Raw genomic sequence first — 55778 nt, forward strand, 5'->3', positions numbered from 1 at the left:
CAGCGGCATGGCCGACGGCGAAAGCCGCATGATGACCGGCACCACGCCGCTGGCGCGGGCCAAGGCCCGGGCGACCGGCGTGCTCGGCCAGCTGCGCCGGCTCCTGAGCGAGCGGGTCGCGGGCTTCGAGGCGCAGCAGGGCGGCGGCCAGCCTTCGCCGGGCCTGATGGAAGCGGTCACCGCGCACGCCACCCAGGTGCAGACGCAGGTGCAGACCCGCGTTGCGGACGGCCAGCAGTCGGGCGACATCGTCATCTTCGACGACGCGGCCGTCGCGCAGGTGGCGCTCGACCTGCGCAGCCGCACCCAGGACCTGAAGCACAAGGCCGCCACCTCCAACGAGAAGGCGACCATCGAGATCGTGGCCCTGATGTTCCAGAGCATCCTGGCCGAGGAGCGCATTCCGGCCGCGGTCCGCGTCTGGTTCGCCCGCCTGCAGATGCCGGTGCTGCGCGTGGCGCTGGCCGAACCCGAATTCTTCGGTTCGCTGGAGCATCCGGCGCGCCAGCTGATCGACCGCATGGGCTCCTGCGTGCTCGGCTTCGATTCCGCCGCCATTTCCGGCAGCGAGATGGAAGTCGAGATCAAGCGCATCGTGCAGGTGATCGAGCAGTACCCCGAGACCGGCCGGCGCGTGTTCCAGCTGGTCTACGACGAATTCCAGAAGTTTCTCTCGCGCTTCCTCACCCAGAAGGGCCCGACCCAGAAGCTGGTGAGCGTGGCGCAGCAGGTGGAGCAGAAGGAGACGATGGCGATCCAGTACACCATCGAGCTGCGCAAGATGCTCAGCGACGTGCCGGTGCGCGAGGAGATCCGCGAGTTCCTGTTCAAGGTCTGGGCCGAGGTGCTGGCCGTGGCCGCCGTCAAGAACGGCCCGCAGAACGAGGAGACGCTGGCGCTCAAGAAGTCGGCGTCCGACCTTGTGTGGGCCGCGTCGGCCAAGCCCAATCGCAACGACCGCGCCAAGGTGATCCAGGAACTGCCCGACCTGCTGGCGCGCCTGCGCCGCGGCATGACGCTGCTGGGCGTGCAGGCGGGCGACCAGGAGACGCACATCAAGGTGATCGGCGACACGCTGGCCGACGCCTTCATGTCCAAGACCGAGGCCATCCCGCATGCGCGCATCGAGGAGATGACGCGGCGGCTGGCCAACCTGGAAGATTTCGTCTCGGAAGACGACGCCGGCGAACTCCCGCTGGACCAGGAAAGCATCGAGATGATGCTGGGCATCGACGCCTCGATGATCGAGGTGATCAGCACCGGCGGCTCGCAGCCCACCGGCGCGATGATGGGCTGGGCCAACGAACTGCAGCTGGGCACCTGGTTCACGCTGGACCACAACGGCGCGATGCGCCAGGTGCAGTACGCGTGGGCGAGCGATCGCCGCCAGCTGCATCTGTTCGCGGCCAGCGACGGCCACTGCTACCTGATGCCGGTGCGGCGCCTGGCGGCCTACCTGCAGGCGAGCCTGCTGGTGCCGACGGAAGAAGAAGCGCTCACGGTGCGCGCCACGCGCGACGCGCTGGCGAAGCTGGATGCGAATCCGGAGAGGTTGCTGCAGTAATTGCCGCGACCGTCATCCCCGCGGAGGCGGGGATCCAGGGCGTCCAGAAGCAAAGCGGCCCGCGGGCCGCTTTTTCAATGCTCTGGGTTCCCGCCTCCGCGGGAATGACCGGACCTAGTGCGCGACGCGGTCGTCCGTGTCGTCGCAGAGCTCGTCGAGGATCAGCGCATCCGGCTCGTGGCCGAAGCGCCAGTACACCATCAGCACGATGATCTTCAGCGCGTCGAGCGGCACCGGGTCGCCGGGCGCGGCCATGGCGCGATCGAGCACGATCTCGCGCAGGGCCGGCGGCAGCACGCCGGAGCTTTCCAGGAAGTAGATGAAGCCGAGGCACTCGGCGCCCAGGTGGTCCTGTTCGGCCACCGAGTAGACGCGCAGGCTGGCGTCGCTGGCGGGCGTGGCCTCCCACTCCTCGGCGTCGACTTCGGCCTCGCCGGGCAGGCAGATGGTGGTCTGCGCCGCGACGTTGAGGCCGTCCAGCCAGACCAGGGCCTGGTGGATCTCGTCGGGTTCGAAGCCATGGGCGCTGAGCTTGCGTTCGAGCTGGTGAAGCTCGGGGCATGCATCGCCGCGCCAGTAGTTTTCGTAAACAAACACCAGCACTTCAAACATGAAGCCCAATATAGCCGCAAACGGCGGGCCGAATGCAATCGGTTTCGTGAAGCGTGTTGCGCGCCAGCGTCGCTAGGCCGTGCCCACGCGCTGGAACAAGCCGCCGGGGAGGCGCGCGACGTGGCCCGCGAGCTCCAGTTCGAGCAGCGTCGCCTGCAGCTGCGGCGCCGGGATGCCGGTGCGCGCGATCAGCGCATCGAGGCCGACCGGGTCGTAGCCCATCGCGGACAGCAGCGGATCGTCCTCGCCTTCCTCCGCTTCGTCCGCATCGACGCGTGGCGCCCGCGGCGCCAGCTGCAATTCCTCCAGCACATCCTGCGCGCTTTCGGCGAGCTTGGCGCCCTCGCGCAGCAGCACGTGGCAGCCGCGCGCCTGCGGCGAATGGATGGAGCCGGGAATCGCGAACACTTCCTTGCCCTGCTCCGCGGCCAGGCGCGCCGTGATCAGCGAACCCGATTGCACGGCGGCTTCCACCACCAGCGTGCCTTGCGACAGGCCCGAGATCAGCCGGTTGCGGCGCGGGAAGTTGTGCGGAAGGGGCGGCGTGCCGATCGGGTATTCACTGACGAGGGCGCCGCGTTCGGCGATGCGGTGCGCGAGCGCGCGATGCCTGGCGGGATAGACGCGATCGAGGCCGGTGCCGACCACGGCGATCGTGGCCAGCACATCGGCCTGTGCTCCTTCCAGCGCGCCGTCGTGCGCAGCGCCGTCGATGCCCAGCGCCAGGCCCGAGACGATCGTGAGGCCCTGCCCCGCCAGGGCGCGGGCGAACTCGCGCGCGTTCTGCAGGCCTTGCGCGGTCGGATTGCGGCTGCCGACCATGGCGAGCGCGACGCGCACCTCGGTGAGCGGACGGCCCAGCCGGTACAGCAGCAAGGGCGGATCCGCGATCTGCAGCAGGCTTTCGGGGTATTCCGGGTCGCCGAGCGTGACCAGCGCGCGCTGCGCCTGGTCCTGCTGCAGCCACGCCCAGGTGGCGGCGATGTGCTGGTCGAAATCCGGCGGTTCGCGCCGCAGCTTGCCGGCCTCGCCCTGTTCCACCACCTGGGTGAGGGCGGCGACGTCCTGCTGGAAGATGGCCGAGGGCGAGCCGAAAGCGCGCAGCAGCTGGCGCGCGGCGTGGCTGCCCAGGCCGGGAGCGAGCGTCAGCCGCAGCCAGGCCGCGAGCTCCGCTTGCTCCATGGCGGCTCAGGTCAGCGGGGGTTGGCTACCCGGTCGCCCACCTGGACGACGTCGTTGATTTCCAGCACCAGCGCGTACGACAGGTGCTCGAAGGTGCGGAACACCATCAGCAGGCCGTTGCGCTCGTCCGGCAACTTCAGCTGCGCGCGCTCGTTGCGCTGCGAGCGGTCGTCGACGCGGGCGCCGGCCTTCATGATGGCCAGCACGTGGCCGTTCTCGATGCCTTCGGCGGCGCCCTGGCTGATCACCACCACCTGGCTCTGGCCGGCCAGCTTCACCGCGTTGCCGTAGACCGAGACGATCGATGCGTCCACGGGCTGGCCCGGGGCGCGCGGCACGTAGCTGGTCAACTGGCGCGGCGGCTCCGGCACCAGCCGGTCGCCCACGCGGATTTCTTCCTTGTTGCGGATCACGTCCACGGTCGCCGGGATGATCGTCGGGACCGGGTTGCCCTTCTCGTCCAGCACGTCCTGCACGGACTCGCTGCGCACCAGTTCGGCGGTGCCCAGGTATTGCGCTTCGTAGCCCAGCACGTTCTTGGTGACCGGGTCGCGCAGGGGCGTCGCGTTGCGGAACACGCGGTAGGTGTCGATCATGCGCGGATCGCGCTCCACCAGCGGCGTGCCGACCCGGCCCCGGGCATAGGCGCGGTCGCCGCTGCTGATCAGCACGCGGTCTTCGGTGCCGGCGACGATGCGCGGGCTGCGGTCCAGCGCGCCTTCGCCGACGATGATGGCCTCGTTCAGGAAGGGCTCGATCACGTGCGGCGGCAACGTCGGGATGCCGGCGTCGGGCAGGGTGTTGATGCGGGCGCGCGGCGAGACGCGCACGGTCTCGATCGGCGGGCCATCCGGCACCGGGCCCATGCGCAGGCGCGCCATGCCATTGAGTTTTTCCAGGGTCAGCACCTGGCCGGGATAGATGCGGTGCGGGTTGCGGACCTGGTCCTTGTTCATGCCCCACAGCTCGGGCCAGCGCCACGGGCTGGTGAGGTACAGGCGCGAGATGCCCCAGAGCGTGTCGCCGCGCTTGACCGTGTAGGTGTCGGGCGCGTTGGGGGCCAGCTCGGCCAGCGGAATACCGCTGACTTCGACCATCTCGGCGATGGCGCGCTGGTTGGGCGTGATGGGATAGTTCTGGGCCTGGACCGGCCCCGACAGGGCCAGGGCACAAGCCGCCGCGACCGCGGCCCACGCCGCTCCTGCTCCCGTTGTCACGCCAAAAGCTGCCTTGGTTGGAACCATCTCGTTTTCGTCCGCTCTTGACAAGTTACTGGCGATTCTGGGCTCAAGCCCTTGATTAGGCAATGTTTATTGGATTTGTGGAGTTCCGGCAACGGCAAAAGTGGCGAAAATAGCGACACCATGGCCCTTCTTCCGATCCTCGTCTATCCCGATCCCCGCCTGCACACGGTGGCCAAGCCCGTGCAAGCCGTCGACGCGCGCATCCGCGCCCTGGTCGCCGACATGCTCGAAACCATGTACGACGCCAGCGGCATCGGCCTGGCCGCCACGCAGGTGGACGTGCACGAGCGCGTGATCGTGATCGACACCTCCGAGGAGCGCAACCAGCCCATGGTGCTGATCAATCCCGAGATCACCTGGGCCAGCGCGGAAAAGCAGGTCGGCGACGAAGGCTGCCTGTCGGTGCCGGGCATCTACGACGGCGTGGAGCGATCCAGCTCGATCAAGGTGCAGGCGCTGGACGAGCAGGGCCAGTCACGCGAGGTCGCGGCCGAGGGCCTGCTGGCCGTGTGCATCCAGCACGAGATGGACCACCTGCGCGGCAAGGTCTTCGTCGAATACCTGTCACCGTTGAAGCGGAATCGCATCAAGAGCAAGATGCTCAAGGCCCGCCGCGAGACCGAGCGGGCCTGAAGGAGGCCCCCATGCGACTCTCGCGATTCTCGGCGCTGGCGGCGCCGCTGCTGCTGGCAGCCTGCGCCGGTCCCTGGAGCACGATGAACATTCCGCCCGGCACGCCCGGCGGCGACGTGCTGGCCCACGCCGGCCGCCCGACGCGCGTGGTGCCGCTGCCCAACGGCGGCCAGCGCATGCAGTATTCGATGCAGCCCCTGGGGCACGAGGCCTTCATGGTGGACGTGGATGGCAATGGCCGCGTGGTCGCGTCCTACCAGGCGCTGAACGAAGCGAACTTCCATCGCATCGAGCCGGGCAAGTGGACGCGCGCGGACGTCGAGCGCGAGTTCGGGCCGCCGGCCTGGGTCGACGGCGTCGCCAGTTGGAACGGCCCCATCTACACCTACCGCTGGCGCGACCTCGCCCGCAGCGACATGTTCTACTGGGTGTACTTCGATCCGCAGGGCGTGGCGCAGCGCGCCCACCCCGGCATGGAGTTCTTCAACGCGCCGAACGACAGAAGCCGATAGATGCGGGTGGTTTTCGCCGGAACGCCGGAATTCGCCCGCGTCGCGCTCGAACGGCTGCAGGCCGCGGGCTTCACCATTCCCCTGGTCCTGACCCAGCCGGACCGCCCGGCGGGGCGCGGCATGAAGCTGCAGCCTTCGCCGGTCAAGCAGTTCGCGCAGGCCCACGGCATCGCGGTGGCGCAGCCGCGCAGCCTGCGCCTGGACGGCAAGTACCCGGACGACGCCGCGACCGCGCGCGAGGCGTTGCAGCAAGCGCAGGCCGACGTCATGGTGGTGGCGGCCTATGGCCTGATCCTGCCGCAATGGGTGCTCGACACGCCGCGCCTGGGTTGCCTGAACATCCACGCCTCGCTCCTGCCTCGCTGGCGCGGTGCCGCGCCCATCCACCGCGCCATCGAAGCCGGTGACGCCGAGACCGGCGTGACCATCATGCAGATGGACGCGGGGCTCGACACCGGCGACATGCTGCTGGAAGAACGCATCCCCATCGCGCCGGCCGACACCACCGCGAGCCTGCACGACAAGCTGGCGATCCTCGGGGGCCGGATGATCGTCGAGGCACTGGAGCTGGCGGCCTGCGGGGGCTTCCGCCCGCGCAAGCAGCCGGAGCAGGGCATCACTTACGCGCACAAGATCGAGAAGTCCGAGGCCGCGATCGCCTGGAGCCAGCCGGCCGACGCGATCGCGCGACGCATCCGCGCCTTCGACCCCTTCCCCGGTGCGAGCGCGCAGGTGGGGGGCGAGACGGTCAAGATCTGGGCGGCGCGCGCGCGGCCGCAAGGTGGCGGCCAGCCGGGAACCATCGTCGCCGTGCAGCCGGATGCCATCGTCGTCGGCTGCGGCGAGGGCAGCCTCGAAGTCACCGAGCTGCAGCGTCCCGGCGGCAAGCGCCTGGCCGCGGCCGATTTCCTGCGCGGTTTCCCGCTGCAACCCGGCCAGCAATTCGCCTGATGTTTTTCCTGCGTTCCGTCCACCGGCATCCCGAATTCCGCGAGGGCATGCGCTCGATGGCCGGCGTGGTGCCCGGCATCGCGGCCTGGGGCCTGATGACGGGCGTGGCGATGGTCAAGTCCGGCATGAGCGTGCCGGAGTCGCTGGCCATGACGCTGCTGGTCTACGCCGGCAGCTCGCAGCTGGCCGCCATTCCACTGATCATCGCCGGCGCGCCCGCCTGGGTGATCTGGGCCACCGGCTTCTGCGTCAACCTGCGCTTCGTCGTCTTCAGCCTGCACCTGCGCGACTACCTGATGCACATGCCGCGCTGGCGTCGCATGGTCAACGGCTTCCTCACCGCGGACATGAGCTACGCGATGTTCACGCGCCGCTTCCCCGCGCCGGCCACGGACGCCGAAGGACGAGCGGCGCAGGAGTCCTACCTCGCGGGGAACTACTTCTCCACCTGGACCGGCTGGACCGGCGCCAGCCTGCTGGGCGTGGCGCTGGGCAACCTGATCCCGAGCACCTGGGGCCTGGGCTTCGCCGGCGTGCTGTGCCTGGTGGGCATCCTCTGTTCGCTGGCCAACACGCCGCTGCGCGTACTGGCCGCGGTGGTGTCGGGTGCCGCCGCGGTCATCGCCTATGCCCTGCCGCTCAAGCTCAACATCGTGGCGGCGATCGCGGTGGCGGTGCTGGCCTGCTTCTGGCTGGAAGGCCGCCTGCCGGCCAAGGCAGAACGGGAGCAGGCGGCATGAGGGGCGAGACCGACCTGTGGACCATGCTGGTGATCGTCGGCCTGGCCGGTGTGACGGTGCTGACGCGCTGCTTCTTCTTCATCCTGGACCGGCCGTGGACGCTTCCGGACTGGACGCGGCGCGCGCTGCATTACGCGCCGGTGGCCGCGCTGGCCGGCGTGGTGGCGCCCGAGATCGTGATGACCGGCGGCCACTTCGTCACGACCTGGCACGATGCACGCCTGTTCGCCGGCCTGGCCGGGGCCGCCGTCTTCTTCTGGCGGCGCAGCGTGCTGCTGACGATGGCGGCCGGAATGGCCGTCTACCTCCCCTTGCACCTGGGCCTGGGCTGGTAGCTTCCTAAAATGGCCGGGTTTTCTCCACCGAACCGATTGCTCCCATGAAAGTCCTGCGCTTCTCCGATCTGTGCGAACAAGGCCTGGCCCGCGGCCACCGCGTCTTCATCCGGGCCGACCTCAACGTGCCGCAGGACGATGCGGGCAACATCACCGAGGACACCCGCATCCGTGCCTCGGTGCCCTGCATCCAGATGGCGCTGGCCGGCGGCGCGGCCGTGATGGTCACCTCGCACCTGGGCCGCCCGACCGAAGGCGCGTTCAAGCCCGAGGACTCGCTCGCCCCGGTGGCCAAGCGCCTGTCCGAACTGCTGGGCCGCCCGGTGCCGCTGAAGGCGGATTGGGTCGACGGCGTCGACGTCCAGCCCGGCGAAGTGGTGCTGCTGGAGAACTGCCGCCTGAACAAGGGCGAGAAGAAGAACGATCCGGCGCTGGCGCAGAAGATGGCCGCGCTGTGCGACATCTTCGTGCACGACGCCTTCGGCACCGCGCATCGCGCCGAAGCCTCCACTTACGGCATCGCGCAGTACGCCAAGACCGCCTGCGCCGGCCCGCTGCTGGCCGCCGAGATCGATGCGATCAGCAAGGCGCTGGCCAATCCCAAGCGGCCGCTGGTGGCCATCGTCGCCGGCTCCAAGGTGTCGACCAAGCTCACCATCCTGCAGTCGCTGGCGAAGAACGTGGACAACCTGATCGTCGGCGGCGGTATCGCCAACACCTTCCTGCTGGCGGCCGGCCTGCCGATCGGCAAGTCGCTCGCCGAGCACGACCTGGTCGACCAGGCCAAGGCGGTGATCGAGGCCATGAAGGCGCGCGGCGCGGACGTGCCGATCCCCACCGACGTGGTCGTGGCCAAGACTTTTGCCGCCGACGCGCACGCCACCGTGAAGGCCGCGCAGGACGTCGCGGCCGACGACCTGATCCTCGACATCGGCCCGCAGACCGCGCAGAAGCTCGCGCAGCAGCTGAAGGCCGCCGGCACCATCGTCTGGAACGGCCCGGTGGGCGTGTTCGAATTCGACGCCTTCGCCCATGGCACCGAGACGATTGCCCGCGCCATTGCCGACTCCGACGCCTTCAGCATCGCCGGCGGCGGCGACACCCTGGCGGCGATCGCCAAGTACGGCATCGAGGACCAGGTGGGCTACATCTCCACCGGCGGCGGCGCCTTCCTCGAAGTGCTGGAAGGCAAGACTCTCCCCGCGTTCGAGATCCTCGCCAAGCGCGCCAACGGCTGAAGCCGGCTCCCCTTGACGCAAGATCCCGACGCTCGCGACCTTCCCACCGCCCCGGCGCTGGCGCTGCTGGCCCAACTGCCAGGCCAGGTGGCCGTGGTCGGCGCCGACGGCACGGTGCTGGCGGTCAACACCGGTTGGCGCGCGTTCGCGGCGGGCAACGGCCTGTCGCCCGGACTGGCCGAGGGCGGCAACTACCTGAAGGTATGCGACGCGGCCGGCGGCGAGGAAGCAGCCTATGCGCAGCTGGCCGCCGCGGGCATCCGCGGCGTGCTGGCGGGCCGGCAGCACGAGTTCAACCTGGACTATCCCTGCCACGCGCCGCAGCAGCGGCGCTGGTTCCGCATGCAGGTCGTGCCGGTCGGCTGGGCCGGGGCACAGGCGGCGCTCGTCATGCACACCGACATCACCGGTTTGCGCCAGGCGCGCGACGAAGTGCTGCGGCTCAACGCCAGCCTGGAGCGCCGGGTGCAGCGGCGCACGCGCCAGCTGGAGCTGGCCAACAAGGAGCTGGAAGCCTTTTCCTATTCGGTGTCGCACGACCTGAAGGCGCCGCTGGCGGCCATCGACGGTTTCACGCACGTGCTCGCCGAGCGCCTGCGCGACCGCATGGACGAGCGCGAGTCCGGCTACCTGCAGCGCGTGCGCGCCGGCGTGGCCGCGATGTTCGGGCTGATCGACGCGATGCTGTCGCTGCACCAGCTGGCGCGCTCGGCGCCGCTGCGCCGCACGAACGTGGACATCAGCGCCATGGCGCATGCGCTGGTGGAGGAGCTGCGCGCGGCGGAGCCCGACCGCATCTGCCGCATCATCATCGAGCCGGGCATGGTCATGACCTGCGACGCATCGCTGATGGCGGTGGTGCTGCGCAACCTGATCGGCAACGCCTGGAAGTTCTCGTCGCGCAAGGAAGTGATGCAGCTGGAGGTCGGCCTCGAATGGGGCGCGCCGGCGGGCTTCACCACCTTGCGGGTCTCCGACCGCGGCGCCGGCTTCGACCCGAAGCTCGCCTCCAAGCTGTTCGCGCCCTTCCAGCGCCTGCACCATGCGTCCGACTTCCCCGGCACGGGCATCGGGCTGGCAACGGTGCAGCGGATCGTGCAGCGGCACGGAGGTTCCGTGCGGGCCGAAGCCGAGCTTGGCGAAGGCGCGAGCTTCTTCGTCAGCTTGCCCGAGGTCTACCAGGACACCGTGGATTCCAACCGTGAAGATTGAACGCGTCTTTGCCGTCGACGACGACGACAGCTACCGCGAGTTGCTGGAACTCGTGCTGCGTACACAATGCGGCGTGCCCGAAGTCACCACTTTCGACCGCGGCGACGCGGTGGTCGCGGCGCTGTGCGCGCTGGCGCCGCAGGAGCGGCCCGGCCTGCTGCTGCTCGACTACCACATGCCGGCCGTCGACGGCCTCGGCGTGCTGCACGCGCTGAACGCCGCCGGCGTGCGCGTGCCGGTGGTGGTGTTGTCGAACGCCGCGGGTGCGCAGGAGCGTGCCGGCTGCCTGGCCGCGGGCGCGCGGGCCTGCCTGGCCAAGCCGTCACGGATGGAAGACCTCGTCGCATTGCTGCGCGCACAACTGGAGCACCATGGCTGAAGCCGTCCTGGCCCCCGCGGTCCGCATCGTCCTCGCCGACGACCACGAGCTCGTGCGCTCCGGCATCTCGGCGCTGCTGTCGCTCGTGCCCGGCGTGGAGGTCGTGGGCGAAGCACGCGACGGCGCGGGCCTCGTCGACCTGCTGGAGCGGGTGGGCGTGGACATCGTGATGAGCGACATCGGCATGCCGGGCATGGACGGCCTGGAGGCGATCGCGCGCATCCACCAGGCGCATCCGGAGGTCCGCGCCATCGTGCTCTCGATGGACGATTCGCCCGGTGCCGCGCGCTCCGCCTTCGCCGCCGGCGCCAGCGGCTACATCGTCAAGCAGGCGGCCACGGTAGAACTGGAAGCGGCGATCCACGCGGTGCTGGAAGGGCGGCGCTACGTCAGCCCCTCGCTCGCGCCGCAACTGCTGCTGCCGCCCACCGACACGCCGCAGGCGCAGCTGACTTTGCGGCAGGTGGAGATCCTCACCTGCATCGCGCGCGGCATGTCTTCGCGCTCGATCGGCGCGCAGCTGGGGCTCAGCTCCAAGACGGTGGACGCACACCGCGCGCGCATCATGGACCGGCTCGGCATCTTCGACATCGCGGGCCTCACGCGCTACGCGGTGCGGCATCGGCTGGTGACTTGACGGTGCACACGCGGGGCATCTGGTAACCGGTTGGTAACCGCTTCCGTGTGAGAATCCGAAACTAAATTACACGGAGACTGTTGAATGGCTCGTCGCGCCACCAAGATCGTTGCCACCCTCGGCCCGGCGTCGAGCGACCCGGCCGTCCTCGAACGCATGATCCGCGCGGGGGTGAACGTGGTGCGCCTGAACTTCAGCCACGGCACCGCGCAGGACCACATCGATCGCGCGCGCCAGGTGCGCGAGGTGAGCCAGGCCGCCGGCCGCGAGGTCGCCATCATGGCCGACCTGCAGGGCCCGAAGATCCGCGTCGGCAAGTTCGCCGAGGGCAAGGCGATGCTGGAGCCCGGCACGAAGTTCGTGCTGGATGCCTCGCGCACCGAGCCGGGCGACATCAACGGCGTCGGCCTCGACTACAAGGAGCTGCCGCGCGACGTGAAGCCCGGCGACACGCTGCTGCTGAACGACGGCCTGATCGTGCTGACGGTGGACGCCGTCAAGGGCGAGCAGATCCGCACCACCGTCAAGATGGGCGGCTACCTGTCCAACAACAAGGGCATCAACAAGCAGGGCGGCGGCCTCACCGCGCCGGCGCTGACCGCCAAGGACATGGAAGACATCCGCACGGCGATGGCCTTCCAGGCCGACTACGTCGCGGTGAGCTTCCCGAAGAACGCGACCGACATGGAAATGGCGCGCCAGCTGTGCAACGTCGCGGCCGCGGAGTTCCGCCACAAGCCGGCGCTGATCGCCAAGATCGAGCGCGCCGAAGCGATCCCGAACCTGGAAGCGATCCTCAAGGCCAGCGACGGCATCATGGTCGCGCGCGGCGATCTCGCGGTGGAAGTCGGCAATGCGGCCGTGCCGGCGCTGCAGAAACGCATGATCCGCATGGCGCGCGAGCACGACAAGGTGGTGATCACCGCGACCCAGATGATGGAGTCGATGATCACCGCGCCGGTGCCTACGCGCGCCGAGGTGAGCGACGTCGCCAACGCGGTCCTCGATGGCACCGACGCCGTGATGACCAGCGCCGAGACCGCCACCGGCGCCTATCCGGTGGAAGTGGTGCAGCAGATGGCCAACATCTGCGCCGAGGCCGAGATGGCCGAGGACGTGAAGCTCGACGCCGACTTCACCGGCCAGAATTTCTCGCGCATCGACCAGTCCATCGCCATGGGCGCGCTGTTCACGGCCTACCACCTGGGGTGCAAGGCGATCGTGGCGCTGACCGACTCCGGGTCGACCGCCCTGTGGATGAGCCGCCACCGCATCCACATCCCGATCTATGCGCTCACGCCCAAGCTGGTGACGCAACGCAAGATGGCGCTGTACCGCAACGTGCGGCCGCTGCTGATGGACCAGAGCGCCGACCGCGACAACGCGCTGGCCGAAGCGGAGGCGCACCTGAAGAAGCGTGGCATCATGTCCTCGGGCGACATCTACGCCATCACCTGCGGCGAACCGATGGGCGCGCCGGGCGGCACCAACATGCTGAAGATCGTCCGGGCGAGCTGAGGCTTCGGCAAGGCTAAAATTGGAGTTACCAGGCGGTTACCAACCGCCATTCCTCGTCGTACCTCCAGGAACTGCCATGCCTCTCGTCTCCATGCGCGAACTGCTGGACCATGCCGCCACCAACGGTTATGGCATCCCGGCCTTCAACGTCAACAACCTGGAACAGGTCCAGGCCGTCATGGAGGCGGCCAAGGAAACGGGCGCGCCCGTCATCCTGCAAGCCAGCGCCGGCGCCCGCAAGTACGCGGGGGAAGCCTTCATCAAGCACCTGATCCAGGCCGCCATCGAGCAGTACCCGATGATCCCGCTGGTGATGCACCAGGACCACGGCCAGAGCCCGGACGTCTGCAAGGGCGCCATCGACCTGGGCTTCTCCTCGGTGATGATGGACGGCTCGCTGGAAGCCGACGGCAAGACCATCGCCAGCTACGACTACAACGTGGACGTCACCCGCAAGGTGGTCGACATGGCGCACAAGCTGGGCGTCACCGTCGAAGGCGAACTCGGCTGCCTGGGCTCGCTCGAGACCATGAAGGGCGACAAGGAAGACGGCCACGGCACCGATTCCACGATGACGCGCGAGCAGCTGCTGACCGACCCGGAGCAGGCCGCCGACTTCGTCAAGAAGACCCAGCTGGACGCGCTGGCCATTGCCATCGGCACCAGCCACGGCGCCTACAAGTTCACCCGCAAGCCCACCGGCGACATCCTGGCGATCGACCGCATCAAGGAAATCCACCGCCGCATTCCCAACACCCACCTGGTGATGCACGGCTCGTCGTCGGTGCCGCAGGACCTGCTGGCGCAGATCCGCCAGTACGGCGGCAACATGAAGGAAACCTACGGCGTGCCGGTGGAGGAGATCCAGCACGCCATCAAGTTCGGCGTGCGCAAGATCAACATCGACACCGACATCCGCCTGGCGATGACCGGTGCGGTGCGCAAGTTCCTGGCCGAGAACCCCGAGAAGTTCGACGCCCGCGAGTGGCTCAAGCCCGCGCGCGAGGCCGCCAAGCAGATCTGCAAGCAGCGCTACATCGAGTTCGGCTGCGAAGGCCAGGCCGGCAAGATCAAGGGCGAGAACCTGAAGACGGTCGCCACCAAGTACGAAAAGGGCGAGCTGGCGCAAGTGGTGAATTGAGCCGGCGCCTCGCAGCAAAAGGCCGCCTGCGGGCGGCTTTTTCTTTTCTGGCCGGCGCATAATCTGCATACACATTCGAGGTGTATCCATGGGAACGCGGACCAACATCGTCCTCGACGATGACCTGATTGCCGAGGCCATGGCCCGGGCGGGAGTGACGACCAAGAAAGCGGCCGTCGAGGCCGCCCTGCGCGCTTACGTTCGCAAGCCGGACTATTCCGGCCTTTTGGAACTGGCGGGCAGCGGCGTCATAGCCGACGATTACGACCCCAAGAGCCTGTTCCGGGATGTGCCGCACGTCGCGGAAGAGTCCCCGGTTCAACCCAAACGGCCGGTTGCCAAGAAGCGCTTGCCCAAACGGTGGTGATCGCGGACTCGTCGGCCTGGATCGAATTTCTGCGTGGCAAGCGCTCCCGCGCCGGAGCGCGCCTGGAAGCCAGCCTGCGCGCCGGCGAAATCATCCTGCTGCCTGACGTCGTCCTGCAGGAGGTGCTGCAAGGCGCGCAGGATCCCTCGCATTTCGTGCGACTGCGCGAACAGCTCGAAGAAGTGAGACCTTTCGTTCCGCAAGATGCGCGCGCCCTGGCACAACTTGCGGCTTGGCTGTATGCACGATGCCGATGGCAGGGGATCACCTTGCGCAGCCCCAACGACGCGCTGATCGCGGCTTGTGCCATCGACGCCGGCGAGCCCCTGCTGCATGCGGATGCGGACTTCGAGAGAATCGCGACGATCGAACCGCGGCTTCGCTTCGCCTGATCGCCGGCGGCCGGCAGCCGCTGTCATGGCCGGCGCGGTGTAGTTCACAATCTGGGCTGGCTCCCCGCAGTGTCCATTTCCCATGTCCTCCGCCCTCCACACCTCCAACATCACTTCGCTGCCGCTGCTGGCGCGCGGCAAGGTCCGCGACAACTATGCCGTCGGCACCGACCGCATCCTGATGGTCGCCAGCGATCGCCTGTCGGCCTTCGACGTGATCATGGGCGAGCCGATCCCGGGCAAGGGCGAGCTGCTGACGAAGATGGCGCTGTTCTGGTTCGGCCGCCTGGGCAACATCTGCCGCAACCACCTGACCGGCGAGCTGCCGGAAACCGTGGTGACGCCGGCCGAAGTGCCGCAGGTGCAGGGGCGCTCGATGCTGGTGCAGCGCCTGCGGCCCATTCCGGTGGAAGCCGTGGTGCGCGGCTACCTCGCCGGCAGCGGCTGGAGCGAATACAAGGCCTCGCAATCGGTCTGCGGCGTGCCGCTGCCGCCGGGGCTGAAGAACGCGAGCAAGTTGCCCGCGCCCATCTTCACGCCGGCCGCCAAGGCCGCCACCGGCCACGACGAGAACATCACCTACGCCAGGATGGTGGAGATGATCGGCCCCGACCTGGCCGCGCAGATCCAGGACCTGAGCCTGCGGATCTACCAGGAGGCGGCGGACTTCGCGCTCACCAAGGGCCTGATCATTGCGGACACCAAGTTCGAGTTCGGCCTGGACGCCAACGACGAACTGGTGCTGATGGACGAGGTGCTGACGCCCGACTCCTCGCGCTACTGGCCCGTCGAGGGCTACCAGGCGGCCTTCGACGCCGGCCAGAACCCGCCGAGCTACGACAAGCAGTTCGTGCGCGACTGGCTGGAGCAGGTCAAGGTGGACGGCAAGCCCTGGGACAAGACGCCCCCGGCACCGCACCTGCCGCAGGAAGTGATCGCCAAGACCGCGGCCAAGTACCGCGAAGCGCTGGATCGCCTGACCGGCTGAGCTTCGCGCGGGCGTAGCATGGGGGCGAACGCCAAGGAGTCGCCGCCATGAAGATCCTTCCCTGCCTGCTGGCCCTCGCGGCCGCGCTGCCGCTTTCCGCCTTTTCCGAATGCATCGTCGCCGGCCGCCTGGCCGACGCGCAATGGGCGCCGCGTTTCAGCGGCGTGCAGTTGCTGGGCGCGCACGGCCAGGTCGTCGCCAGCGCCGACAAGAAGCTCGTTTCCGCGGTCAGCCAGGTGCGGCTGGCGCGGCCGGCTTTGCTGTCCAAGTGCGACGGCAACAACGCGCTGGCCAATGGCGACAACGAGCCCGCAGGGAAGAAGGAGCCGGTGCCTTCGCTGGCGGCGGGCGTGTTCGACGTCGAGGCGGTGACCTATCCGAAACTGCGCACCGGGGGTGAACTGGTGGAGCTGCGGGTGCGCGTGCCGGCGGGCAAGGTTGTCGTCTCTGCGATCAACTGAGGACGACGCTCGACAGGCGGCGCCGGTACGTCGCCACCGTCGGGTCGTCCGGCGGAATCTGCCCGTCCGCCACTTTCACCTTCGGCGGCTCGATCAGCTCCAGGATCGCGATGTAGGTCTTGCGCGCGAGGTCTTCGCTCCAGGCCTTGTCGCGCATCAGGATCTCCAGCAGTTCGTCCATCGCGGCCGTCCACTGCTGCTTCGCGAACAACCCGCGCGCCTTGTCGAAGCGCGCCTGGAAGTCGCGCTTGTTGGCGGCGATCCGGGCGTCGAGGTCGGCCGCCGGCTTGGCCGCCAGCGCATCCAACCAGCGCGCCAGGGCATCGATCTTGCGCGACACGCCGGCCTTGGCCGCCACCGGCTCGAAGGCGCGGCGCGCGTCGTCCTCGCGGCCGGCCAGCAGCAGCGCCTTGACGTAGTCGAAGCGGGCGTCGTCGTCGGCGGGGTCGGTGGCGACGGCGTGCTGCAGCATCTCCAGCCTGGCGGCCGGATCGAGCGGGCCGGCCTCCTCGGCGGCCTCTTCCTCCGGCTCGGCTTCCAGCGCCTGCACGTGCTTGTCGAGGAATTCGCGCACCTTGCCTTCGGGCAGCGCGCCCATGAAGCCGTCCACCGGCTGGCCGTTCTTCAGCAGGATCACGGTGGGGATGCTCTTGATGCCGAAGGCGCCCGCCAGCTGCTGCTCCTCGTCGGAGTTGATCTTCACCAGCTTGAAGCCGCCGCCATAGGCGGTTTCCAGCTTTTCCAGGATCGGGCCGATCGCCTTGCAGGGGCCGCACCAGGGGGCCCAGAAGTCCACCAGCACCGGCTGGCTCATGGAGGCGGCAATCACCTCCTGCTCGAAGTTCTCCAGCGTGACGTCGATCATTCCGGTTGCTCTTTGTTCAATTCGTAAAATAGGGCGATGAGTACAGTGTCCATCGGCGTCGTCATGGGTTCCAGCAGTGACTGGGACACCCTGCAGCATGCGGTGCAGATTCTCCAGGAATTCGGCATCGCGCATGAGGCCAGGGTGGTTTCCGCCCACCGCATGCCCGACGACATGTTCGCCTATGCCGAGGCGGCCGCCGCTCGCGGGCTGAAGGCGATCATCGCCGGCGCGGGCGGCGCCGCCCACCTGCCGGGCATGCTGGCCGCCAAGACCACGGTGCCCGTGCTGGGCGTGCCGGTGGCCAGCCGCCACCTGCAGGGCGTGGATTCGCTGCACAGCATCGTCCAGATGCCCAAGGGCATCCCGGTGGCCACCTTCGCCATCGGCGCAGCGGGCGCCGCCAACGCGGCGCTGTTCGCGGTGGCCATGCTGGCCAACGAGGACCCGGCCCTGCGCCAGAAACTGGACGACTTCCGCGCCCGCCAGACCGAGGCGGCGCGGGCGATGGAATTGCCTCCCAAGGCGGGCGCATGACGGTTTTACTGCCGGGCGCGACCCTGGGCGTGATGGGGGGCGGCCAGCTGGGCCGCATGTTCGTGCACGCCGCCCAGGCCATGGGCTACTTCACGGCCGTGCTCGATCCGGATGCCAGCAGCCCCGCCGGCCTCGTGAGCCATCACCACGTCCAGGCCGACTACCTCGACGAAATCGCGCTGGCCACGCTGTGCGGCCACAGCGACGCCATCACCACCGAATTCGAGAACGTGCCGGCCGCGGCGCTGGCCCAGCTCGCGCAGCACCGCTTCGTCGCGCCCGGCCCGGCCGCCGTTGCCATCGCGCAGGATCGCGCGCAGGAGAAGGCGCACTTCACCCGCTGCGGCGTGCCCTGCGCGCCGAATGCTTCCATCACCACCGAGGCCGAACTGGACGCGGTGCCCGATGCGCTGCTGCCCGGCATCCTGAAGACCGCGCGCCTGGGCTACGACGGCAAGGGCCAGGTGCGCGTGAAGACGCGCGCGGAGTTGCGCGCCGCCTGGGACGGCCTCAAGCGCGCGCCCTGCGTGCTCGAGAAGATGCTGCCGCTGGCCTTCGAGTGCTCGGTGGTGGTGGCGCGCGGCGCCGATGGTTCCATGGTCAACCTGCCGGTGCAGCGCAACCTGCATCGCGACGGCATCCTTGCCGTGACCGAGGTGTTCGAGGGCAATGTCGCACCCGCGCAGGCGCAGCAGGCCATCGCGGCCACGCGCGCCATCGCCGAAGGCCTGGGCTACGTGGGCGTGCTGTGCGTCGAGTTCTTCGGCCTGGCCGACGGCTCGCTGGTGGTCAACGAGATGGCCCCGCGTCCGCACAACAGCGGCCACTGGAGCCTGGACGGTTCGGACGTCTCGCAGTTCGAACTGCAGGTGCGCACCCTGGCCGGCCTGCCGCTGGTGCAGCCGCGCCAGCACAGCGCGTCCTTCATGCTCAACCTGCTCGGTGACCTGTGGTTCACCCGCGGCGCCACGGAAACCGCGCCCAACTGGGCCGCGGTCCTGGCGCTGCCCGGCGCCCACCTGCACCTGTACGGCAAGACGAGCGCGCGCCCTGGCCGCAAGATGGGCCACCTGACTGTCACCGGCGCCAGCGTCGAAGCTGCCCGCGCCACCGCCTCGCAGGCGGCCGCCTTGCTGGGCCTGCCCGCCTTCTGACCATGATCCGCGACGGCCGCGACCCCGCAGCGATCACGGAAGCCGCCCAGGTGCTGGCCGGCGGCGGCCTGGTCGCCTTCCCGACCGAGACCGTCTACGGCCTGGGCGCCAATGCGTCCGACGAACGCGCCGTGGCCGGCATCTTCGCGGCCAAGGGCCGGCCGAGCGATCATCCGCTGATCGTGCACGTGCCGGATGCGGCGGCGGCGGATCATTTCGCCCTGCGCGTGCCGCCGGTGGCGCGCAAGTTGATGAATGCCTTCTGGCCCGGCCCGCTGACGCTGATCCTGCCGCGCCGGCCCGAGGTCGGCGCCGCGGCCGCGGGAGGCCAGGACACCATCGGCCTGCGCTGCCCGGCGCATCCGGTGGCCCATGCGCTGCTGCTGGCCTGTGAGCAAGCGTCGCCGCCCGTGCATGGCGTCGCCGGCCCGAGCGCCAATCGCTTCGGCCGGGTCAGCCCCACGACCGCGCAGCACGTCGCTTCGGAATTCCCGTCCGACCTGTTCGTGCTCGATGGCGGCGCCACGCCGGTCGGCATCGAATCGGCCATCGTCGACTGCACCCGCGGCCTGCCGGTGCTGCTGCGCCCCGGCACCCTCACGCGCGAACAAATCGAGGCGGCCTGCGGCGAGCGCGTGCGGCTGCCCGACGAAGTGGCCGGCGCCGCGCCCCGCGCTTCCGGCACGCTGGAGTCGCACTACGCGCCCGATGCCAAGGTGCGCCTGATGGATGCGCGCAGCCTGCAGACGGCGCTGGACCTGCTGGGCCCGGATGCCAAGGCGATCGCCGTCTACGCCCGCAGCATCCTGCGCGGCAGCGCCGGCCAGATGCGCCGCATGCCCGACGATCCGGCCGAAGCGGCGCGCCAGCTGTTCGCGGTCCTGCGCGACTTCGACGCCACCGGCGTCAAGCTCATCTGGGTGGAAACGCCGCCCGACGCGCCCGAATGGGAAGGCGTGCGGGATCGCCTGCGGCGCGCATCCGCGGGTTAACCGGACGGTTACCCGGGCTCGTTAAACTCCCTGTTTCCCCTCAAGAGAGAAGATTCCATGGCTTCCAAGTTGTTGCGCCGCGCCTTGCTGCTGGCAGTCGGCGCCTCGGCCCTCGTGCTGGCTGCCTGCGGTGGCGGCACCGTCGAGTCCCAGTTCGAGCCCGCCCGCGTCGTCGCGTTCGGCGACGGCATGGCCGACCTCGGCCAGAACGGCAAGCGCTACACCATCAACGATGGCTCCACCGGCAACTGGACCGAAGTGGTTTCGCTCAGCTTCCTGCAGAACCTGACGGCGTCCAGCCTCGGCGGCCTGTCCTATGCCACCGGCAACGCCCGCGTCGTCGCCAAGCCCGATGCGGCCGGCAACGGCGCCACGCCGACGGTCAAGGAGCAGATCGACACCTTCCTCACCGGCCATGCGTTCACCACGAGCGACCTGGTCCTGGTGAGCGCCGGCGTGTCCGACGTCATCGTGCAGGGCAAGGCCGTGATCGATGGCACCCAGACCGAGGCCGCCGCGGTTGCCGCGGTGGAGCAGGCCGGCATCGACCTGGCCGGCCAGGTGCGGCGCATCGTGAACGCCGGCGCCAGCCACGTCGTCGTGGTCGGCAGCTACAACCTCGGCCGCTCGGTGTGGGCCTTCGAGACCAACCAGGCCAACCTGCTGCAGACGCTGTCGGGCCGCTTCAACGACAAGATGCTGGTGACGCTGGTCGACCTCGGCGCGAGCGTGCTGTACGTCGACTCGGCGCTGTACTTCAACCTGAGCACGTCGAGCCCCGCTTCCTATGGCATCACCGACGTGACGCACGCGATCTGCACCTCGGTGGACCCGGGCGTGGGCATCGGCACCGGCACCGGCCAGGTCAACTCCAACCTGTGCACCGGCGACACGCTGCTGACGGGTTCGGACCGCACCACCTACCTGTTCGCCGACCGCATCTATCCGACGCCGCGCGGGCAGCAGCTGTTCGGCGACTACGCGGCCAATCGCGTTCGCGATCGCTGGTGATGGGTTGAGCGGGGCAGCCGCGGTTCGGGCTGCGCCGCTCACCACGGCCTACGACGGACCGCACGGCAGCGTAGGCCGTGGTGAGCGCCAGCGAACCGCGGCTCACCCCCGCCGATAACGCAACTTCATTCCCAGGATCGTCCCCGCCAGCGCCAGCGTCACGCTGTTCGCCAGGACGATCGGCCACGCTCCCAGCATCACCCCGTAAGCCAGCCACAGCGCCACGCCCAGCGTGAACACGCTGTACATGCCCAGGGACACGCCACGGACGTCGCGCGTGCGGAAGGTCAGCCAGGCCTGCGGCAGGAAGCTGCAGGTCGTGAGGGCGGCGGCAAGGTAGCCGATCAGTTCGTGCATGGGCAAGGGCATGGCTTCAGGGTTGGCGCGCGGTCCATTCGATCAGTGCCTGGACGGCCGGCCGCACGGCGGACGAGCGCGCGTGGTTCGCCACGGCCACCAGGAGGTAGCGCCGGCCCTGCGCGCCGTGCACGTAGCCGGCATAGGCCGTCACGTCGTTGAGGCTGCCGGTCTTCAGGTGCGCGAGGCCGACGTTCTGGCGCACGCGGCGCAGGGTTCCGTCCAGGCCCAGCGCGGGCAGCGAGGCGACGAAGTCCGGCATCAGCGGCGAGGCCCAGGCCGCCTGCAGCAGCTGGCCGAGCTGGCGTGCCGTGATGCTTTCGCCGCGCGACAGGCCGGAGCCGTTGTCGGTGGTGGGCGGCTCGCCGCCGAAGCGTTCGCGCCACCAGTTGCGCAGCACCTCGCGCGAGCCCTCCCAGGTGCCGCTGCCGCGCTCGCGCAGGCTGAGCGTCAGGAACAGCTGCTGCGCCATCACGTTGTTGCTGTACTTGTTGATGTCGCGGATCACCTCGGCCAGCGGCGGCGAGCTCCATTCGAGCACCGGCTTCAGGCCCGCCGGCACGCGGCCGTCGCGCGCCTGGCCGGCGAGTTCGCCGCCCAGTTCGCGCCAGAGCGCCGCAACCGCCCGCGCGGCGTAGCTGGCCGGATCGGGATAGGCGATCTGCCAGGTCTTCTCGCCGCAGGCGGCCGGGAAGCTGCCGGCAAAGCGGAACTGCATCGGGTTGGAGAAGTCCGCGCGCAGGGCGGTGGGCCAGTCGCCGCAGTCGCCGTTGGCCAGCGGCACCGCCTGCGGCCACTGCACGCCGGCCAGGGCCGGTTCGGTGCGGATGCGGGCCTGGCCAGCCTGCGGCGTGATGGTCACCGCGACCGTCTTGAAGTTCACCAGCAGGGCGTCGGGCGAGGCGTTGTAGGGCTTGAGCGGCTCGCCGTCGAAGGCGGCCGGATCGCGCGCGGGGATGGCGAACGCGCTCCGATCGAGCACGATGTCGCCCGTGATGCGGCGGATGCCGAGTCCCTGCACCCGGCGCAGCAGCAGCCACAGGCGCTCGACCACCAGCTTGGGGTCGCCCTGGCCCTGCAGGTAGAGGTTGCCTTGCAGCACGCCCTCGCGCACCGGGCCATCCACGTAGACCGGCGTGCTCCAGGTGTAGGAGGGCCCGAGCAGCTCCAGCCCGGCAAAGGTCGTGGCCAGCTTGGCCACGGACGCCGGGTTGACCGGCACGTCGATGCGATGGGCGACCCGGGCCGGCCCGCCCTCGACCGGCGCCACCAGCACGGTGACGGCCTCCCGCGGCAGCTGGGCGGCGGCCAGCGCCTGCTCGAATTCGGGCGGCAGGCCTTGCGCGGCGGCGGCGTCGACCAACCCCGCGAACAGGAGGCAGGCCAGGCGGAGGGTCGCTCGTTGCATGGCGGCCATTATGGGTCGCGCATTCCTTCGATAATGCCGGGCTGCCCTGGAAACCGCGTGAAACTGCTTGCCTTCGACACCAGCACCGAGCTGCTCTCTATCGCCCTGTTGCCGGGCGCGGGCCGAGCCGTGCTGACGCACGACGGCGCGGGCGGCGCGCAGGCTTCGGCCGCGCTGATCCCGGCCATCGAGGGCCTGCTGGCCCGGGCCGGCTTGCAGCTGGCGCAGCTCGACGCCATCGCCTTCGGCCGCGGCCCGGGCTCCTTCACCGGCCTGCGCACGGCGGCCGCCGTCGCCCAGGGCCTGGGCTTCGGTTCCGGCGTGCCGGTGCTGGCGCTGGACACCTTGCTGGCGGTGGCCGAGGACGCGCACGCGCGCAGCGGCGCCACGCAGGTGCTGGCCGTGCTGGATGCCCGCATGGGCGAGGTCTACGCCGCCGCCTACCGCCGCCGCGCCGACGGCCAGTGGGACACCGAACAGCCGCCGCAGCTGGGCAAGCCCGAGGCCATTGCCCTGCCCCCCGGCTGGACCGTCGCCGGCAATGCCCTGGCCCTGTTCGGCGACCGCCTGCCGGCCGGCGCCGTGGCCGCCTTGCCCACGGCCGCGGCGCTGTTGCGCCTGGCGCCGGCGGCGGTGGCCTTGCATCCCGGTGCCGATGCCGCCCAGGCACTTCCGCTCTACATCCGGGACAAAGTGGCGCAAACTACCGAGGAGCGCGCCGCCGAGCGCGCCCGCAAGGAGATGAACCGCGGTCCCGCCGCGGGCCAGCCGCCATGAGCGCAGTGTTCAAGACCATGGAAGCGGGCTTCGAGCCCATGACCGAAGCCAACCTGGACGAGGTGGTGGCGATCGAACGCGCCGCCTACGCGCATCCCTGGACCCGCGGCAACTTCTCGGACTCGCTCAAGTCCGGCTACCAGGCGCAGCTGCTGCGCGGCGGCGAAACCCTGCTGGCCTACTTCGTGGCCATGAAGGGCGTGGACGAGGTGCACCTGCTGAACATCACCGTGGCGCCCTCCTTCCAGGGCCAGGGCTGGGGCCGGGTGATGCTGGACGCGCTGGCGATCTGGGCCCGCGGCCAGGGCGCCCAGTGGCTGTGGCTGGAAGTGCGCACCAGCAACACGCGCGCGCAGGAGGTCTACCTGCGCTACGGCTACCGCCGCGTGGGCGAGCGCAAGAACTACTACCCCGCCGACGGTGGAAGAGAAGACGCCATCGTCATGAGCTACAAGCTGTGAGCCTGGATCTCGACAAGCGCCAGCGCGCGATGCTGGAGGAGATGGGCATCCGGGTGTATTGGCCCGAAACGCCTGAAGCCGAACCGGAACCCGAACATGTTGCGCCGCCCGTGGCGCGCGCCGCGCCGGCCCCGGCGCCGGTGGCGCAGCAGCGCCCGGTCCCTGCAACGGCACCGGCACCGATGCGTACTCCGGGTCCCGCTGGCGCCGGTCTCTTCGGCGCCGGCGACGCGCAACCCGATTACCTGCTGCTGCTCGACCCGGCCACCGAGGACGAGGAGCGCCAGGGGCAGCCGGTGCTGGGCGATGCCGGCAAGCTCCTGGACAACATGCTGGCCGCCCTGGGCGTGAGCCGCAAGCGCAGCGTCTACCTGGCCTGCGTGCCGCGGTCCGGGCTCGAGGGCGTGGACGAACTGCTGCGGCAGCAGGTGGAGCAGCTGCGGCCCCGCGTCATCCTGGCGATGGGCCGCTTCGCGGTGCAAGGCCTGCTGCGCAGCGGGGAGCCGCCGGGTCGGCTGCGCGGACGGGCGCACGACTTCGCCGGGGTGCCGGTGGTGGTGACCTACCACCCGGCGTACCTGCTGCGCAACCAGGCAGACAAGGCGAATGCGTGGGCGGACCTGTGCCTGGCGCGGTCGCTGCTCGATTGATGGCGGGGTCGCTGGCGCGAACCCACCCTACGCAGGCGCGGTGCGCGGCGTGAACGCCGACGGCGCCAGCGTCCGCGCCGCGTAATCGATCCCGCTGAAGGCTGCATAGTCGGCCACGCTGCGCACGCGGCCCAGGCCATACACCCCGAGCGGCTCGCCGGCCACGAGCGCCGCCAGCCGCTGCTGCGAGCGCTGCTCCAGCGTCCACCAGCTTTCGCTGCGCTGCGCCTCGTGCGCCGCGTCCCAATGCATGGGCCGCGGCGGCGCGCCCGAGGCCGCATCGTTGTACAGGTGGTGCACCGGCAGCGCCGGCATGTGGAACAGGTCCCAGCCGTGCGTGTAGAGCCGCAGCGCCAGCGCCTGCTCTTCGCCGTGGAAGTAGAACCAGGGGTCGTACGGAAACTCGTAGGCGATGCGCCCCGGCGCGAACAGGCAGCCCGCGCCGAGGTGGAAGGCGGGCAGGGCCTGCGTGCTTTCGACCGGGTGCGCCTCGAACGGCAGCACGGGATGTTCGCGCGCGAACTGCGCGTCCGGCTTCAGCACGTGCGCGAGCACGCCGCTGGCCGTGATGGGGCGCCGCACCGCGCGATGGCCTTCGAAGGCAAAGGCGTTGGGGTAGGACGACAGGACCAGCCCGCGCGCCGGGGCGCCCAGGGCTTGCGCCTGCGCCACCAGCCGCAAGTCCCAGTCGGGGTCGAAGTCCATGTGCGAGTCGAGCTGCAGGAACCAGTCCTCGCCGTCGTACAGCGACATGGCCACGGCGCGCGCCCAGCAGGGGCCGCGGGCCTGGAGGGCATCGAAGCGCAGCTTGCTCACGCGCGCGCCACCGCCCGGAGGCGGGGCGGCGACCATGCCGGCCAGTGCCTGGTCGACGATGCCGAAATGCAGGCGCTCCGGATGGCGGGCGCACGCCACCGCGCGCCCCAGCGTGAAGGGCAGGACCGGGTCGCAGTAGGAGGCGATGCTGACGAAGATGCGCATGGACCGCTTTGGCCGCATGGTAGCAATGACGCGTCCGTGACATATGCCGCAGGCCGGCTCCCTCATTTGGCGGTGGCGCCGGTTTTCCCTCGTCCGGTTTATTGCGACAGATGTAACCCCGTGCTACCGTCGCCGGGGTGTGTAGTGCGCGCCGTGCCGCAAGGCCGGGAGTCGGCAGCGCCCAGTTCTCCCAACAACAAGACCAACGATCCCACGACGCGGCTGCAGCGCCTGCCGGTTCCGGCGCGCGCGGCCCGAGGAGCTCAGAGATGCCCAGGCTTGCCACTCGCGCCCCCCGTTCCGGCGCGCCGACGTACCACCCGGCGCTGGCCGGCTTCCGCCCCGCCGCCGCGGCGCTGGCGGTTGCCGCCGCGTTCACCTTCCCGTTCCCGCTGCGCGCGCAGCCGGTGGGCGGCCAGGCGGTCGCGGGCCAGGCCAGCTTCGTGCGCAACGGGGCCAACCTGCTGGTGACGACGCAGAACGCGGCGGGCAGCAACCACTCGGCGATCAACTGGCAAAGCTTCTCGGTGCCGCTGGGCAGCGTCACCCAGTTCAACCAGCCTTCGGCCACCAGCACTTCGATCAACCGCGTGCTCGGTCCGGATCCTTCCTCGATCTTCGGCACGCTGAGCTCCAACGGCCGCCTCGTGCTGGTCAACCCCGCGGGCATCGCGGTGGGCAAGGGCGCGGTGGTCGACACCGCGGGCTTCACCGCGTCCACGCTTCCCATGAGCGAAGCCGACGCGATCGCCGGCCGCCTGCGCTTTGCGGGCAATGGCGGCGCGCTGCAGGTGGACGGCTCCATCGTCGCCCGCAGCGGTGACGTCGTGCTGATCGCGCCGACAGTGCAGGCGGGCGCCGATGCCGTGGTGCAGGCGAACGGTTCCACGGTGCTGGCGGCGGGCCAGAAAGTGGAAATCACGGGCCGCGGGCTGGAAGGTATCCGGCTGGAAGTGCAGGCGCCGGAGAACCAGGCGGTCAACCTCGGCACGCTCAAGGGCGACGCCGTCGGCATCTTTGCCGGCACGCTGAAGCACAGCGGCATGGTGCAGGCGACGGCCGTGACCAGCGAAGGCGGCAAGGTGCTGCTGAAGGCGCAGGGCGACAACCTGGTCAGCGGCGCGGTGCAGGGCCGCAGCATCGACGTGCTCGGCGAGCGCGTGGGCCTGCTGGCCGGCGCGGCGATCGATGCGAGCGGCGCGCAGGGCGGCGGCCAGGTGCGCATCGGCGGCGACTACCAGGGCCAGAACCCGGACGTCCAGAACGCGAAGCGCACCTATGTCGACGCGCGGGCCACCATCAAGGCGGACGCGACGGAGCAAGGCAATGGCGGCCGCGTGATCGTGTGGTCGGACGAAGCCACGCGGATGCACGGGCAGATCAGCGCACGCGGCGGCGCGCAGGGCGGCGATGGCGGCTTCGTCGAAGTGTCGGGCAAGGATTTCCTCGCCTTCACCGGGCGCGCCGATACGCGCGCGCCGCAGGGCACGGCGGGCACGCTGCTGCTGGATCCGAACGACGTGGAGATCGTCGCGGCCGGGACGACGCTCACCAACCCGTCGCCGCAGTCGGGCGGCTATTTCGATGGCGGCGACGGCACGACGCAGATCGATGCCGGCGTGCTGGGCGCGCAGCTGGAAGCCAGCGACGTCCAGGTCACGACTTCCTACGGCAGCAACGGGCCGCTCGGTGGACAGATCCACCTCATGAACACGGCGGCCGTGAACTGGGGCACCGGCAATTCGCTGTCGCTGAACGCCGACAAGGGCATCGTCCTGGACGGCGCCATCTACGCACCCGCAGGCCAGCTGCACTTCGTCAGCCAGGTGGGCGACATCGTGCAGAACGCCGGCAGCACGATCACCGCGGCGACGCTCTACGCCGCCACCGGCGCCTACGGCAGCACCATCGGCAGCGAAGGCGGCCGGGTCCTGATGGACACCCCCGGCGCCTCCAACGCCATCGGCACCATCGCGGGCCACGCCTACGGTCCCGGCGCCGAATTCCGCTTCCAGAATGTCGGTGCGCTCACCATCGGCTCCGTGTCGACCTATTGGGGCGGCGGCAGCGGGATCACCGTGTACGACGGCCCCAATGCCGGCGCGATCGTGGTCGGTGCCGCCAGCGGCAACCTGACTGTCAATGCGAGCAGCTACGTGCAAGGCGGCACCGTGCAGCTGAAGGCTGCGGCGGGTGACCTGAACGTGGACGGCGCCTCGGTCTACGGGCAAGCGGGGGGCGTGTTCCTCGACGCGACCGGCAGCGTGAACGTCGGCCTCGCGAACTACTCGTACCTGCAGGGCTCCGGCGGCGGCACGGGCGGCGTGCGCATCAATGCCGGGGCCGACGTGAACTTCGGAACCTACGCCGGCACGGTCTACACGGCCCGCTCGCCGATCGACATCACCGCCGGCGGCAGCATCCTCGGCGGCGGCTACTTCTACTCCGGCGGATCGCCCGACGGCTGGGTCCATCTCACGGCCACCAACGGCAGCGCCAGCTTCAACACGATCAACTCCAACGGTTCGTATTCGGGCCTGCCGGCGGGACCCGTGCGGGTCGTGGCCAAGGGCGACGTCACCGGCAACACGATCTACGCCAATTCCAGCTACACCTACGACCCCCTGGCTCCGGCCGGGGGCGACGTGTGGGTGGAGTCCAGCCAGGGCAGCATCTCGCTGGGCTCCGTCTACGCAAGCGGCGCGAGCAACTATTCCTCGCTCGGCCCCGGCGGCGGCGGCGGCACGATCATGCTGCGCGCACTGGGCACGGGCGGCGAGATCCGCCTGGCCGGCAGCATCGACGCCTCGGGCGGCTACTCCTACCAGGACGGCGGGCAGGGCGGCACGATCACGATCCAGGCCGACGGAGTCGTGAGCGTGGGCGGCGGCCTGACCGTGAGCGGCGGCAGCACCAGCTACGGCGGCACCCCCGGCAATGGCGGCCGTGGCGGCGACATCGACGTGAGCTCGGCGAACGGCAGCGTCACGCTCTACAGCGCGGATGTGCGCGGGGGCTCGACCTCCATGACCGGCAACGGCGGCGACGGCGGCACGATCAGCCTGCGCGCGTTGGGAACCGGCGGCACGGTGACCGTGCAGAACACCATGTCCGCGCAGGGCGGCTACGCCTCCGATGGCGACGGCGGCAAGGGCGGCGCCGTGCAGGTGCAGACCGACGGCAACGCGCAGCTGACGCAGGTCGACGCGAGCGGCGGCAGCGGCGGTCCCGCCGCCACCGCCAAGGGCGGCGACGGCGGCACGCTGGAGGTCACGGCCAGCAACGGCGGCATCGCCTTCGGCACGATGAGCGGAAGCAGCATCGCCTCGTATGGCGGCGCCATGGTGAACGGCGGCAGCGGCACCTCGCTGGCGGCCGGTGGCCTGGGCGGCGCGATCACGCTGCAGGCGCAAGGCGGCGCGGTGCTCGTCACCGATGCCCTGCATGCGCAAGGCGGCGGTGCGCAAAACGGACCGGCCGGCAATGCGCGTACCGGCGGTGCCGGCAATGCGGTGACGATCAATGCGGCTGGCGGCATCGACGTCAACTACATCTACATCGACGGTGGATCGATGTACGCCGGCGCCGGCGGCCTGGGGGGCAAGGCGGTGCTGTCCTCCACGGGCGGCAATGTCCGCGTCGCCTATACGACCGCCGAAGGCAGCCAGGGCGGGGAAGTCCGCCTGACGGCAAGCGGCGGCAGCATTTCCGTGGACAACATCGACGTGACGGGCCGCTACGGCTACTCGACCCCCGGCGGCGAGGGCGGCACCATCGTGCTGAACGCAGCGGGCGACGTGAGCGCCGGCGGCACGCTCTACGCCAACGGGAGCGGCAGCGATTCCCTGCCTGCCGGCAAGGGCGGCACGATAGCCTTGACGGCCGGCGGCTCGGTGTTCCTGAACACCGTCTCGGCCTATGGCGGCTATGCCTATTCGGCGGCCGGCGGCGGCGCCGGCGGCACGATCCAGGTGCTTTCCACCGGGGGCGACGTCAACGCGAGCGGCAGCCTGGATGCCAGCGGCTCCTATGGCGGCAAGGGCGGCGCGGTGACCGTCACGGCCGATGCCGGCAACCTCTCCCTGCAGGGCGTGTCCGCGAGCGGTGGCTACACCAGCAGCGGCGTGTCGGGCGGCGACGGCGGCACGATCCTGCTGCGGGCGCCGGGCACCGGCGCGCTAGGCGGCAACATCACGGTGGCCGGCACGCTGGAGGCCAGCGGCGGCGGCACCTACGACGGCGGCACGGGCGGCAAGGGCGGCACCATCACCGTGCAGGCCGACAAGCAGATCCAGCTGGCGTGGGTGACCGCGCCCGGCGGCCATGTCAATGCCACCCTGGGTTCGGGCGGCGGCGGCACCGGCGGCACGGTGCTGCTGTCTTCTTCGACCGGCAACGTGGCCGTCAGCGAGACGATCAACGTCGTGGGCGGCAACGGCATTCCGGGCGGCACCGGCGGCAGCGTGCAGGTGCTGGCGCCGGCCGGGTCGGCCAGCCTGTACGACATCAACGCGCAAGGCGGCTCGAGCATGGCCGCGACCGCCACCGGCGGCACCGGCGGCACGGTGGATGTGCAGGCCGGCCAGGACATCAGCTTCTATTCCATGCAGGTGAATGGCGGCGACGCCTACTACTACGGCAGCAGTGGCAACGGCGGCCAGGGCGGCACCGTCCTGCTGCGCGCCGGCGGCCAGGTCACCGGTAACTACATCTACGCCTTCGGCGGCAATGGCGGCAACGGCCAGGTGGCCGGCGAAGGCGGGGGCGCCGGGGGCACCGGCGGCGTGATCACCGTAGAGGCGGGGGGCGGCGACCAGACCTTCGACAACCTCTCGCTGGCCGCCGGTGGCGGCAATGGCGGCTATGCGTTCTACGACACCCTCAGCCCCGCTGCCGGCGGCGCCGGCGGGGGCGGTGGCAGCGTGACCGTCAAGGCGACCGCCGGCAACCTCACCCTGCAGAACGTGGCGCTTGCCGCGAACGGCGGCATCGGCGGTTACGACAACACCGACTCCGCGTCGGCGGCCGACGGCCCCGGCGGCGGCGTCAAGGCGCAGGCCGCGGGCAACCTGGTCGTGGCCACCAGCCAGTTCACCGGCGGGGCCAGCTTCACCGGCATGGCGGGCGGCAACATCGACGTCCTCGGTGTCCTCGATACCGGTAGCGGGACGGCCACCCTGACCGCTGCCGCCACGGTGTCCCTGCAGAACGGGATCACCAGCGCTGCAGCTGGCGACGCCGTGGTCGTGGCCGCGAACAACATCGATGTGGGCGTGTCCGGCGCGATCAATACGGCCAACGGCCGCTGGCTGGTCTACCTGCCCGGCCTGGCCGGCAACAACTTCGGAACGCTGGCGTCCGACAACTACGCGCTGTGGGGACGCAGCTATACCGCGAACCCGCCCGGCACGATCGCCGAGACGGGCAACCGCTACCTGTTCGCAATGCAGCCGACGGTGGACATCGTCGCCAAGGCGAGCAGCAAGGTCTACGACGGCACGGCACTCAACTTCGACCTGGGCTTCACCAACTCGCCGCTGGTCGACGCGGCGGCCTACGGCAACGTGTTCCTGCAGGACGTCTTCACCGGCGCGCTGCAGGCGCCCGCGGCGAACAAGAACGTCGGCAGCTACGCGATCTCGCTGGGCACGCTGGGCGTGGCCGGCTACCTGGTGAGCTCGTTCACCGGCAACATAGCCAGCATCACGCCGCGCACGCTGACCGTGGGCGCGACGGCCGCCAACAAGGTCTACGACGGCACGACGGCCGCCGCCGTCACGGGCTTCACCGACAACCGCGTGGCCGGCGACGCGCTCACGCTGTCTTCCACTGCGGCCAACTTCGACACCAAGAACGTAGGCACGGCCAAGCCGGTGACCGTGGCAGGCCTGGGCATCACCGGAACGGATGCGGGCAACTACGTGCTGGCGAGCGGCAGCACGCTCACCAGTGCCGACATCACCCCGCGCACCTTGAACGTGGCTGCCACCGCAGCCAACAAGGTCTACGACGGCACGACGGTTGCGGCCGTCACGGGCTTCTCCGACGACCGTGTCGCCGGCGATGCCCTCACGCTGTCTGCGACTTCGGCCAGCTTCAACAACAAGAACGTGGGCGCCGCCAAGCCGGTGACGGTGGCGGGCCTTGGGGTGACGGGCACGGACGCGGGCAACTACGTCCTGGCCGCGCCGAGCACGGTCACCAGCGCCGACATCACGGCGCGGACGCTGAACGTCGCTGCGACCGCCGCGAACAAGGTCTACGACGGCACCACCGCGGCCACCGTGACCGGCTTCACCGACGACCGCGTGGCAGGCGACACGCTCACGCTGTCTTCCAGCGCGGCGAACTTCAACAACAAGAATGTCGGCACCGCGAAGCCCGTGACGGTGACGGGGCTGGGTGTCACCGGCACGGACGCCGGCAACTACGTGCTGGCCGGCGGCAGCACGCTGGCCAACGCCGACATCACCGCGCGCACGCTGACCGTGGGCGCGACGGCCGCGAACAAGGTCTACGACGGCACGACGGCAGCCACTGTCACCGGCTTCACCGACAACCGCGTGGCCGGCGATGCGCTCACGCTGTCTTCTGGCTCGGCCAGCTTCAACAACAAGAACGTCGGCACGGCCAAGCCGGTGACGGTCGCGGGTCTCGGCGTCAGCGGGACGGACGCCGGCAACTACGTGCTGGCCGGCACCAGCACGGTCACCAGTGCCGACATCACCGCGCGCACGCTGACCGTGGGTGCGACGGCGGCGAACAAGGTCTACGACGGCACGACGGCGGCCACCGTCACCGGCCTCACCGACAACCGCGTGCCCGGCGACACGCTCACGCTGTCTTCCTCCTCCGCCAGCTTCGACAACAAGAACGTCGGCACGGCCAAGCCGGTGACGGTGGCCGGCCTCGGCGTGACCGGCACGGATGCCGGCAACTACGTGCTGGCCGGCAGCAGCACGCTTGCCAGTGCCGACATCACCCCGCGCGCCCTGACCGTGTCCGCAACCGCGGCCAACAAGGTCTACGACGCCACCACCGCGGCCACCGTCTCGACCCTGAACGACAACCGGGTGGCGGGCGATACGTTGACCGTGTCCGCCGGCGCGGCCAGCTTCAACGACAAGAACGTCGGCACCGCCAAGCCGGTCAACGTCACCGGGCTGGCGCTCTCGGGCGCCGACGCCGGCAACTACACGCTGGCCAGCACGTCGGCCGCCAGCAGCGCGAACATCACGCCGCGCCCGCTGAACGTCGTGGCGAGCGCGCAGGACAAGGTGTACGACGCCACCACCGTGGCCGCGGTCACCACGACGGACGACCACATCGCCGGCGACGCCCTGACGGTGAAGGTGGGCGCCTCCAGTTTCTCCGACAAGAATGCGGGGCTCGACAAGACGGTGACCCTGGGCGCCATCGGCCTGACCGGCGCGGACGCCGGCAACTACATGCTGACCGGCGTGCCCACCACCAGCGTGGCCGACATCACCCAGCGTTCGCTCGTGATCGCCCTGAGCGCGCAGAACAAGGTCTACGACGCCACCACGGCAGCGACGGCCAGCGCCACGGACAACCACCTGGCGGGCGACTCGGTCGCCGTCGCGGTGGGCAGCGCCAACTTCAGCGACAAGAACGTGGGCACGGCCAAGACGGTGACCGCATCGGGGCTCACCTTGACCGGGGCCGACGCCGGCAACTACGCGCTGGCCGGCACGTCGGCCACCGCGACCGCCGACATCACCCCGCGGCCGCTGTCGGTGGCGGTGAGCGCGCAGAACAAGGAGTACGACGCCACGACCGCGGCCGTCGCCACGGCGTCGGACAACCGCATCGCGGGCGACGCCTTGACCGTCGGCATCGGCAGCGCCAGCTTCGCAGACAAGAACGTCGGCAGTGGCAAGGCGGTGAGCATAGTCGGCATCACCTTGTCCGGCGCGGATGCGGGCAACTACGCACTGGCCACCACCTCGGCCACCAGCAGTGCCAGCATCACGCCGGCGCCGGTGACGGTCGCGGCCGACAACCTGGCCAAGGCGCAGGGCACCGAGCTGGTGTTCGCGGGGACCGAGTTCTCCGCCAGCGGACTGAAGGGCGGCGAAAGCATCACCTCGGTGAGCCTGGCCAGCCCCGGAGCGCCCAGCGCGGCACCGGTGGGCGCGTATGCGATCACCCCGAGCGCGGCCGTCGGCGGCAACGGCTTCCTGGCCGGCAACTACACGGTGACCTACCTGAATGGGGCCTTGGGCGTGTTCTCGCCGGCGCAGCAGCCGGAGATCAACGGCCCGGTCGCGACCTTCGCGACCCTGTTCGTCGAGCAGGCCAAGGCGCAGGACACGCTGGACAAGAAGAAGACGGACATCGGCAAGGACGACATCGTCGTCACCGATACGCAGTGCAAGCCCTGAGCCTGCGCTGAGGGATCAGTAGCGCGGCAGGTCCGGGTGCTTCACCTGGCCGCCGCGCACCAGCATCTTCCCGTACTCGGCGCAGCGGTTCAGCGTCGGGATCACCTTGCCCGGGTTCAGCAGGCCCTGCGGGTCGAAGGCACGCTTCACGCCCAGCATTTGCTCGCGCTCCTCGGCGCTGAACTGCACGCACATCGAGTTGAGCTTCTCCACGCCGACGCCATGCTCGCCGGTGACCGTGCCGCCCATGGCGACGCTGGTCTCCAGGATGTCGGCGCCGAACAGTTCGCAGCGGTGCAACTGGTCGGCATCGTTGGCATCGAACAGGATCAGCGGATGCAGGTTGCCGTCGCCGGCATGGAAGACGTTCGCGCAGCGCAGCCCGTACTTCTTCTCCATCTGCTGGATCGCCAGCAGGATGTCGGCCAGCCGCTTGCGCGGGATGGTCGAGTCCATGCACATGTAGTCGGGGCTGATGCGGCCGGAGGCGGGGAAGGCGTTCTTGCGGCCGCTCCAGAAGCGCAGGCGCTCGGCCTCGTCGCGGCTCACGGCAATGGCGGTGGCGCCGGCGGCGCGCAGCACCTCGCTCATGCGGCCGATTTCCTCCTCGACCTCCTCCGGCGTGCCGTCGCTCTCGCACAGCAGGATGGCTTCGGCCGTGAGGTCGTAGCCGGCGTGGACGAAGTCCTCGACGGCCGCCGTCATCGGCTTGTCCATCATCTCCAGGCCGGCCGGAATGATGCCGGCGGCGATGACCGCGGCCACCGCGTCGCCGGCTTTGCGCACGTCGTCGAAGCTCGCCATGATGCAGCGCGCGAGCTGGGGCTTGGGCACCAGCTTCACGGTGACTTCGGTGATGACCGCCAGCATGCCTTCGCTGCCGACCATCACGGCCAGCAGGTCGTAGCCCGGGGTGTCGAGCGCGTCGCTGCCGAACTCCACCGGCTCGCCGGCCGCGGTGAAGCCGCGCACCTTCAGCACGTTATGCAGCGTCAGGCCGTACTTCAGGCAGTGCACGCCGCCCGAGTTCTCGGCGACGTTGCCGCCGATGGTGCAGGCGATCTGGCTGGAGGGGTCAGGGGCGTAGTACAGGCCGTGGCCGGCGGCGGCTTCGCTGATCGCGAGGTTGCGCACGCCGCATTGCACGACGGCCGTGCGCGCAACCGGATCGAGCTTCACGATGCGGTTGAACTTGGCGAGCGACAGGGTCACGCCCAGTGCATGCGGCATGGCGCCGCCCGACAGGCCCGTGCCGGCGCCGCGCGCCACCACCGGCACCTGCAGGGCGTGGCAGGCCTGCAGCACGCCTCGGACCTGGTCTTCGGTTTCCGGCAAGGCGACGACGAGCGGCCGCTGCCGATAGGCCGTAAGGCCGTCGCATTCGTAGGGCGTGGTGTCTTCGGCCTGGTAGAGCAGTGCGTGGTCCGGCAGCACGCGGCGCAGCGCGGCGACCACCTGGGCCTGGCGTTCGGCGCGCTGCAGGGTCTGGGGGTCGTGGGGGGCGTTCATGCCGTGATTGTGGAGCGGGCGCGCGCCGGTGAATTGAAAAAATTGCGGCGGGGGCGTGAATCGCCGCGGTTCGCCTGCGGGCTCACCACGGCCTACGTGACGACGAACACGCGGCGAAAGCCGGGGTTGCCACCCCGGCCTACGAGAGAGCTGCTTTGTAGGCCGGGGCGGCAACCCCGGCTCTCCCGTAGGCCGTGGTGAGCGGCGAAGCCCGAACCGCGGCCAGGCTAGACCATGGTCACCGGCATATGCCCCGTATCCCGCGCATGCGGCTCCATGTGGTGCACCACGCGGTTGGAGCGCTCCAGCATCAGGTCCAGCGTGCGGTCCAGCCGCCGCATCAGCTGATGCTCGTCGGCCACCGCGTCCTCGCCCAGCTGGATCGCGCCATCGGGCGCCGACGCGGTCACCACGCGGAAGCGCAGGCTCAGGTCGCGCGGCAACTGCGGGACTTCCTCCAGCCCGCGCGCCACGATGTGCTGGGCCAGCAGCCGGCGCCGGTCCTCGGACTGCGAGCCTTCGGTCAGCACGGTGAAGCGGGTGTCGGCCGTGCGGCAGACCGTATCCACGTCGCGCACGACCGCGGACAGGCGCGAGGCGGCCACCACCAGCGCGCGGTCGCCGGCTTCGCGGCCTTCGCGCGCGACGATGTCGCCGTGGTTGCTCAATTCCACCATCAGCACCGAGCAGCGCTGCCCGGTACGGCGCGCGCGCCGCAGCGCGTCCTGCAGCCGCAGGCGCAGCACGGGCGCGATCGCCAGGCCGGTGAGCGGGTCGGTGCTGTCGAGGGCGCGCGTGCGCACGCGGCTCTCGCTGAAGTCCTTGGCGCGCGAGTGCAGGATCCACAGCAGCAGCGGAATCTCGATGGCGGACCCGATCAGCACCGCGTACTGCGTCACCCAGCTGTCCGGCAGCACGCCGGCGGCGCGCAATGCGGGGAAGGGATAGGCCAGGTGCACCGGCAGAAACCCCAGCAGCAGCCAGCCGGAATAGCGCTCGCCCTTGCGCCAGGACCAGAAGCACAGGCCGATGCTCACCGCCACGGAGCACAGGCCGTAGAGGTTCAGCAGCGCATAGGCGACCGGTCCGCGCGCGACCAGGTAGGCGAGCGCCAGCGCCACGCCCGCCACGGAGAACAGCTGCGCAAAGCGGTCGACGCGGCGGTTGTGGCGCTGCAGCGCCGTCGCTTCGCGCACGAACCAGATGCCCGCCGCCACCATCGGCAGCATGAACAGCGCCGGCGCCGCGTCGTTGATGGCCGCCGAATCGCGCCAGAGCAGCACGCCGCCCAGGCCCGTGAAGGCCAGCTGGAACAGCAGCATGAAGGCGACGTAGCAGCAGTACGCGTGGAAGACGCGGTCGCCGTACAGGCGCCCGTGCATCGCGCCGACCACGAACACCAGCAAGCCGAAGCCCAGGTAGCCGCCCACCAGCAGGTAGGTCCACTGGCGCCGGAACTGCAGGCCGTCATCGGTGATCAGTTCGACGAAGGGGCTGCTGGGAGCGGGCTGGTTGGCGATGCGCAGCCAGACCGCGGACGGCTCGCTGGGTTGCACCGTGAACAACGGCGAGAAGTGCGGATGCGCCCACCGCGCCACGGGGATGTGGTCGCCCGCCCGCTGCTCCCGCCAGGCGCCGGCGGCGCTCTGCGTGAACAGGCTGGCGTTGTCGATGAAGGGGGAGCCGGGCAGCAGCAGGTACCAGCGATGCGCCGCATCCAGCGCCGGAACCTCGAAGCGCATCCACAGCGCACCGGCGCCGAGCTGGAAGGCCCGGTGCCTGTCCATGGGTTGCAGGCTGGCCGCGCCATGCAGCACGTCGGCTATGCCGGCCTGTCCGGTCGGGTCGACCCAGTACTGGCCTTGCAGCGTGATGTCGCCTTCGCCGGCAACGGCCGCATGGGCGCCGGCCGCAGCGGCCAGCAGGAACAACAGAGCGAACGCGCGCAGGAGCAAGGACTTCACTGGCCGGTACTCTCCAGGCGCTTGCGCAGCCACTCGGAAAAGGCGGCGCACTCCCAGCGATCCAGCGTGCCCGTGCGCCAGCACAGGTAGTGCGCGTGCGGGCTGGCCACGTTGCGCGCCGAGAGCCGCACCAGGGTGCCGTTGTCCAGCCAGGGCTGGCCCAGCTTCAGGCGCACCAGCGCCACGCCGAGCCCTTGCGCGGCCGCGTCGCACAGCAGGCCGATGTCGTTGAAGGACGAGCCCTCGGGTTCGGGAACATCCAGCCCGTGCGCGGCGAACCAGGTGCGCCAGGGCTCCAGCGGGCTGCGGATCAACTTGGCGGCCAGCAGGTCCTGCGCCGATTCGATGGGCCCGTGCTCACGCAGGAAGGCGGGCGAGGCCAGCGGCGTCACTTCGTCCGTGAGAAGGCAAACGTGTTCGACGTCCGCGTAGCGGCCCGAGCCGAAGCGGATGGTGAGGTCGGCGTCTTCCGCCACCACGTCCAGCAGCGGAATGGTGACCTGCAGCGTGAGGTCGATTTCGGGATAGGCCTCGATGAAGCCGCGCAGCCGCGGCATCAGGATGGAACGCGCGAAGGTCGGCGTCACCGCGACCCGCAGCTTGCGCTTGCCGGCCGCCTCGCGCCCGGGAAAGCGCCCCAGCACCGCCAGCCCTTCCCGCACGTGCGCCAGGTATTCGCTGCCTTCAGTGGTGAGCGAGAAGTCCGCACGGCCGAAGAGGCGGGTGCCGATCACCTCTTCCAGCTGGCGCACGCGGTGGCTCACCGCGCTGGGCGTCACGAACAGCTCCTCGGCGGCCAGCGTCACGGAGCGCAGCCGCGCGAGCGCCTCGAAGGTCAGGAGGCACTGGATCGGCGGGATGCGCGCCGCGCTCATGTCAACGGAAGATGACGGTCTTGTGCCCGTTCAGCAGCACGCGATGCTCGCTGTGCCACTTGACCGCGCGCGCGAGCACCTGCGCTTCCGTGTCGCGGCCGGTGGCGGTGAGGTCTTCCACCGTGTAGCCGTGGTCCACGCGGGCCACGTCCTGCTCGATGATCGGGCCCTCGTCGAGGTCCGCCGTCACGTAGTGCGCGGTGGCGCCGATCAGCTTCACGCCGCGTTCGTGCGCCTGGTAGTAGGGCTTGGCGCCCTTGAAGCTGGGAAGGAAGCTGTGGTGGATGTTGATCGCCCGGCCGGACAGCTTGCGGCACAGGTCGTCCGACAGGATCTGCATGTAGCGCGCCAGCACCACCAGCTCCGCACCTTCCGATTCGATCACCTCGTACTGGCGGGCCTCGGCCTGCGCCTTGGTAGCGGCGGTCACCGGGATGTGGTGGAAGGGAATGTTGTAGCTGGCCGCCAGCTGGTAGAACTCGCGGTGGTTCGACGTGATGGCGCGGATGTCCAGGTTCAGCAGGCCGCTCTTCCAGCGGAACAGCAGGTCGTTGAGGCAGTGGCCTTCCTTGCTCACCGCGATCACCGTCTTCATCGGCTGGTCGCCGGCATGCAGCTTCCAGTCCATCCTGAAGGGCTCGGCGAACATCTTCAGCTGGGTGCTCAGGTCGTCGCGCGTCAGCTGGCCGCAGGCGAAACGCACGCGCATGAAGAACAGGCCCGTGTCGTGGTCGTTGTACTGCGCGGCTTCCTCGATGTTGCCGCCCCGCTCCAGCAGGAACCCCGAGACGGCGTGGACGATGCCCGGGCGGTCCGGGCAGGACAGGGTGAGGATGTAGGCTTGGGACATAACGTTGCCATTGTCGCAGGGCGTCGTTGACCCGCCCCGGCCGGCCCGGGCATCATGGCCGGACACATCACGACAAGCGGAGGACACCATGGATCGACGCCATTTTTCCTGCGGGCTGGCCGGCTTGCTGCTGGCGGCGCGTGCGCAGGCCCAGGGCCTGGCGGGCATCAGCGACCTGGACGCGAGCAAGGGCCTGAAAGGTGCGCTGGAGACCGGCGCGCTGGCCGCGGTCAAGCTGCTCGGGCGGCCCGACGGTTTCCTGGGCAATCCGCAGGTGCGCATCCCGCTGCCCGGCTACCTGAAGGACGCGGCCAAGCTGCTCAGCGCCATCGGCCAGAAGAGGCAGGTGCAGGAGCTGGAGACGGCGATGAACCGCGCCGCCGAGAACGCGGTGCCGATGGCGAAAGACCTGCTGGTGAAGGCGGTCAAGACCATGAGCGTGACCGACGCCAAGCAGATCCTCTCCGGCGGCGACACCTCCGTCACCGACTTCTTCGCCGGCAAGACGCGCGCGCCGCTGTCCACGCAGTTCCTGCCCGTGGTCAAGCAGCAGACGTCCAAGGTGGACCTGGCCGCCAAGTACGACGCCATCGCCGGCAAGGCCGCGGGCATGGGCCTGGTGAAGCAGGAGGATGCGAGCGTCGACCACTACGTCACGCGCAAGGCGCTCGACGGCCTGTACTTCATGATCGGCGAAGAGGAGAAGAAGATCCGCCGCGACCCGGTGGGCACGGGCAGCGCCCTGCTGGGGAAAGTGTTCGGCGCGCTGAAGTAGCAAAATAGCCTTTCGTTCCGGAGTAATCCCCATGGCCTTCAACGACTTCAACATGGACAGCCACTGGCTGCCCTTCACGCCCAACCGCGACTTCAAGCGCCAGCCGCGCGTCTTCACCGCCGCCGACGGCATGATGTTCACCACCCACGATGGCAAGCAGGTCATCGACGGCATCTCCAGCCTGTGGTGCGTGGGCGCGGGCCACAACCGCAAGCCCATCAACGAAGCGATCAAGAAGCAGCTCGACACGCTGGACTACGCCACCGCCTTCCAGGCCAGCAACGACCAGGCTTTCCTCGCGGCGGAGAAGATTGCGGCGATGGCGCCGGGCGACCTGAACAAGGTGCTGTTCTGCAACTCGGGCTCGGAAGCGGCGGACACTTCGCTGAAGGTCGCACTGGCCTACCACCGCGCGCGCGGCGAGGGCCACCGCAACGTCTTCATCGGCCGCGAGCGCGGCTACCACGGCGTGGGCTTCGGCGGCATGAGCGTCGGCGGCATCCCGGGCAACCGCAAGGTGTTCGGCAGCGCCTTCCTGCCGCGCGTGGACCACATGCGCTTCACCCACGACCCGGTGAACAACGCCTACATCCACAACCAGGAGCCGGTGTTCGGCGAGGACCTGCTGCTGGAGCTGGAGCAGCGCATCCTGCCGCTGCACGATCCGAGCAACGTGGCGGCGATCATCGTCGAGCCGGTCGCGGGGTCGGCCGGCTGGTACCTGCCGCCCAAGGGCTACCTGAAGCGCCTGCGCGAGATCTGCGACAAGCACGGCATCCTGCTGATCTTCGACGAGGTGATCACCGGCTTCGGCCGCATGGGCACCAACTTCGCCGCCGACTACTACGGCGTGGTGCCGGACATGCTGAACTTCGCCAAGTGCGTCACCAACGGCGTGATCCCGCTGGGCGGCGTGATCTGCCGCGACAAGCTGTACGACGCGATGATGAAGACCGACACGCCGCAGCACGTGGTGGAGTTCTTCCACGGCTACACCTACTCGGGCCACCCGGTGGCCTGCGCCGCCGCCATCGCCACGCTGGACATCTACCAGAAGGAAGGCCTGTTTCAGCGCGCCGGCGAGATGGGCAAGGTGCTGGGCGATGCCTTCCACTCCACCTTCAAGGGCCTGCCGAACGTGATCGGCATCCGCAGCCTGGGCCTGGCCGCGGCGGTGGAACTGGCGCCCATTGCCGGTTCACCGGGCAAGCGGGCCTACGAGATCTTCCTGGACTGCTTCCAGAAAGGCGCGCTGGTGCGGCCCGCGGGCGACGTGCTGGTGATCGCGCCGCCCTACATCGTGGAGAAGCAGCACATCGACAAGCTGGTGAACACGCTGGCGGATGCGGTGAAGGCGCACGCCTGATCGACGTCATCCCCGCGCAGGCGGGGAGCCAGGGCGCCCTGGATTCCCGCCTGCGCGGGAATGACGTGAACGCAGTGCCTCGCAATGATCCACGCCGCTGGGCTCCGGCGGCAACACGACCGGCCGCGCTTGCACGCCGGGCGGCAGGTGCACCGGCACGCCCAGTTCCGGCTCGACGTGCCCTGCGCCGGCCAGCAGCACCACCACCTTCCCCGGCGCAACCGCGGACGCCACCGTCTGCGCCATCGCGACGTCACGCGCGATCTGGATGCGCGTCATCGGCTGGATCTGGCTTTCGGGCAGCAGCTCGCAGTGGCCGAGGCGGATCGCCTGCTGCTGCGCCTTCAAGGCCGGCCCGGGTAGCAGGCGATCGAGCGCGGCATCGCGCATCGCCTGCATCTGTTCGGCGCGCGGCAGGTTGGCCCCCAGCACCGGCGCGCCGGCCCGTACCGCCTCCATGATCGCGGGCCGGTAACGGTCCCAGGGCCAGGCCTGCTGGCTCCAGCGCAAGGCCGCCTGGACCTCGGCCTCGCTGGCGTTGCGCGGCAGCGAAGCCGTGCTGGTCCCGCGTTCCGCCATCTCGAGCGCGAGCGCGCCCAGCTGGCCGCGCGCGGCGAGGGACGCCACCCAGCGCTGCTGCAGATCGCGGTGCCCTTGCGCGTCGTGCTGCTCTCCCAGCAACACCACGTCGGCGCCGCGCGGGTCGGGCAGCGAAGCGGCGCAACCCGCCAGCATCAGCAAGACGACAAGGAAGGCCTGGCGCATGGACCGATACTAAGCGCTGAGCCATGCCCGCCTTCCTGCGCAACGTCGCCACCCTCGCCCTGGCGCTCGCCGCCGCCCTGCTCTGCGTCTGGCTGCACACGCCCATCCCGTGGATGATCGGGCCGCTGCTGGCCGTCTCCATCGCTTCCATCTGCAACGCGCCCACCTGCAGCTGGCCGCCGCTGCGCAACGCGGCCCAGTGGGCCATCGGCGGCGCGCTGGGGCTTTACTTCACGCCGCAGGTGACGGCACTGGTGGCCAGCCTCTGGTGGGCCATCGTGCTGGCGGTCGCGTGGGCGCTGGCTCTGGGCTGGTTGTTCGGCGCCTGGCTGCACGGTCGCTACGCGAAGGCCATGAACGTCGGGCCGCGCGAACAGCGCGCCACCAGCTACTTCTCGGGCTCCATCGGCGGCGCTTCGGAAATGACGCTGCTCGCCGAGCGCGAAGGGGCGCGCAGCGACCTCGTGGCGGCAGCCCACAGCGTGCGCATCCTGATCGTGACGCTCCTGGTGCCGTTTGCCTTCACCCTGACCGGGCTGCACGGCTCCGATGCGACCTTGCCCGGGCCGCGCACCGTCGAGCCACTGGGCTCGCCCTGCTGGGCGTGCTGTGTGCCGCCGGCGGCTGGCTGATGCAGCGCGCCGGCCGCGCCAATCCCTGGTTCATGGGTTCGCTGGCGGTGGCGATGGTCCTGACGGCGAGCGGAATCGAGCTGTCAGCCGTGCCGCGGCCCATCAGCAATGCGGCGCAGCTGCTCATCGGCGTGAACCTGGGTGTTCGGTTCCAGCGCCAATTCGTGCGCGCGGCGCCGAGCTGGCTGCTGGGCGTGGCGGCGGGGACCTTGGGAATGGTGCTGCTGTGCGCGGCGTTCGCGCTGCTGCTGGCCTGGGGGACGGGGCTCAACCTCGGGACGTTGATCCTGGGCACGTCGCCCGGCGGTATTGCCGAGATGGCCATCACGGCCCGTGCGCTCCAGCTGGGGGTGCCGGTGGTGACCGCGTTCCAGGTCTGCCGGCTGGTGGCGGTGCTCGTGCTGGTCGAGCCGCTTTATCGCTGGGCTTACCGCTGAGAAAGTTGGGTCCGCTGGCGCGGACCCACCCTGCAAGATCAGTGAATGACGAGCGGGTTCTGGGCCAGCTCGGCATAGCCGTCGAGCGTGGCTTCGACCTCTTCCTGGGTGGGCGTGTTCAGCTGCCAGGCGTTGATCTGCTTCTGGAAAGCGTCGGCCCAGGTACCGTCGAGGTAGACCTCCTTGTTGGAGCGCTTGTCGACGATCTCGAACCCGTGGCGCACGGCGCGCGGGTGCACTTCCCCCTCGCCGGGCTCGTTGGCCTGCAGGTGCACCACGACGAAGGAATCGGAGTCATAAAGCATTTGCATAGTCTTTTGTCCCTTATGCCAGAAGCTGGCTGCGAGGGGCTCCGATTCAAGCAGGTTTGCTGTCCCTTAACTGTCGTCGTTCCCGCTCCGGCTGACCGGATTGGCCATGGAGCAAAGATAGGTGCCGGGCCTCTCAACCTTTGTCGGTAGAGGACCACCGCTGGTCCACCGTATCCCCATTGGGATTCGTCAGACGGATGCGTACGGGGGCGTAGTCCAGCCGGGGCGCGAGCCACAGCTCCACCTTCTGGTCATATTCACGCCTTGGCAGCCGCTGCAGCTTGAGCGCGCGCACGGCGCCACCGGGAAGCACCAGGTCTTCCTCGCGTTCGACGCTGAAGATCCAGGTCTCGGCTTCGCGCACGCTGGCCGTCGCGATCGCCACCTGCGTGCCCGGCGGATAGCTCGCGGGCTGCGCCGCAACCAGTGCCGCCAGCTGCAGCACCACGCTCAAGCGGTCCTGCGCGCCGGCGGCGAGCGGGGCATCGGGCTGGTTGTTGGAAAAGGTGATGCGGCCCCGCTCGCGATCGAAATGCGCGGCCTGCTCGCTGCGGCTCTTGTCCCAGAAGTGCAGCGGCTCCAGGCCCTGCGGCGTGATGCGTCCTTCGCTGCGCTGGCGGCGGGTTCCGAGCAGCGGGCTGCGCGCTTCCAGCTGCAGCTCGTACTGCTTGCCATCGTGGCGCCAGGCCAGTTCGCCTTCGCCTTGCAGCGGCACGCCGCGATAGGTGGCGGTGACCTCGTACTTGAGGCGCACCGGCGCCGGCACTTGCGCGCCTTGCAGGACCGGGTTGGCGGGCTGCGCGACGGCGACCTGCGTCACTTCCTCCGGCTGCGGTGCGGGCGCCGCCAGCGGGATCGGCATCGCGCGCGGGACCTCGCTGCGCGGGCGCGGCGGTGTGGGCCGGGGTGGCGGCGGCGCTTCGGCCACCACCGCAACGGCGGCCGGCACCGGTGGCTCCGGCGGCGTGATGCTGCGGGTCGTGAAGCGAAGCAGCTCCGGGGCTTGCAAGGGCAAGGGCGAGGGTGCTTCGAGCAACAGCAGGTGCGCGGCGAGCACGCCCGCAGCCAGCAGCGCCAGCCGTCCCGTGGGCGCGGCCGGCGCGGGGTTCATCCCCGGTAACCCAGGTCGCTGGACAACTGTGCGGCGGCGGTCCGCAAGGGCTTGTCGACCGCGCCGCCCCACTCCGCGTCGAAGCTGCCCGCGGGCCCGAGCGCCACCATGCCCAGGGCCATGTGGCCATCCGAGTCGAACACCGGCACGCAGAAGCCGACGATGCCGGGCAGCAGCGTGTCGACCACGCGCGAGGCGCCGCGCTTGCGCACTTCGTCGAGCAAGGCGCGCACTTCCGCGAGCGTGCCGGGCACGTCGGACCGGCCCTGCTTCTGCGCGCGCGCCATCTCTTCCTTCAGCATGCCGGCAATCGCTTCCTTGGGGGCGTAGGCGGCAAAGCATAGGCCGGTGGCCGACGACAGCAAGGGCATGACGTCACCGAGACGCAGGTTCACGGTCACCGCCTGCGGCGATTCTTCCCAGTGCACGATGGTCGGCCCGTGGTTGCCCCAGACGGCGAGCGCCAGCGTGTGGCCGATGTCCTCCATCAGCAGCGCCACGCGTTCGCGCGCGAGCTTGACGGCATCCAGCCGCGACAGCGAGGCCAGTCCCAGCTTGAGCGCCGCGGGGCCGAGGTCGTAGCGCGTGCTGGCGCCGTCCTGCACCACCAGCTGCAGGCGCTGGAAGCTCACGAGGTAGCGGTGCGCCTTGGCGGCGCTCATGTTGGCGGCCTTGGCCAGGTCGCGCAGCATGAGCGGGCCGGGCGCTTCGCCCAGGGCCTGCAGCAGGCCGAAACCCACCTCCACCGACTGGATGCCGGCGCGTTCCTTCATGCGCGGGCGTCTCCGCTAGAATTACGTTTAGGTAAATTCATTTCACAATGCGTAATGTCCGCCGGACTCTAGCGCATTGCCATCCGAAGGGCAAATCGATGAAGCTTGCGACCTACCGCGACGGATCGCGCGACGGACAGCTGGTGGTGGTCTCGCGCGACCTGGCCACCGCCCACTATGCCACCGGCATTGCGGCGAAGCTGCAGCAGGTGCTGGACGACTGGAACTTCCTGTCGCCGCAGCTGCAGGACCTGTACGAGACGCTGAACCAGGGCAAGGCCCGCCACGCCTTCCCCTTCGATCCGGCGCAGTGCATGGCGCCGCTGCCGCGCGCCTACCAGTGGGCCGACGGCTCGGCGTACATCAACCACGTGGAGCTGGTGCGCGCGGCGCGCAACGCCGAAGTGCCGAAGAGCTTCTACGAGGATCCGCTGATGTACCAGGGCGGCAGCGACGACTTCCTCGGTCCGCAGGAAGAGGCGCGCTTCCTCAGCGAGGAGTGGGGCATCGACTTCGAGGCGGAGGTGGCCGTCGTCACCGGCGACGTGCCGATGGGCGCGGGTCCGGACCAGGCGCTGGACGGCGTGCGCCTGCTGATGATCGCCAACGACTGGAGCCTGCGCAACCTGATCCCCAACGAGCTGGCCAAGGGCTTCGGCTTCTTCCAGAGCAAGCCGGCGACGGCCTTCAGCCCGGTGGCGGTGACGCCCGACGAACTGGGCGACGCCTGGGCCAAGGGCCGCGTCAACCTGGTGCTGCAAAGCGCGTGGAACGGCCGCAAGGTCGGCATGTGCGATGCGGGGCCCGACATGACCTTCCACTTCGGCCAGCTGATCGCGCACGTCGCCAAGACGCGCAACGTGCGCGCGGGCAGCATCATCGGCTCCGGCACGGTGAGCAACAAGGGCGTGACCGACGCCAAGGGCAAGACCGACTGGCCCAAGGGCTACAGCTGCATCGCCGAGAAGCGCGCCATCGAGACCATCCAGGACGGCAAGCCTTCCACCGAATTCATGCGCTTCGGCGACACGATCCGCATCGAGATGAAGGGCAAGGACGGCCAGAGCATCTTCGGCGCCATCGAACAAAAAGTGACCAACGGACAATGATGAAGAGACGCAATTTCCTGGCGGCATCGGCTGCCGCCCTTGCCGCGCCGGCCTCGATGGCGCAATCGAACTGGCCCGAGCAGCCGATCCGCTGGGTCGTGCCTTATCCCGCGGGCGGCGGCACCGACGTGATCGCCCGCACGCTGGCCGAAGCGCTGCGGCCCGCACTGGGCCAGCAGGTGCTGGTGGACAACCGCCCCGGCGCGGCCACCAACATCGGCGGCGACCTGGTGGCGCATGCCAAGCCGGACGGCCTCACCGTGCTGTCGGCCGACAACGCCATCCTGGCCTTCAACGAACACCTGTTCGGCAAGCTGCCCTTCGATCCCGAGAAGGACTTCAGCTACCTCGGCGCGATCGGCCGCTTCCCGCTGGCGCTGGTGGTGAAGCCCGACTTCCCGGCGAAGACCCTGCAGGAGTTCGTGGCCTACGTGAAGGCGCGTCCCGGCCAGGTCAACTACGCGTCGCCCGGCAACGGTTCGCCGCACCACCTGGCGATGGAGCTGTTCAAGAACAAGACCGGCACCTTCATCACCCACATCCCGTACCGCGGCATGGCGCCCGCGCTGCAGGACGTGATGGGCGGCCAGGTGCCTTGCATGTTCCTGGACCTGGCCGGCGGCCTGCCGGTGATGCAGTCGGGCAAGGTCCGCGTGCTGGCGATCGGCTCGGCCAAGCGCGCGGCTTCGTTGCCGAACGTGCCGACGCTGGCGGAAGCGGGCGTCGCCGGCGTCGAGGTCTACGCTTTCCAGGGCGTGCTGGGTCCCGCGGGCTTGCCGGACGCCATCGTCACCCGCTTCAACGGCGAGTTGAACAAGGCCTTGGCGAGCGCCGCGGTGCAGAAGCGCGCCGCCGATTTCGGCATGGAAATGCTGCCGGGCACGCCCGCGCAGTTCAAGGCCATGGCCCGCGCGGAGTCCAGGCGCTGGGGCGCGATCATCAAGGCGGCGGGCGTCAAGCTGGATTGATCTCCGCGATCCCCGCGCAGGCGGGGACCGAAGGCTTCATCAACCCGGCAGCAGCACGTGGTCCACGACGTGGATCACGCCGTTCGACTGGTACACGTCGCTCGTCGTCACCATCGCCGAGCCGCCCTTGGCGTCCGACACGATGACGTCGTTGCCGCGCATGCTCGCGGTCAGGGTGCCGCCGCTCGCGGTCTTCAGCGTGGCCTTGCCGCCGCCGGCCTTGATCGCCTCGGTGAGCGCCATCGCGTCCCAGCGTCCCGGCACCACGTGGTAGGTCAGCACCGTGGTCAGCGTGCCCTTGTTCTCCGGCTTGAGCAGCGTGTCGACCGTGCCGGCCGGCAACATCGCGAACGCGCTGTTGGTCGGCGCGAACACGGTGAACGGGCCGGCGCTCTTCAGCGTGTCGACCAGGCCCGCGGCCTTGACCGCGGCGACGAGCGTCGTGTGGTCCTTCGAGTTGACGGCGTTGTCGACGATGTCCTTGCTCGGGTACATCGGTGCGCCGCCCACGGTCTTGGGTGCGGCCGATGCGCCCATGGTCGTGGTCGCCGGCATGCCGGTGTAGTCGACCGGCATGCCGCGGCCGTAGCCGTCGGCCAGCGCGGAGCCGCCGGCGGCGGCGAGAAGCAGGGCGGCGGAGGCCGCGATCAGATTGCGTTGCATGAGTTTCCCCTTGGTGTTGAGGCGGGTTTCGTGTCCCGCCCTACCAATACGCAAAGGGCCTCAGCCTGGATTCACAGGCGCAGCCAGGACGTGCCTTTTTCTTCCGCCTGCGCCTGCCGCAGCGCTTCCAGGTAGGTGTCGCACCACCAGTGCACGTCGAAGCGCTTGATGGTCTTCATCATCGCGCCATGGCGGCTGCGCCTTTCGTCCAGCGGCATCTGCAGCGCCAGCCCGATGGCGGCCGCCGTGCCCTCGCGGTCGTAGGGATTGACCAGCAGCGCTTCCTTCAATTGCTCCGCGGCGCCGGCAAAGCGCGACAGCACCAGCACGCCCGGATCTTCCGGGTCCTGCGCGGTGAGGTATTCCTTGGCGACGAGGTTCATGCCGTCGCGCAGCGGCGTGACCAGCGCGACGCGGCTGGCGCGGTACAGCCCCGGCAGGCGCGCGCGCGCCACCGTGCGGTGGATGTAGCGCACCGGCATCCAGTCGAGCTCGCCGAAGTTGCCGTTGATGGAGCCGCACAGGCTTTCCAGTTCGTGCAGCAGGTCGGTGTAGGCCGTGACGTCCTCGCGGCTGGGCGAGGCGATCTGGATCAGCGTCGCGCTCGAACGCAGTTCGGGATTGCGCTCCAGGAATTCGCGGAAGGCGCGCATGCGCTGCGGCAGGCCCTTGGAGTAATCGAGCCGGTCCACGCCCACCAGCAGCTTGCGGCGCGAGTACTCGTTCTTCATCCGCTCGTACATCTCCACCGCGTCGGGCGCGGCGGTGAGCTGCGTGAACTCCTCGACGTCGATGCCGATCGGGAACGCGCCCGCCTGCACCGTGCGGCCGAAGGCGCGCCAGCGGCCCGGCTCCACCGGCTGCGCGTGCGCCTCGGTCTCGACGTAGCGGCCGAAGTGGTCCAGGTCGCCCTGGCTCTGGAAACCGAGCAGGTCGTATGCGAACAGCGCGCGGATCAGCCAGTCGTGGCCGGGAATCGCGGCCAGCAGCAGCGGCGGCGGCAGCGGAATGTGCAGGAAGAAGCCGATGCGCTGCTCGCAGCCCAGCGCGCGCAATTCGGCTGCCAGCGGGATCAAGTGGTAGTCGTGCACCCAGATGATGTCGTCCGGCTTCAGCAGCGGCATCAGCTTGCGCGCGAACAGCTGGTTGACCCGGCGATAGCCCGCGATGTAGCCGGCGTCGAAATCGGCCAGGTCCAGGCGGTAATGGAACACCGGCCACAGCACGCCGTTGGAGTAGCCGAGGTAGAAGTCGTCGTGGTCCACCTGGGTGAGGTCCACGGTGGCCAGCTTCACCGGCCCGGCTTGCTGGAAGTGCACGTCGTCGGCGTCGGTGGAGTCCACCACCTTGCCGCTCCAGCCGAACCAGAGGCCGCCGGTGGAGTTCAGGACCTCCGCCAGCGCGACGGCCAGGCCCCCGGCCGCCGTCTTGCGCGGATCCGCGATGCGATTCGAGACGACGACCAGGCGGCCCAATGGGTTCCTCTCTCAGATCACCGAATCCCACGGCGCCGACAGGCGCACCGCGGCATTGATGGTGCCGACCATCGAATAGGTCTGCGGGAAATTGCCCCACATCTCGCCCGTGACCGGGTGCGTGTCTTCCGACAGCATGCCCAGGTGGTTGCGGCTCTTGAGCATCACCTCGAAGATCTCGCGCGCCTGCGCCTTGCGGCCGATGCGCGCCAGCGCGTCGATGCGCCAGAAGGTGCAGATGTTGAACGCGGTTTCAGGCTTGCCGAAATCGTCGGGCGCTTCGTAGCGGCGCATGTACGGACCGTCGCACAGCGACTTCTCCAGCGCGTCGACGGTGGCGATGAAGCGGCCGTCGTTGGGGTCGATCATGTTCACTTCGGCCATCAGCAGCGCGCTGGCGTCGAGGTCGCGGCCGCCGAAGCTTTCGGCGAAGGCCTGGCGCTCCTCGCTCCACGATTCCTTCAGGATGCGGCCACGGATCACGTCGGCACGCTCGCGCCAGTAGCGGATGCGCTCCGGCAGCCCCAGCGTCGCGGCAACCTTGGCCAGGCGATCGCAGGCAGCCCAGCTCATGAGGGCGCTGGAGGTGTGGACGCGCGCACGCGTGCGCAGCTCCCACATGCCCGCATCGGGCTGGTCGTAGACCTTGAAGGCCTGCTCGCCCACCGCTTCCAGGTGCACGAACTCGGCCCTGCCGGCGCGCTTGAACAGGCGGTGGTCGTGGAAGGCCTGCGAGGCGCCCAGGATGATGTTGCCGTACACGTCGTACTGGAAGTGCTCCTGCGCCTGGTTGCCCACGCGCACCGGGCCATTGCCCCGATAACCGGGCAGGTGGTCGAGGATGAACTCCGGCAGCTTCTCCTCCTGCCCGATGCCGTACAGCGGCTGCACGTGGCCGCCGCCGGAGCGGATCACGATGTTCATCAGCCAGCGCAGGTACTCCTCCATCGTCGCCACTTCCGAGATGGAGTTGAGCGCGCGCACCACGAAGAAGGCGTCGCGCAGCCAGCAGTAGCGGTAGTCCCAGTTGCGGCCGCTGCCCGGCGCCTCGGGGATGCTGGTGGTCATGGCGGCGACGATGGCGCCCGTGTCCTCGAACAGCGAGAGCTTGAGCGTGATGGCCGCGCGGATCACCGCCTCCTGCCACTCCAGCGGCAAGGCCAGCGCGCGGGTCCAGCTGCGCCAGTAGCTCACGGTCTCCTGCTCGAAGTGGCGGGCCGTGTCCTCGATGCCGGTGGCGAGCGTCTCGTCCGGGCCCATGATGAAGTTCATCGGCCGGTCGACCACGAAGAAAGTCTCGGACAGCACGTACGAGATCGGCGCGTCGCAGTTCACGCGCAGGGTCTGGCCGCCGCCCACGTAGCGGATGTGCGTGCTGCCCTGCGTCACCGTCGGCTGCATGCGGCCCCACTCGAAGCGCGGACGCAGGATCACGCGCATGCGCGGCGAGCCTTGCAGCACCTTCACGCGCCGCACCAGCGTGAGCGGACGGAACATGCGGCCGCGGCTCCAGAAGCGCGGCGCGAAGTCGACGATCTCGATGCCCTGGCCGCGCGTGTCGTACAGGCGCGTGCGCAGCACCGCGGTGTTGGGCTCGTACTCCTGCTCGCTGCGCGCGAAGTCCTCGAGCTCGAAAGCCCACTCGCTGCCGTTCTCGCTGGGGTCCAGCAGGGCGTTGAACACCGGATCGCCGTCGAAGCGCGGCAGGCAGCACCACACCAGCCGTGCGCCGCGGTCGATGAGCGCGCTGTACGCGCAGTTGCCGATCATGCCGAGCTGCAGCGACGGGGGATAGGGAAGCTTGGTGTTGTTCATGCGGTTCTCGTCATGCGGGCGGCGACCGCCGCCTCCAGTTCGCGGCGCAGCGCCGGGGGATCGGCCAGCCGGCCGAGGGCCGCGGTGGCGCCGGCGCCCACCTTGATGCCCACGCCGCCCAGCCTTTGGACGGTGATGAAGCCGGCTTCGTCGGTCACGTCGTCGCCGATGAACACGGGCCGGCGGCCGCGAAAGGGCGTCTCGGCCAGGAAGTCCTCGATCGCGCTGCCCTTGCTGGCGCCGCCCGGCTTGGCCTCGGCCACCATCTTGCCGCGCATCAGCGTGACGCCGGGGGAGTCGTCGACGGCGGCCTGCATGGCGTCCAGCACGGCGGCTTCCAGTGCGGGCGCCTGGCGGTAGTGCAGGGCCAGCGAGCCACGCTTCAGTTCGACCAGCAGAGCCGGATGCTGCGCGGACAGGGCACGCGCCACCTGCTCGACCCGGTCCAGCGGATGGGTGTCGAGCAGACCGATGCGGCCGTCGGCGCCGCGCCGCTCGGCGCCGTGCACGCCGGCGACCGGCAGCACCAGCGGTTCGAGGAATTCATCGATCTGTTCGATCGGCCGCCCCGAGATGACGGCAACCGCGCCGCCGAGGTAGTCGCGCAACTGCCCCAGCGCGTCGAGCAAAGGGGCGGGAACGTGCACCGCATGCGGCTGCGGCGCGATGTCCACCATGGTCCCGTCGAAATCCAGGAACAGGGCGCAGGAGGGCTGGAGGATCTCCGCAAGCGTCATGCGGCCTGACCCTAACAAAGCCGCGCGCCCCTCGCCAGACCTTCTGACCGCCGGCCCGCGTAGGACTCTTCCGACAATCCGGCGGGAGTTTCTGGAGAGGCTGGGATAATGCGCGGATGTTCTCCCGGCGCCTGACGACCTGCCTTGCCCGCTTCGTGCTGGCGTGGTTCGTCCTGCACGTAGGCGCCGGAGTCGCTGCGCCGGTGGTGAATCCGCAGGCGCTGCAGGTCGTTTGCGCCGGCAGCGGCCTGAAGCTGGTGCCGGGTGGCGACGGCGACGCGCAGGTGGTGGCCGGCGGGCTCGATTGCCCGCTGTGCAGCCCGGCGCTGGCGCCGCCGCCCGCGCCCGCCGCCATGCCCTTGTTGCAGGCCGCGCCGCCGCTCGTCGTGGCGCAGCCGGAATCGATCACCCTTGCCGCGAGCCCGGTCCCGCCGCCGGCACGTGGGCCCCCGGTCGCGCTCCCCGCCTGACCCGGTTGCCGGCCTTTGCGCCGGCGTGTTCGCTTCCGCGGTCCTGCCTGGCGCAGGGCCGCTTCCTGGTTTCCCGAAAAATGAAATTCATCCTTCGCAGCGCCGCCGTGGCGCTGGCATTCGCCGCCGGCGCCGCCGGCGCCCACGTCACTCTCGAGTACCCCGCGGCTGCCGCCGGCAGCAGCTACAAGGCCGCCTTCAAGGTGGGCCATGGCTGTGGCGAGTCGGCTACGCGGCAACTGGTCGTCGACCTTCCCGCCGGCGTGACCGGCGCGCATCCCATGCCCAAGGCGGGCTGGCAGCTGGCCGTGGAGCCCACGCGCATCACCTGGACGGCAAAGGGCCGCGAGGACATGCTGGCCTCGGCCCACTACGATGAGTTCGTGCTGGTGGCCAAGCTGCCCGCGGCCGCAGGCACGCTGTACTGGCCGGTGCGGCAAGTCTGCGAGCAGGGCAGTTCCGACTGGATCGAGGTGCCGCGTGAGGGCCAGAAGCTGTCGGACCTGAAGTCGCCGGCGGCAACGCTGGAAGTCCTGCCCGGCGCCGGCGCCGGCGGCCACAACCACTGAATCCGGAGACCCCGATGCACAAGCTGATGGCTTCCCTGTCCTTCGCCGCCGCTGCCGTCGTGGCGCAGGCCCAAACCGCACCCGCGATCGCCGTCGACGGCGCCTGGGCGCGCGCCGCGCTGCAAGGCCAGCCGACCAGCGCCGGCTACATGACGTTGACCGCGAAGGAACCCCTCACGCTGGTGGGCGCCAGTTCGCCGGCCGCCGGTGTCGTCGAACTGCACGAGATGAAGCTCGATGGCGACGTGATGCGCATGCGCGCCGTCGACCAGCTGCCGCTGCCTGCGGGCAAGGCCGTCGAACTCAAGCCGGGCGGCTACCACTTCATGCTGATGGAGCTCAAGGCCCAGTTCAAGCCGGGGCTGGTGGTGCCGCTGACCCTGCGCCTGAAGGACGCCAAGGGCGTGGAGCGCACGCAGCAGGTGGCGCTGCCGGTGAGCGCGGCCGCGCCTCTGCAGCACAAGCACTGAGCTTTCTTTCGCCGGGGGGCGTGCTGCGGTAAGCTGTCAGCACGACCACTCGCGGAGCAGCGGCCATGAGCGACAACAACGGCGCATTCGGCTTCGGCAAATTCGTCCCCGGTTTCGATTTCCTGCAGAACCTGGCGAAAGGCGCGTCGGACGCCCTGCCGCAGATGCCCAACATCTCCAGCTGGGTGGCGCCCACGCTGAACGTGGAGGAACTGGACAAGCGCATCACGGAACTGAAGGCCGTGCATTTCTGGCTGGACCAGAACGGCAAGGCGCTGTCCGCGACCATCCAGGCGCTGGAAGTGCAGAAGATGACGCTGGCCACGCTGAAGGGCATGAACTTCAGCATGGGCGAGGTCGCGAATGCGCTCAAGCTGAAGACGCCCGAGCCCGTGGAGAGCGCGCCCAAGGCGGCGAAGCCCAAGGCTGCGCCCAGCGCCAAGCCCAAGGGCAACGGCGAGGCCAAGGCCAACGGCGGCGGGGCCACCGGCGCGGTGGATCCGCTGCAATGGTGGGGCGCGCTCACGCAGCAGTTCCAGGAAATCGCCTCCAACGCGATGAAGGACGTGGCGCAGAAGACGGCCGTGGACACGGCGCGCAACATGGCCGGCGGCATCGCCAAGGAAGCGGTGAAGGCCGCGAAGAAGACCGTCGCGGCCAAGGCCAGGTCGGCCACGCGCAAGACCAAGACGCAGGCGGCCGCGGATTGACGGGGCCGGCCATGAAGCTGTTCCCCTTCGGCCACGCGACGCATCCGCAGTGGCAGATGGCGGCCGGGCTGGTGCTGGCGCAGCTGCGCGCGCAGATGGCGCTGCCCGACTACGCGAGCGCGCCCACGCTGGGCCTGCTGTACATCACCGACCACTATGCGTCGCAGGCGCAGGACATCCTCGACCACGTCAGCGCCGAACTGCCGGAGGTGACCGACTGGTCCGGCACCGTCGGCGTCGGCATCGCGTCGTCGAACGTCGAATACTTCGACGAGCCGGCGCTCGCGGTGATGCTGCTGAACGTGCCGTCCGACCAGTACCGCGTGTTCTCCGGCGTGGCGCCGCTGCCGGCGGGCTTTCGCGCGCACACGGCGCTGGTGCATGCCGATGCGGCGACGCCGGACGTGGCGGAGCTGATCGCGGAGATGGCCGACCGCACTGCAACGGGATATCTCTTCGGCGGCCTGGCATCGAGCCGGCGCGAGGTCGTGCAGTTCGCGATCGGCGGCAACGGCAACCTGGGCGGGCACGGCAAGGCCGGTGGCGTGTTCAGCGGCGGCCTCTCCGGTGTCGCCTTCGGCGAGGGCGTGGACCTGGTCTCGCGCGTGACGCAGGGCTGCCAGCCGGTGGGCGCGGCGCGCAGCATCACGCGCTGCGAGGGCAACCTGGTGAAGGAACTCGATGGCGAGCCGGCGCTCGACGTGCTGTTCGACGACCTGCAGGTCTCGCTGGATGAACCCCAGGCGGCGATGGCCGCGCTGCGCAGCACGCTGGCGGGCCTGAGCCAGGCGTCGGAAGACGTCGTCAGCCGCACCGGCAACTTCGGCGCCGACGTGGTGGTGCGCCACATCATCGGCATCGACCCGCAGCGCAGCGGCGTGGCGCTGGCGAGCAAGGTGGAGGAAGGCATGCGCCTGGCTTTCTGCCAGCGCAACATGGAAGCGGCGCGGGCCGACCTGGTGCGCATCTGCGCGGAGATCCGCGAGGAGCTGGAGCCGGAGGAGCTGCCGCTGGCGGTGGCGAGCGCGCTCTCGGAGGCGCTGGCGGCACCGAGTCCGGAGCGGCGCATTGCCGGCGCGATCTACGTCAGCTGCGCCGGGCGCGGCGGTCCGCATTTCGGCGGGCCGAGCGCGGAACTGCAGATCGTGCGGCGGGCGCTGGGCGATGTGCCGCTGGTGGGGTTCTTTGCCGGCGGCGAGATCGCGCGCGGGCATTTGTATGGGTACACCGGGGTGTTGACGGTCTTCCGGTAAGCCGCGGTTCGCCTGCGGGCTCACCAACGGCCTACGAGGCCCATGTTGCGTGCGCTGCTCCGTAGGCCGTGGTGAGCCCGCAGGCGAACCGCGGCTCTCCTACCGCCGCAACTGCGTGAACGCCGCGAACTCCCAGCTGCGCATCGCCAGCACCAGCGTGTAGCCCTCGCGCTCCTTCGCCGCCAGCTTCTGGTCCGCCTGGTGCTGCTGCGCGAAATCCTGCGCCACCTTCTGCAACCGGTCGACGAACGACGGCGCAATGGCGCGGCTCACCGAGCCGTGCACCAGCAGCAGGCCTTCGGCATGGCCGTCGAAGCCGCCGCCGAAGTAATCCAGCACCGCGTTGTCGCGGAAGTAGTGCATCACCGGCCCGTGCGGCCGCCAGCGGAAAGTCTTGGCGAGCTTCAGGCGGTAGCGGTTCAGGGGCCGCAGCTCGATGATGCCGATGCGATCGAGCTGCGCGAAGT

At 69.7% G+C, this 55778-nt stretch carries 53 protein-coding genes and 1 pseudogene (2 of these 54 only partly in view); 34 read left to right on the forward strand and 20 right to left on the reverse strand.

The window, feature by feature from the left end:
• On the forward strand, nt 1-1564 hold the 3' portion of the coding sequence (locus LZ009_RS18570; RefSeq protein ID WP_275699452.1) for a DUF1631 family protein. 1031 nt of this gene lie to the left of the window's left edge; 1564 of the gene's 2595 nt are visible here — the last part of the coding sequence; the start codon falls outside the window, past its left edge; it ends in the stop codon at nt 1562-1564.
• Nucleotides 1565-1678: 114 nt separating this feature from the next.
• Here LZ009_RS18570 and LZ009_RS18575 read toward each other — a convergent pair whose 3' ends face one another.
• From LZ009_RS18575 to LZ009_RS18585, 3 genes are all read right to left on the reverse strand, one after another.
• Nucleotides 1679-2176 carry a Smg family protein gene (locus tag LZ009_RS18575; protein WP_275699453.1) on the reverse strand — a complete coding sequence of 166 codons (498 nt, stop codon included), beginning with the start codon at nt 2174-2176 and terminating at the stop codon, nt 1679-1681.
• 72 nt (nt 2177-2248) lie between these two features.
• Nucleotides 2249-3358, reverse strand: coding sequence for a DNA-processing protein DprA (gene dprA, locus LZ009_RS18580; protein WP_275699454.1), 1110 nt, complete (start codon nt 3356-3358; stop codon nt 2249-2251).
• Nucleotides 3359-3369: 11 nt separating this feature from the next.
• The gene (locus LZ009_RS18585; RefSeq protein ID WP_430300393.1) at nt 3370-4602 is read right to left on the reverse strand and encodes a LysM peptidoglycan-binding domain-containing protein; all 1233 of its coding nucleotides are present in this window, start codon (nt 4600-4602) and stop codon (nt 3370-3372) included.
• Between the two features lie 120 nt (nt 4603-4722).
• On the opposite strand from LZ009_RS18585, the gene def reads away from it, so the two are divergent.
• The 15 genes from def (at nt 4723) to LZ009_RS18660 (ending at nt 16106) form a co-directional block, all read left to right on the forward strand.
• On the forward strand, nt 4723-5235 hold the full coding sequence (def, locus tag LZ009_RS18590) for a peptide deformylase (protein ID WP_275699456.1): 513 nt from the start codon (nt 4723-4725) through the stop codon (nt 5233-5235).
• Nucleotides 5236-5246: 11 nt separating this feature from the next.
• Nucleotides 5247-5747, forward strand: a complete 501-nt coding sequence (locus tag LZ009_RS18595) for a hypothetical protein (protein WP_275699457.1) — start codon at nt 5247-5249, stop codon at nt 5745-5747.
• The gene (gene fmt / locus LZ009_RS18600) at nt 5748-6698 is read left to right on the forward strand and encodes a methionyl-tRNA formyltransferase (protein WP_275699458.1); all 951 of its coding nucleotides are present in this window, start codon (nt 5748-5750) and stop codon (nt 6696-6698) included.
• On the forward strand, nt 6698-7438 hold the full coding sequence (locus LZ009_RS18605) for an AzlC family ABC transporter permease (RefSeq protein WP_275699459.1): 741 nt from the start codon (nt 6698-6700) through the stop codon (nt 7436-7438). Before fmt ends, LZ009_RS18605 begins: the two co-directional genes overlap by 1 nt.
• A complete protein-coding gene (locus tag LZ009_RS18610) occupies nt 7435-7773 on the forward strand; it encodes an AzlD domain-containing protein (protein ID WP_275699460.1) in 339 nt (112 codons plus the stop codon). The genes LZ009_RS18605 and LZ009_RS18610 overlap by 4 nt, the downstream gene beginning before the upstream one ends.
• A 44-nt stretch (nt 7774-7817) precedes the next feature.
• Nucleotides 7818-9011, forward strand: coding sequence for a phosphoglycerate kinase (locus tag LZ009_RS18615; protein WP_275699461.1), 1194 nt, complete (start codon nt 7818-7820; stop codon nt 9009-9011).
• A gap of 12 nt (nt 9012-9023) precedes the next feature.
• Nucleotides 9024-10223, forward strand: a complete 1200-nt coding sequence (locus LZ009_RS18620) for a sensor histidine kinase (protein ID WP_275699462.1) — start codon at nt 9024-9026, stop codon at nt 10221-10223.
• A complete protein-coding gene (locus tag LZ009_RS18625) occupies nt 10213-10602 on the forward strand; it encodes a response regulator (RefSeq protein WP_275699463.1) in 390 nt (129 codons plus the stop codon). Before LZ009_RS18620 ends, LZ009_RS18625 begins: the two co-directional genes overlap by 11 nt.
• Nucleotides 10595-11239 carry a response regulator gene (locus LZ009_RS18630; protein WP_275699464.1) on the forward strand — a complete coding sequence of 215 codons (645 nt, stop codon included), beginning with the start codon at nt 10595-10597 and terminating at the stop codon, nt 11237-11239. Before LZ009_RS18625 ends, LZ009_RS18630 begins: the two co-directional genes overlap by 8 nt.
• 84 nt (nt 11240-11323) lie before the next feature.
• Nucleotides 11324-12757: a pyruvate kinase gene (gene pyk, locus LZ009_RS18635; RefSeq protein WP_275699465.1), complete on the forward strand. Its 1434-nt coding sequence runs from the start codon at nt 11324-11326 to the stop codon at nt 12755-12757.
• Between the two features lie 76 nt (nt 12758-12833).
• Nucleotides 12834-13898, forward strand: a complete 1065-nt coding sequence (fba, locus tag LZ009_RS18640) for a class II fructose-bisphosphate aldolase (RefSeq protein WP_275699466.1) — start codon at nt 12834-12836, stop codon at nt 13896-13898.
• An 88-nt stretch (nt 13899-13986) separates the two neighbouring features.
• The gene (locus LZ009_RS18645) at nt 13987-14265 is read left to right on the forward strand and encodes a type II toxin-antitoxin system VapB family antitoxin (RefSeq protein WP_275699467.1); all 279 of its coding nucleotides are present in this window, start codon (nt 13987-13989) and stop codon (nt 14263-14265) included.
• Entirely contained in the window at nt 14259-14657 is a 399-nt protein-coding gene (gene vapC / locus LZ009_RS18650; RefSeq protein ID WP_275699468.1) for a type II toxin-antitoxin system VapC family toxin, read from the forward strand. Before LZ009_RS18645 ends, vapC begins: the two co-directional genes overlap by 7 nt.
• Nucleotides 14658-14739: 82 nt before the next feature.
• Nucleotides 14740-15645, forward strand: coding sequence for a phosphoribosylaminoimidazolesuccinocarboxamide synthase (locus LZ009_RS18655; protein ID WP_275699469.1), 906 nt, complete (start codon nt 14740-14742; stop codon nt 15643-15645).
• 47 nt (nt 15646-15692) lie between these two features.
• A complete protein-coding gene (locus LZ009_RS18660) occupies nt 15693-16106 on the forward strand; it encodes a hypothetical protein (protein ID WP_275699470.1) in 414 nt (137 codons plus the stop codon).
• Here the strand turns inward: LZ009_RS18660 and trxA are convergent.
• Nucleotides 16099-16971, reverse strand: coding sequence for a thioredoxin (gene trxA / locus LZ009_RS18665; protein ID WP_275699471.1), 873 nt, complete (start codon nt 16969-16971; stop codon nt 16099-16101). The two genes, LZ009_RS18660 and trxA, sit on opposite strands and share 8 nt — an antisense overlap.
• A 36-nt stretch (nt 16972-17007) precedes the next feature.
• Between trxA and purE the strand changes: the two genes are divergently transcribed.
• From purE to LZ009_RS18685, 4 genes are read left to right on the forward strand one after another with little or no spacing between them, the layout of a single operon-like run.
• A complete protein-coding gene (gene purE / locus LZ009_RS18670) occupies nt 17008-17508 on the forward strand; it encodes a 5-(carboxyamino)imidazole ribonucleotide mutase (RefSeq protein ID WP_275699472.1) in 501 nt (166 codons plus the stop codon).
• Nucleotides 17505-18662: a 5-(carboxyamino)imidazole ribonucleotide synthase gene (locus LZ009_RS18675; protein ID WP_275699473.1), complete on the forward strand. Its 1158-nt coding sequence runs from the start codon at nt 17505-17507 to the stop codon at nt 18660-18662. Before purE ends, LZ009_RS18675 begins: the two co-directional genes overlap by 4 nt.
• A gap of 2 nt (nt 18663-18664) precedes the next feature.
• Complete coding sequence (locus LZ009_RS18680; RefSeq protein WP_275699474.1) at nt 18665-19654, forward strand: L-threonylcarbamoyladenylate synthase; 990 nt, start codon at nt 18665-18667, stop codon at nt 19652-19654.
• 57 nt (nt 19655-19711) lie between these two features.
• On the forward strand, nt 19712-20665 hold the full coding sequence (locus tag LZ009_RS18685) for an SGNH/GDSL hydrolase family protein (protein ID WP_275699475.1): 954 nt from the start codon (nt 19712-19714) through the stop codon (nt 20663-20665).
• Between the two features lie 102 nt (nt 20666-20767).
• On the opposite strand, the gene LZ009_RS18690 is transcribed toward LZ009_RS18685, so the two are convergent.
• On the reverse strand, nt 20768-21034 hold the full coding sequence (locus LZ009_RS18690) for a SemiSWEET transporter (protein WP_430300394.1): 267 nt from the start codon (nt 21032-21034) through the stop codon (nt 20768-20770).
• A 4-nt stretch (nt 21035-21038) separates the two neighbouring features.
• Nucleotides 21039-22430, reverse strand: coding sequence for a D-alanyl-D-alanine carboxypeptidase/D-alanyl-D-alanine endopeptidase (gene dacB, locus LZ009_RS18695; RefSeq protein WP_275699476.1), 1392 nt, complete (start codon nt 22428-22430; stop codon nt 21039-21041).
• Nucleotides 22431-22487: 57 nt separating this feature from the next.
• Between dacB and tsaB the strand changes: the two genes are divergently transcribed.
• From tsaB to LZ009_RS18710, 3 genes are read left to right on the forward strand one after another with little or no spacing between them, the layout of a single operon-like run.
• Nucleotides 22488-23207, forward strand: a complete 720-nt coding sequence (gene tsaB / locus LZ009_RS18700; RefSeq protein WP_275699477.1) for a tRNA (adenosine(37)-N6)-threonylcarbamoyltransferase complex dimerization subunit type 1 TsaB — start codon at nt 22488-22490, stop codon at nt 23205-23207.
• A complete protein-coding gene (rimI, locus tag LZ009_RS18705; RefSeq protein WP_346730760.1) occupies nt 23204-23668 on the forward strand; it encodes a ribosomal protein S18-alanine N-acetyltransferase in 465 nt (154 codons plus the stop codon). The genes tsaB and rimI overlap by 4 nt, the downstream gene beginning before the upstream one ends.
• Nucleotides 23665-24318: a uracil-DNA glycosylase gene (locus LZ009_RS18710; RefSeq protein ID WP_346730761.1), complete on the forward strand. Its 654-nt coding sequence runs from the start codon at nt 23665-23667 to the stop codon at nt 24316-24318. The genes rimI and LZ009_RS18710 overlap by 4 nt, the downstream gene beginning before the upstream one ends.
• Before the next feature lie 27 nt (nt 24319-24345).
• Here LZ009_RS18710 and LZ009_RS18715 read toward each other — a convergent pair whose 3' ends face one another.
• Nucleotides 24346-25299: a GlcNAc-transferase family protein gene (locus LZ009_RS18715; protein ID WP_275699478.1), complete on the reverse strand. Its 954-nt coding sequence runs from the start codon at nt 25297-25299 to the stop codon at nt 24346-24348.
• A 269-nt stretch (nt 25300-25568) separates the two neighbouring features.
• Here LZ009_RS18715 and LZ009_RS18720 point away from each other — a divergent pair, with 269 nt between their 5' ends.
• Entirely contained in the window at nt 25569-33704 is an 8136-nt protein-coding gene (locus LZ009_RS18720; RefSeq protein ID WP_275699479.1) for a YDG domain-containing protein, read from the forward strand.
• A gap of 15 nt (nt 33705-33719) precedes the next feature.
• On the opposite strand, the gene LZ009_RS18725 is transcribed toward LZ009_RS18720, so the two are convergent.
• From LZ009_RS18725 to purU, 4 genes are all read right to left on the reverse strand, one after another.
• Nucleotides 33720-35213, reverse strand: coding sequence for an FAD-linked oxidase C-terminal domain-containing protein (locus LZ009_RS18725; protein WP_275699480.1), 1494 nt, complete (start codon nt 35211-35213; stop codon nt 33720-33722).
• Nucleotides 35214-35440: 227 nt separating this feature from the next.
• A complete protein-coding gene (locus tag LZ009_RS18730) occupies nt 35441-37177 on the reverse strand; it encodes a sensor domain-containing diguanylate cyclase (protein WP_275699481.1) in 1737 nt (578 codons plus the stop codon).
• On the reverse strand, nt 37174-38052 hold the full coding sequence (locus LZ009_RS18735; protein ID WP_275699482.1) for a LysR substrate-binding domain-containing protein: 879 nt from the start codon (nt 38050-38052) through the stop codon (nt 37174-37176). Before LZ009_RS18735 ends, LZ009_RS18730 begins: the two co-directional genes overlap by 4 nt.
• Nucleotide 38053: 1 nt before the next feature.
• Nucleotides 38054-38902, reverse strand: a complete 849-nt coding sequence (gene purU, locus LZ009_RS18740) for a formyltetrahydrofolate deformylase (RefSeq protein ID WP_275699483.1) — start codon at nt 38900-38902, stop codon at nt 38054-38056.
• Between the two features lie 88 nt (nt 38903-38990).
• On the opposite strand from purU, the gene LZ009_RS18745 reads away from it, so the two are divergent.
• Together LZ009_RS18745 and aptA are read left to right on the forward strand one after the other, a co-directional pair.
• Nucleotides 38991-39677, forward strand: a complete 687-nt coding sequence (locus LZ009_RS18745) for a DUF4197 domain-containing protein (protein WP_275699484.1) — start codon at nt 38991-38993, stop codon at nt 39675-39677.
• A gap of 31 nt (nt 39678-39708) precedes the next feature.
• The gene (gene aptA / locus LZ009_RS18750) at nt 39709-41043 is read left to right on the forward strand and encodes an omega-aminotransferase AptA (protein WP_275699485.1); all 1335 of its coding nucleotides are present in this window, start codon (nt 39709-39711) and stop codon (nt 41041-41043) included.
• Between the two features lie 6 nt (nt 41044-41049).
• Here aptA and LZ009_RS18755 read toward each other — a convergent pair whose 3' ends face one another.
• Nucleotides 41050-41808, reverse strand: a complete 759-nt coding sequence (locus LZ009_RS18755) for a ChaN family lipoprotein (RefSeq protein ID WP_275699486.1) — start codon at nt 41806-41808, stop codon at nt 41050-41052.
• A 23-nt stretch (nt 41809-41831) separates the two neighbouring features.
• Between LZ009_RS18755 and LZ009_RS18760 the strand changes: the two are divergent.
• Nucleotides 41832-42877: pseudogene (locus tag LZ009_RS18760) on the forward strand (AbrB family transcriptional regulator).
• A 38-nt stretch (nt 42878-42915) separates the two neighbouring features.
• Here LZ009_RS18760 and LZ009_RS18765 read toward each other — a convergent pair.
• The 3 genes from LZ009_RS18765 to LZ009_RS18775 form a co-directional block, all read right to left on the reverse strand.
• Entirely contained in the window at nt 42916-43188 is a 273-nt protein-coding gene (locus LZ009_RS18765; protein ID WP_275699487.1) for a BTH_I0359 family protein, read from the reverse strand.
• A gap of 133 nt (nt 43189-43321) precedes the next feature.
• Nucleotides 43322-44299, reverse strand: coding sequence for a DUF3108 domain-containing protein (locus LZ009_RS18770; RefSeq protein WP_275699488.1), 978 nt, complete (start codon nt 44297-44299; stop codon nt 43322-43324).
• A complete protein-coding gene (locus LZ009_RS18775; RefSeq protein ID WP_275699489.1) occupies nt 44296-45072 on the reverse strand; it encodes an IclR family transcriptional regulator in 777 nt (258 codons plus the stop codon). Before LZ009_RS18775 ends, LZ009_RS18770 begins: the two co-directional genes overlap by 4 nt.
• Before the next feature lie 98 nt (nt 45073-45170).
• On the opposite strand from LZ009_RS18775, the gene LZ009_RS18780 reads away from it, so the two are divergent.
• A complete protein-coding gene (locus LZ009_RS18780; protein WP_275699490.1) occupies nt 45171-46181 on the forward strand; it encodes a fumarylacetoacetate hydrolase family protein in 1011 nt (336 codons plus the stop codon).
• Nucleotides 46181-47149, forward strand: a complete 969-nt coding sequence (locus LZ009_RS18785; RefSeq protein WP_275699491.1) for a Bug family tripartite tricarboxylate transporter substrate binding protein — start codon at nt 46181-46183, stop codon at nt 47147-47149. Before LZ009_RS18780 ends, LZ009_RS18785 begins: the two co-directional genes overlap by 1 nt.
• A gap of 39 nt (nt 47150-47188) precedes the next feature.
• On the opposite strand, the gene LZ009_RS18790 is transcribed toward LZ009_RS18785, so the two are convergent.
• The 4 genes from LZ009_RS18790 to otsB form a co-directional block, all read right to left on the reverse strand.
• Complete coding sequence (locus tag LZ009_RS18790; RefSeq protein ID WP_275699656.1) at nt 47189-47704, reverse strand: fasciclin domain-containing protein; 516 nt, start codon at nt 47702-47704, stop codon at nt 47189-47191.
• Between the two features lie 179 nt (nt 47705-47883).
• Complete coding sequence (gene otsA, locus LZ009_RS18795) at nt 47884-49287, reverse strand: alpha,alpha-trehalose-phosphate synthase (UDP-forming) (protein ID WP_275699492.1); 1404 nt, start codon at nt 49285-49287, stop codon at nt 47884-47886.
• Between the two features lie 12 nt (nt 49288-49299).
• Nucleotides 49300-51102, reverse strand: coding sequence for a glycoside hydrolase family 15 protein (locus LZ009_RS18800; protein WP_275699493.1), 1803 nt, complete (start codon nt 51100-51102; stop codon nt 49300-49302).
• Complete coding sequence (otsB, locus tag LZ009_RS18805) at nt 51099-51839, reverse strand: trehalose-phosphatase (protein WP_275699494.1); 741 nt, start codon at nt 51837-51839, stop codon at nt 51099-51101. The genes LZ009_RS18800 and otsB overlap by 4 nt, the downstream gene beginning before the upstream one ends.
• Nucleotides 51840-51955: 116 nt before the next feature.
• On the opposite strand from otsB, the gene LZ009_RS18810 reads away from it, so the two are divergent.
• The 5 genes from LZ009_RS18810 to LZ009_RS18830 all read left to right on the forward strand — a co-directional run bounded on the left by LZ009_RS18810 (nt 51956) and on the right by LZ009_RS18830 (nt 55311).
• Nucleotides 51956-52309: a hypothetical protein gene (locus tag LZ009_RS18810; protein WP_275699495.1), complete on the forward strand. Its 354-nt coding sequence runs from the start codon at nt 51956-51958 to the stop codon at nt 52307-52309.
• An 80-nt stretch (nt 52310-52389) separates the two neighbouring features.
• Nucleotides 52390-52878 (forward strand): YcnI family copper-binding membrane protein, encoded by a 489-nt coding sequence (locus LZ009_RS18815; protein ID WP_275699496.1) that lies wholly within the window; start codon nt 52390-52392, stop codon nt 52876-52878.
• 14 nt (nt 52879-52892) lie between these two features.
• Nucleotides 52893-53348, forward strand: coding sequence for a copper chaperone PCu(A)C (locus LZ009_RS18820; RefSeq protein ID WP_275699497.1), 456 nt, complete (start codon nt 52893-52895; stop codon nt 53346-53348).
• Nucleotides 53349-53413: 65 nt separating this feature from the next.
• Nucleotides 53414-54058: a PhaM family polyhydroxyalkanoate granule multifunctional regulatory protein gene (locus tag LZ009_RS18825; RefSeq protein ID WP_275699498.1), complete on the forward strand. Its 645-nt coding sequence runs from the start codon at nt 53414-53416 to the stop codon at nt 54056-54058.
• A gap of 11 nt (nt 54059-54069) precedes the next feature.
• A complete protein-coding gene (locus LZ009_RS18830) occupies nt 54070-55311 on the forward strand; it encodes an FIST signal transduction protein (RefSeq protein ID WP_275699499.1) in 1242 nt (413 codons plus the stop codon).
• Between the two features lie 99 nt (nt 55312-55410).
• Here the strand turns inward: LZ009_RS18830 and LZ009_RS18835 are convergent, their stop codons facing one another.
• Nucleotides 55411-55778 carry the 3' portion of a helix-turn-helix domain-containing protein gene (locus tag LZ009_RS18835; protein WP_275699500.1) on the reverse strand. The gene runs 364 nt beyond the window's last position, so 368 of the gene's 732 nt are visible here — the last part of the coding sequence; the start codon falls outside the window, past its right edge — the gene reads right to left on this strand; its stop codon occupies nt 55411-55413.

Origin of the sequence: Ramlibacter paludis, from assembly GCF_022012305.1 — a bacterium.
In the GTDB taxonomy this organism is placed as follows: Bacteria; Pseudomonadota; Gammaproteobacteria; order Burkholderiales; family Burkholderiaceae_C; genus Ramlibacter; species Ramlibacter paludis.

Bases quoted from the DNA above. Each gene is read 5' to 3' on its own strand.
- LZ009_RS18575 (WP_275699453.1), bottom strand. From the start codon at position 2,176: ATGTTTGAAGTGCTGGTGTTTGTTTACGAAAACTACTGGCGCGGCGAT.
- dprA (WP_275699454.1), bottom strand. From the start codon at position 3,358: ATGGAGCAAGCGGAGCTCGCGGCCTGGCTGCGGCTGACGCTCGCTCCC.
- LZ009_RS18585 (WP_430300393.1), bottom strand. From the start codon at position 4,602: ATGGTTCCAACCAAGGCAGCTTTTGGCGTGACAACGGGAGCAGGAGCG.
- def (WP_275699456.1), top strand. From the start codon at position 4,723: ATGGCCCTTCTTCCGATCCTCGTCTATCCCGATCCCCGCCTGCACACG.
- LZ009_RS18595 (WP_275699457.1), top strand. From the start codon at position 5,247: ATGCGACTCTCGCGATTCTCGGCGCTGGCGGCGCCGCTGCTGCTGGCA.
- fmt (WP_275699458.1), top strand. From the start codon at position 5,748: ATGCGGGTGGTTTTCGCCGGAACGCCGGAATTCGCCCGCGTCGCGCTC.
- LZ009_RS18605 (WP_275699459.1), top strand. From the start codon at position 6,698: ATGTTTTTCCTGCGTTCCGTCCACCGGCATCCCGAATTCCGCGAGGGC.
- LZ009_RS18610 (WP_275699460.1), top strand. From the start codon at position 7,435: ATGAGGGGCGAGACCGACCTGTGGACCATGCTGGTGATCGTCGGCCTG.
- LZ009_RS18615 (WP_275699461.1), top strand. From the start codon at position 7,818: ATGAAAGTCCTGCGCTTCTCCGATCTGTGCGAACAAGGCCTGGCCCGC.
- LZ009_RS18630 (WP_275699464.1), top strand. From the start codon at position 10,595: ATGGCTGAAGCCGTCCTGGCCCCCGCGGTCCGCATCGTCCTCGCCGAC.
- pyk (WP_275699465.1), top strand. From the start codon at position 11,324: ATGGCTCGTCGCGCCACCAAGATCGTTGCCACCCTCGGCCCGGCGTCG.
- fba (WP_275699466.1), top strand. From the start codon at position 12,834: ATGCCTCTCGTCTCCATGCGCGAACTGCTGGACCATGCCGCCACCAAC.
- LZ009_RS18645 (WP_275699467.1), top strand. From the start codon at position 13,987: ATGGGAACGCGGACCAACATCGTCCTCGACGATGACCTGATTGCCGAG.
- LZ009_RS18655 (WP_275699469.1), top strand. From the start codon at position 14,740: ATGTCCTCCGCCCTCCACACCTCCAACATCACTTCGCTGCCGCTGCTG.
- LZ009_RS18660 (WP_275699470.1), top strand. From the start codon at position 15,693: ATGAAGATCCTTCCCTGCCTGCTGGCCCTCGCGGCCGCGCTGCCGCTT.
- trxA (WP_275699471.1), bottom strand. From the start codon at position 16,971: ATGATCGACGTCACGCTGGAGAACTTCGAGCAGGAGGTGATTGCCGCC.
- purE (WP_275699472.1), top strand. From the start codon at position 17,008: ATGAGTACAGTGTCCATCGGCGTCGTCATGGGTTCCAGCAGTGACTGG.
- LZ009_RS18675 (WP_275699473.1), top strand. From the start codon at position 17,505: ATGACGGTTTTACTGCCGGGCGCGACCCTGGGCGTGATGGGGGGCGGC.
- LZ009_RS18680 (WP_275699474.1), top strand. From the start codon at position 18,665: ATGATCCGCGACGGCCGCGACCCCGCAGCGATCACGGAAGCCGCCCAG.
- LZ009_RS18685 (WP_275699475.1), top strand. From the start codon at position 19,712: ATGGCTTCCAAGTTGTTGCGCCGCGCCTTGCTGCTGGCAGTCGGCGCC.
- LZ009_RS18690 (WP_430300394.1), bottom strand. From the start codon at position 21,034: ATGCCCTTGCCCATGCACGAACTGATCGGCTACCTTGCCGCCGCCCTC.
- dacB (WP_275699476.1), bottom strand. From the start codon at position 22,430: ATGCAACGAGCGACCCTCCGCCTGGCCTGCCTCCTGTTCGCGGGGTTG.
- rimI (WP_346730760.1), top strand. From the start codon at position 23,204: ATGAGCGCAGTGTTCAAGACCATGGAAGCGGGCTTCGAGCCCATGACC.
- LZ009_RS18715 (WP_275699478.1), bottom strand. From the start codon at position 25,299: ATGCGCATCTTCGTCAGCATCGCCTCCTACTGCGACCCGGTCCTGCCC.
- LZ009_RS18720 (WP_275699479.1), top strand. From the start codon at position 25,569: ATGCCCAGGCTTGCCACTCGCGCCCCCCGTTCCGGCGCGCCGACGTAC.
- LZ009_RS18725 (WP_275699480.1), bottom strand. From the start codon at position 35,213: ATGAACGCCCCCCACGACCCCCAGACCCTGCAGCGCGCCGAACGCCAG.
- LZ009_RS18735 (WP_275699482.1), bottom strand. From the start codon at position 38,052: ATGAGCGCGGCGCGCATCCCGCCGATCCAGTGCCTCCTGACCTTCGAG.
- purU (WP_275699483.1), bottom strand. From the start codon at position 38,902: ATGTCCCAAGCCTACATCCTCACCCTGTCCTGCCCGGACCGCCCGGGC.
- LZ009_RS18745 (WP_275699484.1), top strand. From the start codon at position 38,991: ATGGATCGACGCCATTTTTCCTGCGGGCTGGCCGGCTTGCTGCTGGCG.
- aptA (WP_275699485.1), top strand. From the start codon at position 39,709: ATGGCCTTCAACGACTTCAACATGGACAGCCACTGGCTGCCCTTCACG.
- LZ009_RS18755 (WP_275699486.1), bottom strand. From the start codon at position 41,808: ATGCGCCAGGCCTTCCTTGTCGTCTTGCTGATGCTGGCGGGTTGCGCC.
- LZ009_RS18765 (WP_275699487.1), bottom strand. From the start codon at position 43,188: ATGCAAATGCTTTATGACTCCGATTCCTTCGTCGTGGTGCACCTGCAG.
- LZ009_RS18770 (WP_275699488.1), bottom strand. From the start codon at position 44,299: ATGAACCCCGCGCCGGCCGCGCCCACGGGACGGCTGGCGCTGCTGGCT.
- LZ009_RS18775 (WP_275699489.1), bottom strand. From the start codon at position 45,072: ATGAAGGAACGCGCCGGCATCCAGTCGGTGGAGGTGGGTTTCGGCCTG.
- LZ009_RS18780 (WP_275699490.1), top strand. From the start codon at position 45,171: ATGAAGCTTGCGACCTACCGCGACGGATCGCGCGACGGACAGCTGGTG.
- LZ009_RS18785 (WP_275699491.1), top strand. From the start codon at position 46,181: ATGAAGAGACGCAATTTCCTGGCGGCATCGGCTGCCGCCCTTGCCGCG.
- LZ009_RS18790 (WP_275699656.1), bottom strand. From the start codon at position 47,704: ATGCCGGCGACCACGACCATGGGCGCATCGGCCGCACCCAAGACCGTG.
- LZ009_RS18800 (WP_275699493.1), bottom strand. From the start codon at position 51,102: ATGAACAACACCAAGCTTCCCTATCCCCCGTCGCTGCAGCTCGGCATG.
- otsB (WP_275699494.1), bottom strand. From the start codon at position 51,839: ATGACGCTTGCGGAGATCCTCCAGCCCTCCTGCGCCCTGTTCCTGGAT.
- LZ009_RS18810 (WP_275699495.1), top strand. From the start codon at position 51,956: ATGTTCTCCCGGCGCCTGACGACCTGCCTTGCCCGCTTCGTGCTGGCG.
- LZ009_RS18815 (WP_275699496.1), top strand. From the start codon at position 52,390: ATGAAATTCATCCTTCGCAGCGCCGCCGTGGCGCTGGCATTCGCCGCC.
- LZ009_RS18820 (WP_275699497.1), top strand. From the start codon at position 52,893: ATGCACAAGCTGATGGCTTCCCTGTCCTTCGCCGCCGCTGCCGTCGTG.
- LZ009_RS18825 (WP_275699498.1), top strand. From the start codon at position 53,414: ATGAGCGACAACAACGGCGCATTCGGCTTCGGCAAATTCGTCCCCGGT.
- LZ009_RS18830 (WP_275699499.1), top strand. From the start codon at position 54,070: ATGAAGCTGTTCCCCTTCGGCCACGCGACGCATCCGCAGTGGCAGATG.